The organism is Rossellomorea sp. ABR4_012 (assembly GCF_056159545.1).
On record NZ_JBSWVK010000004.1, the window covers coordinates 1 to 57,520 of the forward strand.

61 protein-coding genes and 2 pseudogenes are annotated in these 57,520 nt (G+C 40.5%); 13 read left to right on the top strand and 50 right to left on the bottom strand.

All coding sequences use genetic code 11. From position 1 onward, the window contains the following. Position 1: 1 nt before the first annotated feature. The 5 genes from tlp to acnA all read right to left on the bottom strand — a co-directional run bounded on the left by tlp (position 2) and on the right by acnA (position 4,494). Positions 2-235 carry a small acid-soluble spore protein Tlp gene (gene tlp / locus ACXAFV_RS15945; RefSeq protein WP_475127944.1) on the bottom strand — a complete coding sequence of 78 codons (234 nt, stop codon included), beginning with the start codon at positions 233-235 and terminating at the stop codon, positions 2-4. Positions 236-317: 82 nt separating this feature from the next. Next, positions 318-461, bottom strand: a complete 144-nt coding sequence (locus ACXAFV_RS15950; protein ID WP_175989349.1) for an acid-soluble spore protein N — start codon at positions 459-461, stop codon at positions 318-320. 281 nt (positions 462-742) lie between these two features. Then, the gene (locus ACXAFV_RS15955) at positions 743-889 is read right to left on the bottom strand and encodes an FbpB family small basic protein (RefSeq protein WP_175989348.1); all 147 of its coding nucleotides are present in this window, start codon (positions 887-889) and stop codon (positions 743-745) included. A 93-nt stretch (positions 890-982) separates the two neighbouring features. Next, on the bottom strand, positions 983-1,582 hold the full coding sequence (locus ACXAFV_RS15960; protein ID WP_475127945.1) for a peroxiredoxin family protein: 600 nt from the start codon (positions 1,580-1,582) through the stop codon (positions 983-985). Between the two features lie 203 nt (positions 1,583-1,785). Next, positions 1,786-4,494 (bottom strand): aconitate hydratase AcnA, encoded by a 2,709-nt coding sequence (acnA, locus tag ACXAFV_RS15965; RefSeq protein WP_475127946.1) that lies wholly within the window; start codon positions 4,492-4,494, stop codon positions 1,786-1,788. Positions 4,495-4,822: 328 nt separating this feature from the next. Between acnA and sspO the strand changes: the two genes are divergently transcribed. Next, a complete protein-coding gene (gene sspO / locus ACXAFV_RS15970; protein WP_341982247.1) occupies positions 4,823-4,972 on the top strand; it encodes a small acid-soluble spore protein O in 150 nt (49 codons plus the stop codon). Between the two features lie 136 nt (positions 4,973-5,108). Here sspO and ACXAFV_RS15975 read toward each other — a convergent pair whose 3' ends face one another. Next, a complete protein-coding gene (locus ACXAFV_RS15975) occupies positions 5,109-5,249 on the bottom strand; it encodes a small acid-soluble spore protein P (RefSeq protein ID WP_446246812.1) in 141 nt (46 codons plus the stop codon). 116 nt (positions 5,250-5,365) lie between these two features. Here ACXAFV_RS15975 and ACXAFV_RS15980 point away from each other — a divergent pair, with 116 nt between their 5' ends. Then, positions 5,366-5,626, top strand: a complete 261-nt coding sequence (locus tag ACXAFV_RS15980) for a hypothetical protein (RefSeq protein ID WP_475127947.1) — start codon at positions 5,366-5,368, stop codon at positions 5,624-5,626. Positions 5,627-5,679: 53 nt separating this feature from the next. Here the strand turns inward: ACXAFV_RS15980 and selA are convergent, their stop codons facing one another. Then, positions 5,680-7,113 (bottom strand): L-seryl-tRNA(Sec) selenium transferase, encoded by a 1,434-nt coding sequence (gene selA, locus ACXAFV_RS15985; RefSeq protein WP_475127948.1) that lies wholly within the window; start codon positions 7,111-7,113, stop codon positions 5,680-5,682. A gap of 99 nt (positions 7,114-7,212) precedes the next feature. Between selA and ACXAFV_RS15990 the strand changes: the two genes are divergently transcribed. Beyond that, positions 7,213-7,620, top strand: coding sequence for an Hsp20/alpha crystallin family protein (locus ACXAFV_RS15990; RefSeq protein ID WP_475127949.1), 408 nt, complete (start codon positions 7,213-7,215; stop codon positions 7,618-7,620). A 39-nt stretch (positions 7,621-7,659) separates the two neighbouring features. Here ACXAFV_RS15990 and ACXAFV_RS15995 read toward each other — a convergent pair. After that, positions 7,660-7,845: pseudogene (locus ACXAFV_RS15995) on the bottom strand (Rdx family protein); the annotation flags it as partial. A gap of 205 nt (positions 7,846-8,050) precedes the next feature. Here ACXAFV_RS15995 and selD point away from each other — a divergent pair. Further along, on the top strand, positions 8,051-9,103 hold the full coding sequence (selD, locus tag ACXAFV_RS16000) for a selenide, water dikinase SelD (RefSeq protein WP_475127951.1): 1,053 nt from the start codon (positions 8,051-8,053) through the stop codon (positions 9,101-9,103). A 47-nt stretch (positions 9,104-9,150) separates the two neighbouring features. Here selD and ACXAFV_RS16005 read toward each other — a convergent pair whose 3' ends face one another. The 6 genes and pseudogenes from ACXAFV_RS16005 to ACXAFV_RS16030 all read right to left on the bottom strand — a co-directional run bounded on the left by ACXAFV_RS16005 (position 9,151) and on the right by ACXAFV_RS16030 (position 16,304). After that, positions 9,151-11,400 carry a DEAD/DEAH box helicase gene (locus ACXAFV_RS16005; protein WP_475127952.1) on the bottom strand — a complete coding sequence of 750 codons (2,250 nt, stop codon included), beginning with the start codon at positions 11,398-11,400 and terminating at the stop codon, positions 9,151-9,153. Between the two features lie 204 nt (positions 11,401-11,604). After that, entirely contained in the window at positions 11,605-12,237 is a 633-nt protein-coding gene (locus ACXAFV_RS16010) for a lytic transglycosylase domain-containing protein (RefSeq protein ID WP_475127954.1), read from the bottom strand. Between the two features lie 184 nt (positions 12,238-12,421). Continuing rightward, positions 12,422-12,502, bottom strand: a pseudogene (locus tag ACXAFV_RS16015) (YjcZ family sporulation protein); the annotation flags it as partial. 279 nt (positions 12,503-12,781) lie between these two features. Further along, entirely contained in the window at positions 12,782-14,311 is a 1,530-nt protein-coding gene (locus tag ACXAFV_RS16020; protein ID WP_475127956.1) for a glycine betaine uptake BCCT transporter, read from the bottom strand. A 303-nt stretch (positions 14,312-14,614) separates the two neighbouring features. Beyond that, positions 14,615-15,208 (bottom strand): 3D domain-containing protein, encoded by a 594-nt coding sequence (locus ACXAFV_RS16025; RefSeq protein WP_475127957.1) that lies wholly within the window; start codon positions 15,206-15,208, stop codon positions 14,615-14,617. A gap of 286 nt (positions 15,209-15,494) precedes the next feature. Beyond that, positions 15,495-16,304, bottom strand: coding sequence for a 3D domain-containing protein (locus ACXAFV_RS16030; RefSeq protein WP_475127958.1), 810 nt, complete (start codon positions 16,302-16,304; stop codon positions 15,495-15,497). 324 nt (positions 16,305-16,628) lie between these two features. On the opposite strand from ACXAFV_RS16030, the gene ACXAFV_RS16035 reads away from it, so the two are divergent. Further along, entirely contained in the window at positions 16,629-16,784 is a 156-nt protein-coding gene (locus ACXAFV_RS16035) for a DUF8096 family protein (RefSeq protein ID WP_475127959.1), read from the top strand. A gap of 46 nt (positions 16,785-16,830) precedes the next feature. Here the strand turns inward: ACXAFV_RS16035 and map are convergent, their stop codons facing one another. The 8 genes from map to ACXAFV_RS16075 form a co-directional block, all read right to left on the bottom strand. Further along, complete coding sequence (gene map, locus ACXAFV_RS16040; RefSeq protein WP_475127961.1) at positions 16,831-17,574, bottom strand: type I methionyl aminopeptidase; 744 nt, start codon at positions 17,572-17,574, stop codon at positions 16,831-16,833. Positions 17,575-17,618: 44 nt separating this feature from the next. Beyond that, positions 17,619-18,905 (bottom strand): DUF2254 domain-containing protein, encoded by a 1,287-nt coding sequence (locus ACXAFV_RS16045; RefSeq protein WP_475127963.1) that lies wholly within the window; start codon positions 18,903-18,905, stop codon positions 17,619-17,621. An 82-nt stretch (positions 18,906-18,987) separates the two neighbouring features. After that, positions 18,988-19,674: an LrgB family protein gene (locus ACXAFV_RS16050; RefSeq protein ID WP_475127965.1), complete on the bottom strand. Its 687-nt coding sequence runs from the start codon at positions 19,672-19,674 to the stop codon at positions 18,988-18,990. Beyond that, complete coding sequence (locus ACXAFV_RS16055; RefSeq protein ID WP_475127966.1) at positions 19,658-20,032, bottom strand: CidA/LrgA family protein; 375 nt, start codon at positions 20,030-20,032, stop codon at positions 19,658-19,660. Before ACXAFV_RS16055 ends, ACXAFV_RS16050 begins: the two co-directional genes overlap by 17 nt. Positions 20,033-20,226: 194 nt before the next feature. After that, complete coding sequence (locus ACXAFV_RS16060) at positions 20,227-20,880, bottom strand: type 1 glutamine amidotransferase domain-containing protein (RefSeq protein WP_475127968.1); 654 nt, start codon at positions 20,878-20,880, stop codon at positions 20,227-20,229. 174 nt (positions 20,881-21,054) lie between these two features. Beyond that, positions 21,055-23,217 carry a DNA topoisomerase III gene (locus ACXAFV_RS16065; protein ID WP_475127969.1) on the bottom strand — a complete coding sequence of 721 codons (2,163 nt, stop codon included), beginning with the start codon at positions 23,215-23,217 and terminating at the stop codon, positions 21,055-21,057. Positions 23,218-23,388: 171 nt separating this feature from the next. Then, positions 23,389-23,829, bottom strand: coding sequence for a DUF6376 family protein (locus tag ACXAFV_RS16070; protein WP_475127970.1), 441 nt, complete (start codon positions 23,827-23,829; stop codon positions 23,389-23,391). 141 nt (positions 23,830-23,970) lie between these two features. After that, on the bottom strand, positions 23,971-25,068 hold the full coding sequence (locus tag ACXAFV_RS16075; RefSeq protein ID WP_475127971.1) for a M24 family metallopeptidase: 1,098 nt from the start codon (positions 25,066-25,068) through the stop codon (positions 23,971-23,973). A gap of 262 nt (positions 25,069-25,330) precedes the next feature. Here ACXAFV_RS16075 and ACXAFV_RS16080 point away from each other — a divergent pair, with 262 nt between their 5' ends. Together ACXAFV_RS16080 and ACXAFV_RS16085 are read left to right on the top strand one after the other, a co-directional pair. Then, positions 25,331-25,426, top strand: coding sequence for a putative holin-like toxin (locus ACXAFV_RS16080; RefSeq protein WP_224874344.1), 96 nt, complete (start codon positions 25,331-25,333; stop codon positions 25,424-25,426). Positions 25,427-25,676: 250 nt separating this feature from the next. Beyond that, positions 25,677-26,135, top strand: a complete 459-nt coding sequence (locus ACXAFV_RS16085; RefSeq protein WP_475127972.1) for a GNAT family N-acetyltransferase — start codon at positions 25,677-25,679, stop codon at positions 26,133-26,135. 36 nt (positions 26,136-26,171) lie between these two features. On the opposite strand, the gene ACXAFV_RS16090 is transcribed toward ACXAFV_RS16085, so the two are convergent. The 16 genes from ACXAFV_RS16090 to ACXAFV_RS16165 all read right to left on the bottom strand — a co-directional run bounded on the left by ACXAFV_RS16090 (position 26,172) and on the right by ACXAFV_RS16165 (position 40,298). Then, positions 26,172-26,600 carry a DUF4064 domain-containing protein gene (locus tag ACXAFV_RS16090; RefSeq protein WP_475127973.1) on the bottom strand — a complete coding sequence of 143 codons (429 nt, stop codon included), beginning with the start codon at positions 26,598-26,600 and terminating at the stop codon, positions 26,172-26,174. Between the two features lie 59 nt (positions 26,601-26,659). Then, a complete protein-coding gene (locus ACXAFV_RS16095; RefSeq protein ID WP_475127974.1) occupies positions 26,660-27,079 on the bottom strand; it encodes an NUDIX hydrolase in 420 nt (139 codons plus the stop codon). Between the two features lie 354 nt (positions 27,080-27,433). After that, on the bottom strand, positions 27,434-28,279 hold the full coding sequence (locus ACXAFV_RS16100) for an SDR family oxidoreductase (RefSeq protein ID WP_475127975.1): 846 nt from the start codon (positions 28,277-28,279) through the stop codon (positions 27,434-27,436). Positions 28,280-28,543: 264 nt separating this feature from the next. After that, positions 28,544-29,098: a hypothetical protein gene (locus tag ACXAFV_RS16105; protein ID WP_475127976.1), complete on the bottom strand. Its 555-nt coding sequence runs from the start codon at positions 29,096-29,098 to the stop codon at positions 28,544-28,546. Next, complete coding sequence (locus tag ACXAFV_RS16110; protein ID WP_475127977.1) at positions 29,098-29,562, bottom strand: GNAT family N-acetyltransferase; 465 nt, start codon at positions 29,560-29,562, stop codon at positions 29,098-29,100. Before ACXAFV_RS16110 ends, ACXAFV_RS16105 begins: the two co-directional genes overlap by 1 nt. 120 nt (positions 29,563-29,682) lie before the next feature. Beyond that, positions 29,683-31,344: a glycerol-3-phosphate dehydrogenase/oxidase gene (locus ACXAFV_RS16115; RefSeq protein ID WP_475127978.1), complete on the bottom strand. Its 1,662-nt coding sequence runs from the start codon at positions 31,342-31,344 to the stop codon at positions 29,683-29,685. Positions 31,345-31,540: 196 nt separating this feature from the next. Next, a complete protein-coding gene (gene glpK / locus ACXAFV_RS16120; RefSeq protein WP_475127979.1) occupies positions 31,541-33,031 on the bottom strand; it encodes a glycerol kinase GlpK in 1,491 nt (496 codons plus the stop codon). 19 nt (positions 33,032-33,050) lie between these two features. After that, positions 33,051-33,881 carry an MIP/aquaporin family protein gene (locus ACXAFV_RS16125; RefSeq protein WP_475127980.1) on the bottom strand — a complete coding sequence of 277 codons (831 nt, stop codon included), beginning with the start codon at positions 33,879-33,881 and terminating at the stop codon, positions 33,051-33,053. A 273-nt stretch (positions 33,882-34,154) separates the two neighbouring features. Continuing rightward, positions 34,155-34,715 (bottom strand): glycerol-3-phosphate responsive antiterminator, encoded by a 561-nt coding sequence (locus tag ACXAFV_RS16130; protein WP_475127981.1) that lies wholly within the window; start codon positions 34,713-34,715, stop codon positions 34,155-34,157. A 417-nt stretch (positions 34,716-35,132) separates the two neighbouring features. After that, positions 35,133-35,909 (bottom strand): DeoR/GlpR family DNA-binding transcription regulator, encoded by a 777-nt coding sequence (locus ACXAFV_RS16135; RefSeq protein WP_475127982.1) that lies wholly within the window; start codon positions 35,907-35,909, stop codon positions 35,133-35,135. Between the two features lie 159 nt (positions 35,910-36,068). Further along, complete coding sequence (locus tag ACXAFV_RS16140) at positions 36,069-36,518, bottom strand: NUDIX hydrolase (protein ID WP_475127984.1); 450 nt, start codon at positions 36,516-36,518, stop codon at positions 36,069-36,071. A 1-nt stretch (position 36,519) separates the two neighbouring features. Next, positions 36,520-37,050, bottom strand: a complete 531-nt coding sequence (locus ACXAFV_RS16145; RefSeq protein ID WP_475127985.1) for a GNAT family N-acetyltransferase — start codon at positions 37,048-37,050, stop codon at positions 36,520-36,522. A 66-nt stretch (positions 37,051-37,116) separates the two neighbouring features. Beyond that, on the bottom strand, positions 37,117-38,136 hold the full coding sequence (locus tag ACXAFV_RS16150; RefSeq protein WP_475127986.1) for a DUF2332 domain-containing protein: 1,020 nt from the start codon (positions 38,134-38,136) through the stop codon (positions 37,117-37,119). Next, positions 38,133-38,531: a VOC family protein gene (locus tag ACXAFV_RS16155; RefSeq protein ID WP_475127987.1), complete on the bottom strand. Its 399-nt coding sequence runs from the start codon at positions 38,529-38,531 to the stop codon at positions 38,133-38,135. Before ACXAFV_RS16155 ends, ACXAFV_RS16150 begins: the two co-directional genes overlap by 4 nt. Before the next feature lie 80 nt (positions 38,532-38,611). Next, positions 38,612-39,853, bottom strand: coding sequence for an aminopeptidase (locus ACXAFV_RS16160; RefSeq protein WP_475127988.1), 1,242 nt, complete (start codon positions 39,851-39,853; stop codon positions 38,612-38,614). A 1-nt stretch (position 39,854) separates the two neighbouring features. Next, complete coding sequence (locus ACXAFV_RS16165) at positions 39,855-40,298, bottom strand: HIT family protein (RefSeq protein ID WP_475127990.1); 444 nt, start codon at positions 40,296-40,298, stop codon at positions 39,855-39,857. Positions 40,299-40,414: 116 nt separating this feature from the next. Between ACXAFV_RS16165 and ACXAFV_RS16170 the strand changes: the two genes are divergently transcribed. After that, positions 40,415-40,918, top strand: coding sequence for an N-acetyltransferase family protein (locus ACXAFV_RS16170; RefSeq protein ID WP_475127992.1), 504 nt, complete (start codon positions 40,415-40,417; stop codon positions 40,916-40,918). Between the two features lie 55 nt (positions 40,919-40,973). On the opposite strand, the gene ACXAFV_RS16175 is transcribed toward ACXAFV_RS16170, so the two are convergent. Beyond that, positions 40,974-41,516: a GNAT family N-acetyltransferase gene (locus ACXAFV_RS16175; RefSeq protein ID WP_475127994.1), complete on the bottom strand. Its 543-nt coding sequence runs from the start codon at positions 41,514-41,516 to the stop codon at positions 40,974-40,976. Positions 41,517-41,551: 35 nt separating this feature from the next. Beyond that, positions 41,552-42,073: a P-loop NTPase family protein gene (locus tag ACXAFV_RS16180; protein ID WP_475127995.1), complete on the bottom strand. Its 522-nt coding sequence runs from the start codon at positions 42,071-42,073 to the stop codon at positions 41,552-41,554. A gap of 132 nt (positions 42,074-42,205) precedes the next feature. Between ACXAFV_RS16180 and ACXAFV_RS16185 the strand changes: the two genes are divergently transcribed. Next, positions 42,206-42,598 carry a hypothetical protein gene (locus tag ACXAFV_RS16185; RefSeq protein ID WP_475127996.1) on the top strand — a complete coding sequence of 131 codons (393 nt, stop codon included), beginning with the start codon at positions 42,206-42,208 and terminating at the stop codon, positions 42,596-42,598. 352 nt (positions 42,599-42,950) lie between these two features. On the opposite strand, the gene ACXAFV_RS16190 is transcribed toward ACXAFV_RS16185, so the two are convergent. From ACXAFV_RS16190 to ACXAFV_RS16200, 3 genes are all read right to left on the bottom strand, one after another. Beyond that, positions 42,951-43,964, bottom strand: coding sequence for a S66 family peptidase (locus ACXAFV_RS16190; protein ID WP_475127998.1), 1,014 nt, complete (start codon positions 43,962-43,964; stop codon positions 42,951-42,953). Positions 43,965-44,045: 81 nt separating this feature from the next. Then, entirely contained in the window at positions 44,046-45,080 is a 1,035-nt protein-coding gene (locus ACXAFV_RS16195) for a hypothetical protein (protein ID WP_475127999.1), read from the bottom strand. Continuing rightward, entirely contained in the window at positions 45,077-45,946 is an 870-nt protein-coding gene (locus ACXAFV_RS16200; protein WP_475128001.1) for an ABC transporter permease subunit, read from the bottom strand. Before ACXAFV_RS16200 ends, ACXAFV_RS16195 begins: the two co-directional genes overlap by 4 nt. A 170-nt stretch (positions 45,947-46,116) precedes the next feature. On the opposite strand from ACXAFV_RS16200, the gene ACXAFV_RS16205 reads away from it, so the two are divergent. Both ACXAFV_RS16205 and ACXAFV_RS16210 read left to right on the top strand, forming a co-directional pair. After that, on the top strand, positions 46,117-47,424 hold the full coding sequence (locus tag ACXAFV_RS16205; protein WP_475128003.1) for a D-alanyl-D-alanine carboxypeptidase family protein: 1,308 nt from the start codon (positions 46,117-46,119) through the stop codon (positions 47,422-47,424). Positions 47,425-47,570: 146 nt separating this feature from the next. Beyond that, the gene (locus tag ACXAFV_RS16210; protein ID WP_475128005.1) at positions 47,571-47,963 is read left to right on the top strand and encodes an SET domain-containing protein; all 393 of its coding nucleotides are present in this window, start codon (positions 47,571-47,573) and stop codon (positions 47,961-47,963) included. 60 nt (positions 47,964-48,023) lie between these two features. On the opposite strand, the gene ACXAFV_RS16215 is transcribed toward ACXAFV_RS16210, so the two are convergent. From ACXAFV_RS16215 to ACXAFV_RS16235, 5 genes are all read right to left on the bottom strand, one after another. Continuing rightward, a complete protein-coding gene (locus ACXAFV_RS16215; RefSeq protein WP_475128007.1) occupies positions 48,024-48,938 on the bottom strand; it encodes a hypothetical protein in 915 nt (304 codons plus the stop codon). A 10-nt stretch (positions 48,939-48,948) separates the two neighbouring features. Then, the gene (locus ACXAFV_RS16220; protein WP_475128009.1) at positions 48,949-49,764 is read right to left on the bottom strand and encodes an EcsC family protein; all 816 of its coding nucleotides are present in this window, start codon (positions 49,762-49,764) and stop codon (positions 48,949-48,951) included. 94 nt (positions 49,765-49,858) lie between these two features. Then, positions 49,859-51,133 carry a hemolysin family protein gene (locus tag ACXAFV_RS16225; RefSeq protein ID WP_475128010.1) on the bottom strand — a complete coding sequence of 425 codons (1,275 nt, stop codon included), beginning with the start codon at positions 51,131-51,133 and terminating at the stop codon, positions 49,859-49,861. 305 nt (positions 51,134-51,438) lie between these two features. Then, a complete protein-coding gene (locus ACXAFV_RS16230; RefSeq protein ID WP_475128012.1) occupies positions 51,439-51,816 on the bottom strand; it encodes a DUF4830 domain-containing protein in 378 nt (125 codons plus the stop codon). 278 nt (positions 51,817-52,094) lie between these two features. Continuing rightward, positions 52,095-52,253: a hypothetical protein gene (locus ACXAFV_RS16235; RefSeq protein ID WP_475128014.1), complete on the bottom strand. Its 159-nt coding sequence runs from the start codon at positions 52,251-52,253 to the stop codon at positions 52,095-52,097. Between the two features lie 219 nt (positions 52,254-52,472). Between ACXAFV_RS16235 and ACXAFV_RS16240 the strand changes: the two genes are divergently transcribed. After that, positions 52,473-53,768, top strand: coding sequence for an MFS transporter (locus tag ACXAFV_RS16240; RefSeq protein ID WP_475128016.1), 1,296 nt, complete (start codon positions 52,473-52,475; stop codon positions 53,766-53,768). A 50-nt stretch (positions 53,769-53,818) separates the two neighbouring features. Here ACXAFV_RS16240 and ACXAFV_RS16245 read toward each other — a convergent pair whose 3' ends face one another. Further along, a complete protein-coding gene (locus tag ACXAFV_RS16245; RefSeq protein ID WP_475128507.1) occupies positions 53,819-55,930 on the bottom strand; it encodes a peptidoglycan D,D-transpeptidase FtsI family protein in 2,112 nt (703 codons plus the stop codon). A gap of 407 nt (positions 55,931-56,337) precedes the next feature. Here ACXAFV_RS16245 and ACXAFV_RS16250 point away from each other — a divergent pair, with 407 nt between their 5' ends. Then, positions 56,338-56,724, top strand: a complete 387-nt coding sequence (locus tag ACXAFV_RS16250; RefSeq protein WP_475128017.1) for a sporulation protein — start codon at positions 56,338-56,340, stop codon at positions 56,722-56,724. 60 nt (positions 56,725-56,784) lie between these two features. Here the strand turns inward: ACXAFV_RS16250 and ACXAFV_RS16255 are convergent, their stop codons facing one another. Then, complete coding sequence (locus ACXAFV_RS16255) at positions 56,785-57,489, bottom strand: class I SAM-dependent methyltransferase (RefSeq protein WP_475128019.1); 705 nt, start codon at positions 57,487-57,489, stop codon at positions 56,785-56,787. Positions 57,490-57,520 lie beyond the last annotated feature (31 nt).

Sequence of the window (57,520 nt, forward strand, 5' to 3'; positions counted from 1 at the left end):
ATTAGCGGTTATTATTTTGACCGGCTTCATCTTTGATTTCACTTCGGAATGCATCGAGACTCTCGCGGCGGCGTTCATTTTTAGCCTTTATAGACTGAAGCTGTTCTTCACTATCTGTGAAAGCCATAGACTCTTCTGCTTTCTCCATGTTTTCAATCGTATGCTGTACCATACCTTGAAGCTTTTCGACGTTATCACTGCGATCATCCGGATTCGGTTTACTGTTCCATGCCATCCTGCATTCCTCCTAAAGATGTGTTGAAGACCAACGTTCAGATGGTCGGTCCCTCAATTATTTTTCATCAAACGAAAAGATGTTATTCACCTTTTGTCTGGATTACCTGTGCATGTTTCCCTGATGTATCCTGCATTTGCTTCCCTTTATTCCCGCCAGCTTCTCTGGACTGTGTACCAATATGATTTGGATTGAAATGTTTATTGTTTCTTTTCGGATTGCTCATTGTACTTCCCCCCTTAGTACTATCATTTCCATTTTGATGAGGAAGTTTAGGCGTAATAATTGGTATGTATTATAAAAAGACTAATAATCACCGCTGTTGATTTCCATGCAAGACTTCGCTTTCCGCGGGCGGTTGGTGAGCCTCCTCGGTCGTACCTCCCTGCGGGGTCTCCCCTAACACGCTTCTCCCGCAGGAGTCTTCATCTTGCACTCCAATCAACAGCTGAAACCACTTTGAAATTAACACCGTTTTCCAAATAAAAAATAAAGCCTCGTAAGTGATTACTCGGCTTTATTCAGGGGACGCTTGACTTCAAATCGTGCGTCGATTCTCTCTTCTATTGCATTCATTGCATCCTCATCGAGAAGTAACTGTTTTTTGTTCTCTTTCACCAAATCAGCGAATGATTTCTTTCTTGGTCTGCGCATGTAAAGGAAACCTCACTCTCTTTATTGTCTTGTATAAATAGTATATCCAAATTTCAGATATTTTAAACAAAGGTAATAAAGAGAGTCCGCTCCTCACTTCACTATAGCATTGAAGGCTTCTAGGCTCGTGATGGCACCGATTTGTTTGTGAGTGATGATGCCTTGTTCATTGATGACGTAGGTTGTCGGGACGGTAAGGATGTCATAAGCTTTGTTGATTTTGTCATCTTTGTCGAGAAGGATCGGAAAGGTCAGCCCCATTGATTCCTGATATTCTCTTACGTTATATTGAGGGTCAATATTGATCGCAAGGACTTCGATATTATCCCTATTCTTTTTGTAGAATTCCTCCATAACAGGCATTTCTTCCTTACATGGCGGACACCACGTCGCCCAGAAATTAATGATTACTTTTTTCCCTTTAAATTGGGACAGGGTCACGTCGTCACCTGACAGGTCAGATAGTTTGAAATCTATAGCTTTATCCCCCACATTTGGTCCGGGAAAATGTTCAGCAGGTTCCGAACTGCCTGCCACTTCCCCTTCTTCGATATCAATCAACTGGTCGTATGATTGATTAGCAGCAGCTTGTTCAAACTGATCCCTTGTAAAAGCATTCGGGCTGGACTTATTTTCCACGTAAAATGTATATACCAACAAAGCGACAAGCAATACTCCAAAAAAAGATTTCAACAGTCCGTCTCTCCTCTTCTGATTATTCGATAATAACATCTTATGTAAGCTTGTCTCAGATTAGTCTTTTAAAGTGCCTTTTATGGTTAACTGCATAAAATAATAATTTAACCAAACCGTTGACCTTTACTCCGAAGTCACATTCTTCTCATCAGACACAAAAAAGCCCTGAGAATAAATTCTCAGGGCTTTTCCATTATTCCTTATGCTTGGAACTTGCCGCGAAGTACCATTTGCAGGATACCGCCATGACGGTAGTAGTCTACTTCAACTTCTGAATCAAAGCGTGCAAGTACATCAAATTCTGTCTTTGTTCCATCTTCAGCCACTGCTGTGACAGTCAGGATATCACGAGGTTTAACATCATTTGTGATGTTAACAGAAATGGTTTCCCTTCCAGTTAAGCCAAGAGTCTCAGCGCTTTCGCCTTGCTTGAATTGAAGTGGAAGAACACCCATCATCACAAGATTTGAGCGGTGAATACGCTCGTAGCTTTCAGCGATAACTGTTTTGATGCCAAGAAGGTTTGTACCTTTAGCTGCCCAGTCACGGGAAGATCCCATACCGTAATCTTTTCCTGCAAGGACAACCAAGCCAGTGCCGTCTTCTTGATACTTCATGCATGCATCATAGATAGGCATAACTTCATCTTCAGGCCAGTACGTCGTGAATCCGCCTTCTGTACCTGGGGCGATCTGATTACGGATACGGATGTTCGCAAACGTTCCGCGCATCATGACCTCGTGATTACCACGGCGGGAACCATAAGAGTTGAAGTCACGTGGTTCTACACCATTCGCGCGCAAGTATTTACCAGCTGGTGTATCTTTACCGATCGCACCTGCAGGGGAAATGTGGTCAGTTGTCACTGAGTCACCGAATTTACCTACAACACGAAGTCCATTTAATCCTTGGATATCTTCCGGAGTTGGAGCAAGTCCCGTGAAGAATGAAGGATTTTGGATGTATGTTGATTTATCATCAAAGCTGTACAATGGTTCGTTGCTTGTTTTGATTTCATTCCAGCGTTCGTTTTCTGTGAACACATGCTCATATTCTCTGCGGAATAGTTCAGGGGTCACTGTTGCTTTCACAACATCCTTCACTTCATCCTGTGAAGGCCAGATATCCTGGAAGAACACATCTTTGCCGTCTTTGTCTTTACCGATCGGATCATTTTGAAGGTCGATATCGACTGTGCCTGCGAGTGCATATGCAACGACAAGCGGCGGTGAAGCAAGGTAGTTTGCTTTCACTAATGGGTGGATACGTCCCTCGAAGTTACGGTTACCTGAAAGTACAGATGTTAAAAGAAGATCTGCTTCAGATACAGCTTTTTCGATTTCAGGGCGTAAAGGACCTGAGTTACCGATACATGTTGTACAACCGTATCCAACAAGGTTAAATCCGATTTGTTCCATATAAGATAATAATCCTGAATCTCTCAGGTAGCCTGTAACAACTTTTGAACCAGGAGCCAATGATGTTTTTACAAAGTCAGGAACGTTCATTCCAAGTTCCACAGCTTTTTTAGCTACAAGTCCTGCTCCAAGCATTACATATGGGTTGGATGTATTCGTACAAGATGTGATCGCAGCGATTCCGATCGCACCGGTAGGCATCGTTACATCTTTACCCTCTTCAGTCGTATATCTAGCTGTCTTATTGATTTCAGATGCATCCAGACCAAAGCCCTGAACGCCTTCTTTTGCAGTGATCGACTTGTGGAAGGTTTCTTTCATGTCTGAAAGTGGAATTAAATCCTGTGGACGTTTTGGTCCGGACAGGTTTGCTTCCACAGCAGAAAGGTCGATTTCCACTACGTCAGTGTAAGTTGGTTCTTCTTTTTCAGGTGTGAAGAACATTTCGTTTTGCTTCAGATATTCTTCTACCATTTTGATATGAGTGTCATCACGGCCAGTTAGACGCAAGTAGTCAAGTGATTCTGCGTCAACCGGGAAGAATCCGCATGTTGCACCATACTCAGGAGCCATGTTGGCGATTGTCGCACGGTCTGCTAATGGCAGAGTGGCAACACCTGGACCGAAGTATTCAACGAATTTACCTACAACACCTTTTTGGCGAAGTACTTGAGTTACTTTTAGTGCCAAGTCAGTGGCTGTTGCTCCGTTTGGTAGCTCGCCAGTGAATTTAACACCGATCACTTCAGGGATCGGGAAGTATGAAGGCTGGCCAAGCATACCTGCTTCAGCTTCGATTCCGCCAACACCCCAGCCAAGAACACCGATACCATTGATCATCGTTGTATGAGAGTCAGTACCAACAAGTGTGTCCGGGAACGCTTCAAAGTCGCCCTCAGTTGTTTCAACAGCGTGGACAACGTTTGCCAGGTATTCTAGGTTAACCTGGTGAACAATACCGGTAGCCGGTGGTACGGCACGGTAGTTTTCAAATGCTTTTTGAGCCCAGCTTAAGAATTGGTAACGCTCGGCATTACGTTCAAATTCAAGGTCCATGTTTGCTTTTAATGCATCTGCTGTACCGTATTTATCAACTTGTACAGAGTGGTCGATTACAAGGTCAACCGGAATTTCAGGGTTGATTTTTTGAGGATCTCCGCCGATGTCAGCCATTGCTTTACGCAATGAAGCCAAGTCAACGACAGCAGGTACTCCGGTGAAGTCTTGAAGGATGACACGTGAAGGCTTGAATGGAACCTCCGCATCCTTGCTTGCTGCTCCCCAGTTTGCTAAATTTTCAACATGTTCTTTATTGATTACACGTCCGTCAAATTGGCGCAGTACGGATTCAAGTAATACCTTTACACTGTAAGGTAAACGGTTGATGTTTGAAACGCCTGCTTCTTCAAGTGCTTTTAAACGATAGTAATGATAACGTTTTCCTTCCAGTTCGAAAGAAGATCGTGCATTAAATACATCGTTCTTTGCCATTTCGATTCCCCCTCTAACTACATATACACATTAAGTCGAAAAGTCTTCGTTCTAACTAACGAACTTTTCTCACATTAACAATCTTAATACAAGCGATTACATAAGTAAATAACAATAAAGTTATTGTTTTTGATAAGTTTTACTTATCTGAATAACTAAACACCTTTCATTTTCTAGCAAAATATTGGCATAACGGCATTTTTGTCCATGTCAAATGATGTCGGGTCCAATTAAATATTATTTCGCAAAAATAATTACTTCTTGCTAGGCTTTTCCTCTAATAGCTCTGCATGCATGGTGGCAATCTAATCATATGGAGGTGTTTCTATTGGCTAAACGCAAAGCAAATCATGTCATAAACGGTATGAACGCAGCAAAAGCACAGGGCAAGGGTGCAGGTTATAATGAAGAGTACTCCAATGAGCCGCTGACGGAAGCTCAGAGGCAGAATAATAAAAAGCGAAAAACCAATCAATAATTGTTTTGTCAGAAGAAATGCCTATAGATCTTTGAGAATGTACCAGTCGTCTATGTCCGGACTCCCTTCTCACTTACCCTTTCTTGATAAAACTAAACAAAAAACTCTGCAAATTCACTTGCAGAGTTTTTTTCATTTACATATCGTGGCTGCCGTTATGCTTTTGACGCGTATGGTTTTGGTTTTTCACTTTGTGGGAGCCGCTTAACGGTTCAGGCTGGCCCGATTGTTTAGGTGCGTTTTTTCTCATGTCTTTGCTGTCATTTTTGTTCATCATCCATCCCTCCTCTTGTTTAGAATGGATACGATGGAGAGAGTTTATGCATACGTATAGAATTGTGGTGAAATGCCTATAATAGAAAGGCTATTTTACTTTTGAAGGAGAGAATTAAAATGCCATATCATAAAAATAAACAACAAGCATTTCAAGCTGCACAGCAAGGGTACACGGACGTGCAAAATAGTGTAAATGAATTGGTTCTCGATGGCGGCAGCTACGGTTCACAACTTTCACACCTTAGAAATGAAGTGAACGAAGCGTATCAGCAAATAGAGAATGCACTTGAAGTGGCTTCAGACACACAAAAAGAACAACTGCAGAAATTCAAGACAGACCTTGAGTCGATTGTAAATGACGTCAACGGGCAGCAATAAAGCAGAAGAGGCACATCTCAATCATCTGGATGTGCCTCTTTTATGGGCAATGATTACGATCGTTTAAGCACTTCGGCCTCTATTTCCTTCCTGATTTTATCGAGTGCTTCTAGTATTTCCCCCTGTTCCTCGATTGAAACGGTTCTCAAATCAATCAAAAGGCGATCCTGTTGAATCCTTGTAATAATGGCAGGTTCATGGAACCGTAATCGTTCGTGCAATACATTTGAGGAAATAGTTTTGTGCTTTATAGAAATAAGATACGTTTCAAGTTCGACTTCCGGCATGGTCCCGCCGCCCACTCTGCTCGTACCTTCCATCAACTCAAGAATAAATGAAACATTTCGCTGCTCCAGATGTTCTATCAGCTCCATTGATTGGTGCATGATGTCTTCTTTACGCTGCGTTATCCCGTAAATGGCAGGAATCTTGTGTTCCTCGTTTTTCAAATAATGAAGCAAGGTCATTTCAAGTGCAGCAAGTGTCATTTTATCCACCCGCAGCACACGGGCGAGCTGATGTTTTTTTAGTAAGTCCACAACCTCTTTCCTGCCTGCGATGATTCCGGCTTGAGGTCCTCCCAATAACTTGTCCCCACTGAACGATACAATGTCTGAGCCTCGCTCGATCACTTGTCTTACTAACGGCTCTTTCCCTATTCCATGTGTTGAAAAGTCAAAAAGAGCCCCGCTTCCCAAATCTTCATAATAAATGACATGGTCATACTTTCCGGACAAATTGACAAGGTCTTCAGTTCCAATTGAAGAAGTGAATCCTTTCATGACAAAATTGCTTTGGTGCACTTTCATGATCATCGCTGTTTCTTCTCTGATATGTCCTTCGTAATCGTGTAAATGGGTTTTATTTGTTGTGCCGACTTCCACTAGCTTTGCCCCGCTCTCTTCCATGATGGAAGAGACCCTGAAGGAACCTCCTATTTCCACAAGCTCCCCTCTCGATACAATAACTTCCTTGTTTTTAGCAAGTGCAGAAAGAATGAGAAATACAGCGGCAGCATTGTTATTGACGACCATCGCAGCCTCAGCGCCAGTCAATTCACATATGAATTTCTCTGCATGGATGTGTCGGGAACCTCTCTTTCCTTTTTCTACATCATATTCAAGATTGGTGTAAGAGCCTGCCACCTTGTTCATATGTTCAATTGTTTCAGCTCCCAGTCGTGCTCTCCCTAAATTTGTATGTAAAACCGTTCCGCTGGCATTGATGACTTTATGTAAAGATAGCGAGAATTTCTCACTTTTAATGAGTTCGGCCTGTATGTAGATTGCCTCAATGAAAAGGTCGGTATCAGGATGAGGACCATCCCACCTGTTTTCCTGGATGCACTTTCTTATGAACGCTACACTTTCTTTCACAAGCTCCGTCCCTTTATCGAATGAAAGGTTTTGATCGGCTATGAAGCGCTCGAAACCGACTGTATGTTGAAGTTCATGTATAGGGGGTATTTGTCTCAGCAATTCTTTCATGATTACCTCCTTTATTACTTTTATCCCATTATAACACCCTCACCATTTAAAGGAGAAAGAATAGAATGTGTAAAAGAGAAAGTTAGGGGTCAGATGTAAATGGGTAAGGACAAGGAGGATTTCTATTTAGAGAACTGGGAAGAGAGAATGAAGGATTGGTTATTGGATCCTGATACAGTTCGGCTAGATGAAAAAGAATTCCGAATCGACTTCCTTGATACAACAGAGGCATTTATCGTGGAAGTCGAAACTGAAAATATTTGTCCGGATGAATTGATTCTGACGAAGAATGATCACCGGCTGGTTATAACAATCAGATTAAAAAATGAATTGAAGACAAGGAGCAGGAATATTGACTTTCCTTTTTGCCTGCGTCAACGGAAATTATCCTACTCTTTAGAACACCATACAATTGAAATCAAGGTACCTAAACACGAATGCACGGAGAAAACTTCGTTAATCATTCGTGTTCAAGGAATTTGCGACGATGATCTCCATTCTCTCTGATAAGGTAAAAAGCCTGGGATCCCAGGCTTTTTCTTGTGTTTACATGCCTTCAATCTTGGTGATGATATCATTTGGATCTGGAAATACACCTGTTTCCAGTTTGGAATAGATCTTTGTATCCCCTACCGTGATTTCAAAGGCTCCTCCAGATGATGGAATGAGCAATACTTCTTCAATATCGTAGCGGAAGTGGGTAAATAACTGTTCCGCGAAACTCGCGGCTTTTGGTGAGTAGTTTCACCTTAAGCAGAATTCAATTTTAATGTTACGATTGGTCATCCGATAACCCCCTTTTTTTCAAAGTGCTTTATTTCATTGTAGAGGAGACCTATTTCAGTTGCAAATAAGTTGGAAATCCCTTCTCCTATTTTGCCCGTTCTCTTATCTTTCCTGTACAATATAAGTATCTATACATAAAGGGGTGAAAGCTATGAGTAAAGAAGAGATCATCCGTTTGACGGCTCTTTCTTCTAAAGCCGGCTGAGGATGTAAATTAAGTCCAAGTGACTTGGCGCAAGTTTTGCGTCAGCTGCCTCCTCAACCAGAGAATAAAGAATTGTTAGTTGGAAATGAATCCTCCGACGATGCAGGGATTTATCAGTTAACCGATGAGATCGCTCTTGTTCAAACAGTCGATTATTTTACTCCTGTCGTCGATGATCCCTATCTGTTCGGTCAAATTGCAGCAGCCAATGCTTTGAGTGATGTGTACGCCATGGGCGGAACTCCAAAGACAGTATTGAATATTGTCGGATTCCCAATTAAGAAACTCGGCAGTGAGATGCTGACTCAGATACTCGCAGGTGCCCAGGAGAAAGTATTGGAAGCTGGTGCAATCACTGTGGGAGGCCATTCGATTGATGATGCAGAGCCAAAGTTTGGATTGAGTGTAACGGGAGTGGTTCATCCAGAGAAATATTGGACCAATAAAGGCGCCAAAACAGGAGATGTTCTGGTGTTGACGAAACCGATCGGTACAGGAATCGTAACGACCGGCATCAAACGTCAGGCTGTGACGAAAGATCAAGAAGCTGAAGTGGTGGCATCGATGAGTATGTTGAATAAGATAGCGGCTGAAGTTTTACATCATTATCAAGTAAATGCTGTCACTGATATTACGGGTTTTGGACTTTTAGGCCATGCCTTTGAAATGGCGAAAGGAAGTCATGTAACAGTCACACTAAGCTACTCATCAATCCCGCAGTTACCCGGTACAAAAGAACTTGCGGAATCAGGCGTGATCCCGGGAGGATCGAAAGCGAATCACCTTTGGCTTGAAAATGAGGTCTTCTATGACTCAGCACTTACAACAGAAGATCAGCTGATCCTTTGTGATGCGATTACATCCGGCGGATTATTGGTGAGTCTCCCAAGAGATCAGGCCATTAAATATATCGATGAATTACATGGACATTCTGTTGGAGCGTGGCTGATCGGAGAAGTAACTGAAAGAACCGACAAACCGCTTTATGTTTCAAAATAGGTTTAAATTCAAAACGGCTCAAATAACAAAACGCCAGAAATGTGTGATTACATTTTTCTGGCGTTTTGTTGAATCAGCTTAAAGAATTGCTGATTCACCTTTTTTGAAAAAATTCTTACTTGATAAGGAAACCTTTTGTTCCCTTCACTTGAGAAACAATTAAACCATAGCACTTTTTTGTCCAAGCTGATAAAGGGGATGTTTGTTGTCGAGTCAGCTGTTTCAACAGGAAAGGTTTTGTGTTTTTTCTGTTTACATAATATTTTTACGGTTATATTATGTTCGACTTCCTTCAATACTTTTAAAAATCCAGGAGGTATAACGCTCATTGAGTTAACATTCACGATAATCTCCTCTTTGCATGCAAGAAGGTCTTTCATTATCCTTTTATTGTCCAGAATCGAATACCATTTCAATCTTTTGGTAGAGCTTATTTCTGATTCTGTAAAATCCGAACCAGTTTTAACATACCCATCTGTATATAGAAAATCGATCAATTGATGAATTGGCTGTAATGGACGAGTCTTACTTCTTATGAAGTGATCATCGGCTACCAGTATGAATTTCCCTCTTGCCCGTGTAACCGCCACATTGATCAGCCTCTCGCTTCCTTTACGCGTAAGTAAGGCACCTGCTTTTTCATGAGCGGTCCCATCGACGACATCGAAAATAATCATATCATTTTCGGATCCTTGAAAACCATGGACAGTAGCCGCGTATAGGCTCGGTTTCTCTCCCTGGTAGAGGGGCTCGATAAGTTCTTTAAGAAGCAGGTTGTACCATCTTGCCTGTGCCCGGTATGGTGTCACGATTCCGATGGAACGAGTTCCATCATCCAGTGCTTTAATAGCCATCATAACTGTGAGGAAGCTTGAAAGGATATTCCATCTTGAGCCGCGGTCGATTCCCCCCCATTCTGACCCTTCCTGCAGGGATAATAGAATGCTTCCTTGTTCGGGAAAGGGTTCCCTGAACAGAATTTCTTCCCTCATCTTTGTCGCATCGGGATGGTCACCCACTTTCGAATGATAGATAAAATGGTTTGTGAAAGCAGAAATGCTCGGATGCATACGCCTTTGTTCGGGGAGAAGCAGCAATTGCGGATGCTCCTTCCCTTTTTCTACGGAACCAGCCACGTTAGATAAATGGAAGATATCTTCCTTTAACCACTTCGAGACCGATGGATGAAAGCTTCCTGCGATAGGAGGGAGCTGCTTGAAATCTCCGCATATGATGATTTTTTTCCCTATCGATGCAGCAAAAGCGACTTGCGGCACATACGCCATACTCGCTTCATCTACAATGACAAGGTCAAATTCCTCATCATAAATAAGAGGGTCGATTGCAGCTTTACTTAATGTGGTCCCGATTACCTTAGCATCATTTACGAGTCCGCCTTCCCGTCTTTTAAGCTGTTCCTTCAGTTTTTGATAATGTACCTCTAACTGAGAAAGGCGTTCGGAATCGTAGTTGGAGAATGACTTTGAAAGTTTATTCTTCAGTTTCCTTCGGTATGTCTCCACTGTATTCTTTTCCTGAGCAAGCTTCGGATCCTGATGCTCCAATAGCTGTATCACGCTCAAATCAGTGATCCCCTCCCCATACGATTTTCGATTGATTCCATATCGGATGACCTCTCCAGATTTCCAACGGTCATGCTTGGAAAGAAAATGGTGCATTTCTTCTATTAATACATCAACCGCTGCGTTGCTATGAGAAAGGAGGAGTACTCGCTTTCCTTCTGAATAATGATAGGCTGCCACACGGGCTAATGTGTAGGTTTTACCAGTCCCCGGCGGTCCCCAGAGATAGGTGACTGGATTGTGTTTACTTCTTAGATATGCTTCGTGCAGTGTATCTTTTACAACGGCTGCGTTATGGGATATTTTTTGTGGAGGAACCATCAGATCTTTGATCCTGCTTGCTTTTCCATGTCTTTCTTTAGCTTCTTCCAGCCTTTCAATCAGTTTCTCCAGCAACTCCCATGCTTCGTAAAAAAGTTGTCCGACTGTAACTGGGTCTCCAATGTACCGATCGAACTCTATGATGCATTCCCGGTCTTCTGAGCTGATCACGACCCCGGACAGCAATTTTCCCCCTGTTTTAAATATTACAGTGCTTCCTTCGGGAAAGGAGGCGGAATATGCAAGAGTAAACCAGTATATGTAAGCAGTATCATCCTTCCTCAAGCATCTCCCCTCTTCTATATAAATTCCAGTAGTTTCTCGTTTTCTTAAATGTGCAATTTCAATCTCCAGAGCAGTCTGCCACTCTTCTATTAAACTAGTAACTTTCATTCTTCAACCACCTGTATACTCTAAAAATTAAACAAAGAATAATCATAACAATTTTTGATAGTGAAGGGAAATACTATGAATGTCACAAACATCGTAAGGTTCATAGATAAAAAAAGAGAACCTTATCATACCACGGTTCTCTTGTGAATCTTGAATACAGGTTTTTTTGAAAATTTTTATGAATGATGAGGAGCCTTTGAATTACTATTGTTTTTCTTCCTTTGGTTTCTCAATATATCTCTCAGCGAAATACAGAACATCCTCTACATACTCCGTACTATGATTATAAGCAAATACAGCTTGTTCGATCTCCCCGTTTGCTGCTCCATTACTTGCTAGATAATTTGCTGCACTGAATACGGCGTCTTCAATTTGAAACGGATCGGCAACCCCATCTCCGTTCCCATCCACTCCGTATCCCCCATATTTTTCAATGATGTCGGGATCGGTTTTCTGATCATCGGGAATATCCCCTTTGCCCAAATTACCGCATGTCGGATGAGACCAGCCAACAAACGTGCAGGGCATAAACTGCATATGTCCCTCAGCACCAACAGGGGAGATGAGTGATTTCATGGTGGAAAACTTTGTTTCCACGCGATGGTGAGCCGCCAATAGATTCCACGGGACACCATATTTTTTTTCGGCCGCTTTATATATCGGAATATATTGAGGCGGTACCTCTTCTTTACCAAACAAAGAGAGCTTATTGGTGGTGTGTATATCGTTAACTGCAAAATAAATCATCAGAATGAAAAAAGGGATCAATAGTATTTTAAATGGAGAGGCGTGTTTCTTTTTAAAGCTTGTCTTTTTCTTTTTCGATTTTTTTTGCATACAGTCACGCCTCCTTCCTCTGTGATGATTCCTTTTAGTATTTTAATATGAGAACTGGATTAATACAATCGGAGAATGGTATGTAAAGTAAATACTTTCAACTCCAATGTGTTTTGTTAACATAAAAAAATGACCCGATTGAGTCATATCTGGACTCTTCGGATCATTGGCATTTATTTTTTTATTAGTGAACAAACGCTGCTCCAACGATAATTAACAAAATGAATAGAACTACGATTAATGCGAAGCCTCCCGCGTATCCTCCTCCGCAGTATCCGTATCCAGGGTATCCGTATCCATACATAATCAGTCACCTCCAGTTATCTAACTACGATATTAATGTATGTATGGGACAAATTGTAGGTTAATCAAATCAGTAAAAGTCTTTTGTATAGTTTATAAAAAGTGCATAATAGAAGGGTTTATAATAGCCTTCAGAACTGATAAATGATGAAAATGTCTAGTTATTAATAAAGAGCGAGATGAACGCAGGCATTTTCCCCAAAAAAATACGCCCAGACATTGTCTGGGCGCAGAAACTCATTTAAATTTTTTCATGTGACTCAGTGGTTTTTCTTGGTTTGGGTTTAATGTAAAGACCAAGTTCTTTCTTCTCATGATTAAGTGCTTTGTATAATGAGACCATCATGAGTGCCATGATGACTGAGAATGGCAGTGCTGCGACAATAAGCGCATTTTGAAGGGCTTGTAATCCTCCGCTGTATAATAGGATCAATGCCACGGTGGATTGTGCGATCCCCCATGTTAATTTTACATAGTTTGGAGGAGTTAATGAACCGTATGTCGTTTGCATCCCAAGAACGAATGTTGCTGAATCGGCTGAAGTGATAAAGAATGTGCTAATCAGTGTAATGGCTACAACGGACAATATAGTGGACCATTCAAAGCTGTTGAATACAGCAAAGAGAACTTCTTCTGTAGCAAATTTAGTTAAATCTGTTCCAGCTTGTTGTACCTCGATTGCAGAAGTACCGAACGCAGCAAACCAAAGGAAGCTGACAAGTGCAGGAAGCAGCAATACTCCGATCAGGAATTCGCGAATCGTTCTGCCTCGCGAAACTCGGGCGATAAAGATACCGACGAATGGAGACCAGGAAATCCACCATGCCCAGTAGAAGATGGTCCATCCATTAATCCATGAACGATGCTCTTCGTTCAGTGGTGCGATTCTGAAGCTCATAGCTGCGATATTCTGGATATATGCACCGATTGTATCTGTGAACATATTCAGGATTAATAGCGTCGGTCCGATAAAGAAGACTAAAACGAATAATCCAATAGCCAATACCATATTTGTATTAGATAGATATTTAATCCCTTTACTCAAACCTGACCAAGCAGAAATCATGAACAGCACTGTAACGACAGCGATAATGATGAACTGTACAGTGAAGTTGTTAGGAATGCCAAATAGATAAGATAGCCCTCCGTTGATTTGAGCAGCCCCGAATCCAAGTGTCGTCGCGACTCCGACTACCGTTGCGAAGACAGCAAGTACATCGATGACAGTTCCTAAAGGACCGTTTACTTTGTCTCCGAAAATGGGTCTGAGCGTTGAAGAAATTAACCCTGGTTCATCTTTACGGAACTTAAAGTACGCAAGAGCTAAAGCAACGATTGCATAAATTCCCCAAGCATGTACTCCCCAATGGAAGAATGTATAGCGCATCGCTTCTTTATTTGCTTGATTGGTGCCTCCTTCTGCAAGTGGGGGTGTGATAAAGTGGGAAAGCGGCTCTGCAGCTCCCCAGAATACAAGTCCAATACCCATACCTGCGCTGAATAACATAGCGAACCAAGTCCCTTTTGTGTATTCAGGCTTTTCATCCGGTTTTCCTAATCTGATCGTTCCCATAGGGCTAAAGATAAGGAAGACACAAAAAATCACGATTACGGTTACTAATATTAGATAATACCAGCCGAATGTAGATGTAATGAACGTCTGCATATTCGAAGTTACTGTTTCAAAAGATTTTGGAGCAATCACTCCATATGCTACAGCTGCTGCTACGAGTGCAACAGTAATCCAGAAAACATTTGAAATGCGTTTCATAATGATCTCCTTTCATTTTTTTCTTTTTTTTCTAATTTGTAAAATAGAAAGAAAGCATGGAAATAGGCCTATTTCCATATTCCCTCTTTTACGCCCTTGAAACCAACATTCATAACCCTAGCAAAAGTAGTGATGTAAATGCAAGTGAAAACCATTAATTTTGACTAGTGTTTGCCAATAGAGCGTTTTCATTCCAATTAATTTCAATAAAAATGAAAGTAGTTTTTTATTACCTACATAGCCTTAGGGCAAGGCCGAGATACAAAAAAGACGTTCTCCAACTTGAGAGAACGTCTTTTATATCTATTCTTCAATAATTTTCACTTTTACATCTCGAACTCCGTATTGAAGGGCATCTTCTTCATGCTCCATGTAAATATCAATACGATTTCCTTTAATAGCTCCGCCTGTGTCTTCTGCACGAGCGTATCCGTAACCTTCAATATATACTTTTGATCCCAACGGAATAACATCCGGGTCAACAGCAATGACTCTTGCATCAGGATTGGCAATTAAGTCAACACCGGTTTTGGTGATACCAATGCACCCTTCACAGTAGGCTGTATAAGCTGTAGCAGTCATATCTATTTCTTGAACAACATTATCATTGTTTTTGTCAGCATCATTTTGTTCTGTAGCTGCAGTCTTCACAGCTGCATCTTGCGGTTCTTTCCCATTCACAGTTATACCTTTTTCGAGCAGTTCCTGACGGGTAACTGCCTCTTCAATGGAAATATGATAACGATTGGCAATCTCCCAGAGGATGTCGCCTTTTTCTATATTATGATAATCCTTAAGTGCTTTTTCTGTGTTATCGTCCGATTCTGCCGCTGCAGAGGATAGTCCGATTGAAAGAATGACTGCGAAGGAAAAAATGGAAAATAAAACTTTTTTCATATTGTCAAATTCCTCCTTTTGTGGTTTATAGTAAAAACCAACAAAAGAAATAGTAACATAGACATGCATCAACCATATATCAAACTGTTTATAAACAATTAACAATTAGATGACATCACTGTAACAGTAATGAATATTGAAACTCTTTAATAATCTTGAATTCCAGCAATTCCAACATTTGTATTCATATAGAGAATATGACAGTTTTAAAGGAATTTTTTAAGAGAAAATAGATATATAAAAAACCCCATTGAGAATAAATTCCCAATGGGGCGATCTATGTGAATTATTTTGTTTCAAGGACTTTTACGTTTACTGTTTTTCTTCCCCAATCAGTCGCTTGATCTTTTGAAGGAATGAAAACGTCGATGCGGTTTCCTTTGATTGCACCGCCAGTGTCTTCAGCAGTTGCATATCCATAACCTTCTACATATACCTTTGATCCAAGTGGAATGACATCAGGATCTACTGCAATTACTTTTGCGTCAGGGTTTTCTTTCAAATTTACTCCTGTAGCAGTGATTCCTGAGCAGCCTTCACACTCAGCTGTATATGCTGTAGCTTCAACAGTAAGCTCTTTAGCTACGGCATCTTGTTCTTCTTGAGGTGCTGCTTCTGCAGGCTCTGCTGCCGGTTCTTCAGCTTCTGGAGCTACTTCTGGTGTTGCTTCGGCCTGAGGCGCAGGTGCAGCCTCTTCTTGCTCAGAAGTATTTACAGGAGTTGAAGTTGCTTTATCATCCAGGTTAATTAGCAATTCTTGTCCAGGCACGATAAGGTCACTTTCCAGTGCGTTCCATCCTTGCAGACTGTCTACTGAAATGCCATAACTTGATGAAATACCCCAAAGAGTGTCACCTTTTTTTACTGTATAATATTCTTTAGATGATACTTTCAGCTCCTGGTCAGGAAAAATAAGATCTGAGCCTAAGTTGTTCCATGTTTTAAGTTGATCTACAGTTGTGCCATATTCCTTCGCCAATCCCCAAAGCGTATCTCCCTTTTTGACTTCGATTTCTTGTGCTGAAGCGCTAGCACCACCGGAAACTGCTAGAGTAGTGAATGCAGCAACAGAAATAATCGATTTTTTTAGTTTCATAGAAAAATTCCTCCTTATGTAGCTAGCACTATTTATTTTTGCTAACAGGGAAAATACTAACATAGTAAAATCTCAATACAATAACAAGAAAATTATAAACATGCGTCAGAATTATTTCATATCTGTAATATTAAGCGTTTTCCTGTATAAACTATCATGCAAAGGAATAAAAAACCAATAAATATAGATAATATTGGATTTAGTGGTTATATATAGTTAAATGTGAAGCTGGATTAACCAGGGTAGAAATTTTTTTCTCTTAACAAGTCATTGGTTACAATTTATACTTATATAGATACGTGAACTAGCGTGGGGGGTTAACAAGTGGAAAATCAAGAAGGCACTATCGTACTTTATAAAGACGAACCGGATGAACATGCCGGTAGATGTGAATGCGGAAATAATGTCTTTAAATCCCGTGTATTGGAAGGCAAATTCTATCGTAAGTGCCAGGAATGCGGTAAAACAAAAATCGTTTAACTAAAAAAGAGGGACGGACCTTATCAAAGGACCGTCCCTTACTGTTTTATTTGGTCAAAATAATTGGTTCGTTTTTAGTAATGATGATAGTGTGTTCGATTTGAGCTACGAGGCTCTTGTCAGGCGTGATGTATGTCCAGCCGTCGCCTTTTTCGATCACGTTTTGAGCTCTTCTTGAGATGAATGGTTCGAATGCGATGACCATTCCTTCTTTCAGAAGACCGTTATCCCATGGATCGAAGTAATTCAGGATATGGTCCGGTTTTTCGTGAAGTGATTTACCTACACCATGTCCGGTCAGATTTTTGATAACCGTGTAGCCATTCTTCTTCGCTTCATTATGAACGGCTTTTCCAATTCCGTTCAGCTTTGAGCCGGCTTTTGCTTTACGGAGTCCAGCTTCAAATGATTTCAGGGCTGCTTCACACAAATCAGTGAGTTTGGGGTCTCCTTCACCAACCACGAACGAAATACCGGTGTCTGCATAATAACCGTCTTTCGACCCTGACACATCAATATTCACAAGGTCTCCCTCTTTAATAATTCTTTCTCCCGGGATGCCGTGTGCAACTTCTTCGTTCACGCTGATACATGTAAAGCCCGGAAAGTCATATTCACCTTTAGGCCCTGAAATAGCACCGTTTTCTTCAAACATTCTTCCTGCTATCTCATCGAGCTCTTTCGTCGTAATACCAGGTTTTGTTTGAGATTTCAATTCATCCCGGATCAGTGCGACGATACGGCCGATTTCTTTCAAAGCTTGTAATTCTTCGTCTGTTTTTACTATCATACAATCTTCCTTCTCTTTATGAATTTCGTCTTCCCTTACTATAACTAAACCAAATCATTTTTTAAAGAAGCAGGTTTTAGCTGATCAATTTTTTCATTTAGATAATACATATCCCATTCCTGCATTTCTTCTTTTTCCATGCCATGAATGACGTACTTGTGGAAATCATAAACGATATGTTTCCTATCGATATCCACTTCCTTGTAAATCATAATCAAGGCGTCCATGATTGATAATATAACTGAGATATCTGCTTTACTATAATGTGAAATCTGATAGAACGTTTTATATAGAATTTTGTTAAAAGAAAATAGATGGATAAATACCCTTGTACAGTCATCTTTATCTTTCATAGATATAATTCCATCTTTAATCCCGTGAATTTCACTCAGGATCAGCCCGATATATTTTATTGCATCCCTTGCTGTATTGGGATCATTTATCCCCGGAGAGATTGCCCTTAGAGCGATTTCGACTATTTTCTGCAGGGAATAGGCTAAGTCGTATTCACCCATTCGTTCCCTTCCTATGTATATATATGATTTGGGATGAGTATGTACTTCTCTTATACCGTAGACTTTGCAAACTGTTTCACCTTTTTTTACAAAGTCACCAACTTCTTTTGTGAATTCAACAATTACATCTTCTTCCCTAGCCATATTTATCATTTCAGAGAAATCAATATATTGAATGAAACCTGATTTAGCTGCAGGGATTTCAGAAGCCACATAGTACTCATCCGGTATATCCTTATATGGATGGACATTATGTTCTTTTTGAATTTTTTTGTAAAACGCGATGACTTTCAAAGCTTCCTCTTCCAGCCGTTGAATCAGTCTGCTTATCTGGATGGAAGTGGCGATATGATGAATAAAATAAGCAAAAAATGACAGACAGACAATGGCGTAAAGAACTCCGACGAAAGCAGAAGAAACGAGATGTTCTTCAAGACTTTGCCTCATGAATAATAAAGAAATAATAGAGTAAATAAAGCCGCCCAGGAATATGCCCAATCCTCTCATCGTTGTTTTATCCTTCACAAAATTTTGAAGTGTTCTGGGTGAAAACTGTGAAGAATAAGTAGTAAGGACAATCATTACAGTCGAAAATGTAAAGGTCGTCATCGTCAGCAGGGATGATGCGATGGCACTCAGGACAGTCTGAGCAAGGTCAATACTTGTAAGCATAACAGTCGGTAAAAAAGGTTCGATTCTGTGAATCCAGTATGTATCAAGTGAAATTGTGAGAATAGCAAGACCAAGAGAAACTATACTATATACCGCGGGAACGACCCATATTCCTTTTTTTATCTTCATTAGTACTCTTTTCAACATTTGCGCTCCTTTTACTGAGGAAGGTAGCAGTCAGAATTTCCCTGTCTGCATCAACTATTTTCTCCCTTAAAGCCATTAATCAAACAAACAGGAACACAATGGGAATGATAAATGACATGATTACTGCTGTTAACGCCATTGCCGCTCCGCTTATGGCTCCTTCCTGTTCTCCCTCTTTAAGAGCCTGAGCTGTTCCAATTCCATGCGAGATGACGCCGAAAGGAAGTCCCTTTGCAATCGGGTTAGAGATATTAAGCGCTTTGATAAGAAACGGCAGAAACATAGCCCCCATTATCCCTGTAATAATGACCACAGCAGGGATGACTTCTATCTTTCCATCTATCAGTTTTCCTATATCAACTGCTACCGGGGTAGTAACTGATTTTACAAGGAAGGATCTATTGAAGTCTGCAGGTATATCCATGAGGACGGCGAGAAAATAAGAAATCACCATGGATACTCCGCTTCCTGCTAATATCCCTGATAAGATAGGCTGCCAATGCTTCGTGAGAAGTTTCCTGAATTGATATAAGGGATACGCAAGCGCCACGGTGGCCGGTCCGAGTAAATATGTAATTACTGCAGTGCCATTGGCATACTTTTCGTATGGTATATCAAGAACAAATAATGTAAGGATAAGAGCTGACGAGCTTAAGAAAATGGGAATTGTCAATGGACTGGACCAAAGACGATGAATCTTAATTGAAAGAATAAAGTAAAGGATTGTTATTCCAATTGCTGCAATCACATTAATGGGATTCATCATAAGACTTCTTCTCCTTCATTTGAATAAATCCCTGAACCCAAAGGGAAGTGGCAGCAAATCCGGCAAAAACGCTGATGACAAGAATTAATGCGAGTCTCCACCCGTATTGATTCAGATAAGGTCCAAGAGCAATCGCACTTACGGATAATGGCAAGAAATAAAATGAAAAATATTTCAAAAAGAAGTTTGCCCCTTCTATCAATAACTTTTCTTTTATAGTTCCTGTGACTAATAGGGTAAACAACAGAAGCATTCCGAGGATACTTCCTGGTATTGGTAAATGAAAGAAATCAGCAATCCATTTGCCGGCTTCATATAATGAGCAGAGGATGAGTATCTGAATGATTACTTGAAGCATGGGCTTGCTCCCTTCAAAGATCTTTTGAGATGATTTTAACATATGGGTGCTGTCTACCATAAATATGAATATCAGTAGAATGTAAAGAAGATGACCCCTGCTCAACACAGAGATCATCTCATTTTATCATTCTGTTCTATTTTTATCCGTTTCTTCTCCTCTCGGGTTTTTAAATCCCTTGGTTATAGCACGTATTAAAGTACTTTCACGAAGGCTTCCGCTGTCGACTGACTGGATTGCGGATTTTGACCTGTCACGAATTTCCCGTCTGTTATGACATGGTCACTCCACGCTTCTGCCTTTTCGAATTGCGCACCTTGTTCACGAAGTTTTGTTTCTAACAGAAACGGCATCAAAGAATCAAGGCCTGTCTGCTGTTCTTCTTCGTTTGTGAATCCTGTCATGCTTATTCCATCCACCAGCCATTTTCCGTTTGATAATTTTGTACCCACAAAGCCTGAGGGTCCATGACAAACTGCTCCAATGGCTTTATTATTTTCAGCGAAATGTACAAGTGCTTGTTGCAGGTCAGGGCTCTCAGGCAGGTCAAACATCGTTCCATGTCCGCCAGGAAGGAAGATTCCGCTGTACTCATTCACATTCAGCTGGGAAAGGACCAACGTCTGGTCGAGTTCTTTCGTTACTCCTTTCCACGTTTCCACATTTTCATCATCCAAACTGTTGGGGTCAAGAGGTATCCTTCCCCCTTGGAGGCTTGCTACATCGACTTCAAAACCTTGATTTTTAAACTCGGAGTATGGTTCTGCAAACTCTGATAACCATAATCCTGTTTCATGTTCATCATCAATTTTACTTTCATTTGTTAATACCATTAATACTTTTTTCAATGTATTCCCTCCAGTATCTTCAAATATCTTTTGTGTACATAGTTGTTTTATCCTTTCTGAGAAGAAATAAACGTGTAAGTAAATGTTTAGTTCGATTGAAGACAATTTAATTGTATACATCAAATCAGCGATGCCCCTACTGGGCATCGCTGGTTTCAAGTGGTGAACAGGCTGTTATTTTACGTCAAATAGAAACTGAATTTTCTTTTGTTGAGGATCCCATCCAAGGTAAGCAGAAAATTGCTTGTCCCCTTTTTTAAATCCATCGATGCGATCTGATTTTCCTTCCTTCAAAACTTTTTTTACAACGGTTCCAGTTATTTTTTTTGAAAGGATTGTTTTCGATATGGTAAAGCTGCATTTCGTCTTTTGGAAATTGGCGCAGCCGTAAAACTTTCCCTTATCTATCACTTTACCACCACATTTCAAGCATGTGCCAAGGCTGACTTTACTGCCCCTCTTTCCCTTTTTCCCTGATGTTCTCTGAATGGATGCTGTATCAAGGTCCCCAAAATTCCACGATTCCGCTTCACTCAATGCGTTCTGTACGAGTGAACGGCTCAGTTTCTTTACTTGTTCCATAAATTCTGGTGCAGATGCTTTTCCATTTCCAATCTGTTGAAGACGCTGCTCCCATTTTGCTGTCATTTCAGCTGATGCCAATACATTGTTACCAATGGCACGTATGAGCACCTTTGCTTTATCAGTTGGATAGACGATATTTTTCTGAATGTCTATGTACTGACGGTCTTTCAGCATCGTAATGATTCCTGCCCGAGTTGCTTCCGTACCCAATCCTTCCGTCTGCTTAAGGACCTTCTCGAGTTCATCATTATCAATAAATTTTCCAGCGGTTTTCATCAAGGTAATCAACTGTCCTTCAGTGTACCTTTTAGGTGGCTGGGTCTTTCCTTCCTTGATGTTCACTTTGGTCACCTTTCCTTGATCTTTCTCATTTACGGGAGGAAGCAGAGGTTCATTTTCTTTTTCATTTTCAACAATGATCTTTCTCCAGCCCTCCTGAAGAATCTGTTTTCCTTTGGATACAAATTCAGCACGGTCATCCACAAGGGTTGTAATGGTTGTATAATTTATGACGGCTTTATCATAGTGAGCAGCAATGAAACGCTTAATGATGACATCGTATATTTTTTTCTCGTCCGCAGAAAGGGAAGACGGATCAGTAACCTGTTCGGTAGGAATAATTGCATAGTGATCTGATACTTTTGCGTCGTTTACATATCTCTTGTTATTCATCAAGCTGGCTTGAGGAGTTGGTATCCATTGATTGTATGGACCATATTCCTTCAATTTGTTTAAAGTCTCGGGAAATGTTTCAGCTTCCCCTCTGGTTACGTATTGGGAATCCGAACGTGGATAAGACACAATTCCTTTTTGATAAAGCTTTTGGAGTACATCCAGTGTTTTCTTTGGTGAAAATTTAAACATCTTATTGACTGTTGCCTGCAAGGATGAAAGGTTAAATAACATTGGAGGAGAGAACTCTTTTCTTTCCGTTTTCACTTCTTTAATATCTGCAGGCTTATTTTCAGAGAAGGAAGCTATTTTCCTGGCAAGTTCTTCACTCTGAATACGGCTCTCCCCGTCTTTTTGCCAGATCCCTTCATACGTATGATCTCCAAATTGGAAATCCGCCTTCACTTCCCAGAAAGGTTCACTCTTGAACCTCTCAATTTCATCATCCCGCTTGACAATCAGTGCAAGCGTCGGGGTTTGTACCCTTCCTGCCGAAAAAACATCCGACATACCCTGCTGTTTCAGTAAAATACTATAAGCTCTTGAAGCATTCATTCCAACCAGCCAATCGGCGCATGCACGTGAATATGCTTCGTAGTAAAGGTTTCGCAGCTCTGCTTCTTCCTTCAATGTTCTAAAGCCATTGACGATCGATTTTTCAGTGAGGGATGATATCCACAGTCTTTTCATCGGTTTTTGGACACGTGCCATAGAAACGATGTTACGGATAATCAATTCACCTTCCCGACCAGCATCTCCTGCATGGATGATTTCAGTTACTTCCTTGTTATGCAACAGTTGTTTTATAACTGTAAATTGCTTCGATTTAGCTCTTGACAGCTCATACTGAAATCGTGCCGGGATGATCGGCAGTTCTTCAATCGTCCACTTCTTCCATTTGCTATCATACTTTTCAGGCGATTGCAGACCGAATAGATGACCTACTGCCCATGTAATATAAGCTCCTTTTGGAAATAGTTCGTTTGGTTGTACTTCTATGTATCCTTGTTTTTTCCGATGAGGAAACGGTTTGGCTAAAGTTGCTCCTTGATCAGGTTTTTCGGCTATCACAACTTTCATCGAATGTCTCCTGTCCATTTTATTATTTCTTCATTATAACACGTTTTCACGAACCCTTGTTCTAGAAAAAGAATGATTACCTCGTTCGTCATCCTTTACCATTTCCTGAATAAAAAAAGAAGTGTCGCAGTTTAGTATGTCATTTTCTTACCTGCAACACTTCACTACTTATTATTGACCTAAGTTATCCAGATTCCCTTTGATTTCCTGCAGTTGATTAAAGGTTTCCACAATCTCCAGGTTTTGAAGCTCACTCAATTGAACTTCCCCTTTATCGATTTGGGTCTGCGCCTGTTCTATTCCCTGGAGTGCTTTATTGTTATATTCCTCTACTTTTGTATGAAGATCCTCCGCAAGAGATGGAGGGGTCAGGTTATTTATTTCCTCTATTTCTGCTTTCATCTCATCCAGGCGGTCTTGAAGTCTTGGAATGGCTGACTGATCGGCCGACGCCTCTTCTACTAATGTCGGAAAATCATTTGCAAACTGTTCCGCTTCGTTTAAGTAATCCGTCATTTCTTCTACATAGGTTAAGCTATTATTTGCTTCTTCTAATAATCCGCAACCGGAAAGAAGGAATAATGATAACAGTAACAGGATGATCTTTTTCATGTTCTCTCTCCTTTTCATTACTTGATACTAATGTATACGTAGAAAAAACGTAAAGGTTTCACTTCAATTCTTTTAAGAAGAATGTTCAAATTAACGCCATTAAATAAAAGAAGAGCTGATTCTTCATCAGCTCTCTGCGACTTATTCGATAATCTGAAGTTCTTTTGGGAATTTTGTTAAAGTTTCATACCCATCCTCTGTAATGAGTACATCATCTTCTATTCTGACTCCTCCGATTTCAGGAACATAAATGCCCGGCTCGATCGTATAAGTCATCCCCTTTTTAAGAATACCGTCATTTAAATGGCTCATTGATGGGAATTCATGAACATTGATTCCGAGTCCATGCCCGATCCTGTGAGGGAAGTGATCTCCGTATCCTGCCTCAGTGATGATATCACGGGCTATTTGGTCCAGGTCTCCTATACGGTTACCGGCTTTGCTAGCTTCAAGAGAAGCAAGCTCTGCTTTAAGAACAGTTTCGTAAATTTCCCTTTGTTCATCAGAAACTGATTTATAAGCAAATGTCCGTGTGATATCCGATGTGTATCCTTCAAGAACCACTCCGAGATCAAATAGGACAAAGTCTCCCGCTTTCAGCTTTCTATCACCGGGGTTGCCGTGAGGATCCCCTGCCTTCTCTCCGAACAATACCATTGTCGAGAAGGACATTTCCCGGATTCCTTGTTTCTTCAGCTCGTACTCAATCTTCGCAAGAACTTCCATTTCCGTGATGCCTTCTTGAAGTGCATCAACCCCTACTTCGACTCCGAAATCTGCCATTTTAGCAGCACGGCGCATGATTTCAATTTCCTTCTCATCTTTGATTACGCGCATGTCGTTTAATTTGTCTTCTACATTTACTACCTCGGGATTTTTGAAGATGGATAAAAACGCTTCACTGCGTCCGTATGTTAAGACCTCTTTTTCAAACGCAACTTTATTTCCATTCACTCCACGCTCTTTAATTGCCTGTTGTATAAAATCCCATGGATTCTCGTGGTCGGAATAACCGATCACTTCGTTTTGCCATCCAGCTTCCTTAACTTGCCGTGCTTCCATTCCTGGAACAACCGCAAATGGATCTGAATCGGGGAATACGAATAGACCCATCAAACGTTCATGAGGGTCTGTGTGAAAATTCGTCAAATAAAATACGTTTTCAGTTGAGTTGATAAATGCTGCTTCAATGTTCTCATCTTTCAACCATTGTTTGAAGTTCTCTAATCGCTGTTTCATTCTTGGTTCCTCCTTGATTCACTTGTTTATATGTAATCGTTTGAAATGAGCATACTTATGCTAACATATTTTTGTCCATACGTGAAATATGGCGTACGAAATTGAAATGGTAACAAAAAACACCCTGCTGTTTATTTGACAGGGTGATGCTTTTCCTACCTCTAGCCTATAAAGACTTGAACCTTAATATGATATAATTTGGATACACAGCAGATGTAGGGTGGGAGTGGCCACTTCCTGGCTAAAGGAGGTGGTGCCTATAGTGACAACGTATGAGGCTTTGACGCTAATGATAACCTTTAGCTCTTTGATCGTCTCCATCATTGCCATTGTTATTTCGAATGACAATAAGAAATAACCCCACCCTCGTTAAGCGCCTAAACTTTTGAAGGGCAGAGTTATTTCCTTTCTCTATTGGGCCACTGCTTTCCTTGCAGTTGCTGTGTGGCAAGAGACATCGGCTGCAACCGGTGTCTCTTTGTTAATAGTTATGCTCTACTTTTAAGATAGTATAGAAGCCAATTAAAATCAAGGTATTAATATAAGAGGGATTTTTCTCCAATGACAAGAATATGTTAGTGATAATGTATTTAGATCGGAGGATAAATATGATAAAAAAGATCATTATGGAGGCGTCGATTGAAGACGCACCTGAAATTCTTGAAATACAGAAGTTGGCTTATGTGATTGAAGCAGAAATTGATGGGAATTATGAGATCGAGCCCCTTCTCCAAACCATTGAAGACGTGGAAAAGGCTTTCTTGGATAATTATATTCTAAAATTGGTTTTGAATGAAAGGATCATAGGTTCTGTACGTGCGAAACAATCAAGTGGTACATGTCACATCATGAAATTAATGGTGCATCCTGATTTTCAAGGAAATGGCTACGGGAAAGAATTGATGAATGCGATTGAAAGAAAATATAAAGGGTTTCGTTTTGAGTTATTTACAGGGAGTAAAAGCCAGAGGAATATAACGTTTTATAAAAACCTTGGCTATAAAGCATATAAAACAGAGAAACTCCCGAGAGAAGAAACAGTCTTTCTATTTATGGAAAAAGCTTAGAGATATAATCTCTAAGCTTTTTGTCTTTTTCACTGATTAATATCCAGTTTCACTCGGCTTAGGCTTTCGGACAAATGCCATGATCCCGGCAATCAAGAATAATAGACCAGGAATGAATCCGAATCCGATAGTACCAACCCCAATCACCAGGGCAGCAAGAATGAACATGATTCCTGAAACGATTGGCTTTCTGTTCTTCACAATTGTGAGAACGGCAATCAATCCAAGAATGGAAGCAATGATGCCGATAGCGATTAAATACCATCCCATTGTTTCTGCTATACCAAGAATAAATGTCGTATCCTCAGGTGTCATAGCGGGATCACCTTCCATCATATTCTCCATTTCATCCATGATAGCAGGATCGCCCATACTCATATTCGTTGCGATACCGATGATGGAGAACAATGCGGATAATACGATTCCGATGATTCCCATCACGACTTCTCCCGTTCTTTTTATCATTCTTTTCCTCTCCTTCACTAAGTCATACTTTACATTTATATTGAAAGTTTTAGAACATATCACTCCGCTGTATGTATCGTGAGTCTGTTTTTCATATAAGATTCCAGTATGCTGATATCTTCCGGAAATGCCAGCGGAAGGTTCCGTAATTCTTCAAGGGATACCCAATCAATTCTGTGTATCAATTCATGGGGATCTTGAATTGTCGCTTCCCCGCTAATGACAGACGTCTCAAAATAAAAGATTTCAGTAGAAATTTCTCCTTCAGATCCCCATTTTGTATAAACATGCTTTCCGACTTCAACTTTATATCCCGTTTCTTCCCATACTTCCCTTTTGCAGCATTCTTCGATGGTTTCATTCGGTTCTAATCCTCCCGAAGGAACAGACCAGCGTTTCTCTTCATTCTTTTTCCCTTGGTAAACCATGAGTAAACGCTCATTTTGAATGCAGAGAGCGGACGCTCCTTTCCAATTCATTTGACCTCCTCCTTTCAATCCTTTTACTGAGTGTATAGATTGCTATTATGTAATTCTGCTTTTTTACAAATTTCTCCTTCTTTCGCGATGAAGTCCTATTATTCAGATAATTAAAAATAAGTGCACGGTAGAATAATTCTCCACTGTACTTACCTTTGCTGCGTTTACCCATGTGTTTTTTGTCCCATCCTAACTAAAAATATTTGAATTGGGACTTTTTCTTTTCAATACAATCATACTCGATAGTGGAGACCCGCCATGAAAAACTCTAGAATTATTTTTACACGGGTCCTAAGTCTGATGATGTCTGGTTTACTGCAAAAAAACGAAGTATAGACTGCGTTTCAGGCATGATTAATGGTTAAGTTTTTTCAGTATCAATTTTTCTAATGTTCTCCAGGGCAGAATACCCTTTAACAGGATTGTAAGTCTAGTACCCCTGCCGGCAGGGATCCTGAACGAGGTTATTTTTCCAGCAGCAATATCACCAACAAGAACCGCTATATCAGCCGGGTTCCCTAACCGTTCCTGGCCCTTTTCCATTTCTGATTCTATCTTTTGCATGTAAGTATAATATGGTGACTCTTTTTCAAGAGATCTGGAGGCAACCTTCTTTCCTGAAGTCCAGATGTTTGTTTGATAGGAACCGGGTTCAATTAAAAAGACCTCAATGCCAAACGGTTTAAGTTCCAGCCGCAGACTCTCACTGTATCCTTCAAGTGCATGTTTGGAAGAAACATATGGACTTAACCCCGGAAAGCCGAAACGGCCGCTGATGCTGCTCATATTGATGATTTTCCCTTTTCCCTGTTTTCTCATAAAAGGCAGCACCATTTGAGTAACAGCCATTACCCCGAATACATTTGTTTCAAATTGTTCCCTGTACTCTGAGATGCTCACCTCTTCTGCAAAGCCTCCAAATGCATAACCAGCGTTGTTCAATAGAAGATCGACTGAAGTATACTGATCGGTGAGAGTTCCTTTAAATGATTCAATCGATTCTTCTGAAGTCACATCCAGAGACAATATTGTTATGTAAGAATCCACTCCACGTATTCTTGCCAAATTATTTAATTCTTCAGCCTTCTTTACATCACGCATCGTTGCAAGAACATGAAATTCCCGACTTGCAAGTTCAATTGAAGATAGTAATCCAAAACCGCTATTAGCACCCGTCACGATGGCAATTTTCCTATCCACTATTCATCCCCCTTGGCCAAGTTATCTAATAATAGTATAGCAATATGGAAAATATACATAGAAAAAAGACGGCTTCATCCCATTGAAGCCGTCAAAGTCGAGGATATGGTGTCAATTTCACTTGTAAGTGTACTTATTTATATCCTATCTTTCAACTCCATTATCAAGCACTTATTGCTTCTCTGCTTAGATGTACTAAAGTGTGTGGTGGTTTACGCACGAATTCATATATTTATATAATTTTAAGCATAACGTAAAAATTCCCTATTTTGCAGGTGCTGTGGCTAGCTCCTCGCCTTTATTGTTATAAAATATGACCAATGGTACGCTGAGCTGTCCATTGTAGGTTTCCACTTGAATAAAATAGGGATCATTCCCCAGTTTAACTTTCTCGAAGTCTATAGAATTACGGTATTGAAAGTAATCTGCCCCGCTGTCCCTCACATTACCGTACACGATGAATTGTTCGTTATTCAGAAAGCTTGAACCCAGTAAACCATGATTTGCTTCTTCATCCCTAATCAGTTCATAAAGGGGAAAAAAATCTGTTTTTGTATAGAAAGCTATTCCTATCTTATCGTTCTGATTATCAGAAGTATACAAGAGAACATACTGATCCCCGAGCTTTCTTTTTAGAACAACGGTGACTTTATAATGACCATCTCCCTTGAAATCTTCAAAATGGGATTCGATCTTCTCTTTTTGAGTAAGGAGTTCTCGTTTTTCAATGAAATTAATAAGGAGAGTACTGATGACGGTACTTATGATTACAATCAACAGGGCCTTGGTGATGTTTGACTTCTTCACTTCATTCACCATCAATCAACCTCTTTATATACATATTCCCTGAAGACCTTAAATCCCTGCTTTTCATAAAAACTCCTGGCCATATTATTGTTATGCCAATAATCCAGTTCCACTATAGATAAATGATGATCCGCTGCGAAACGAAAGATTTCCTTCATGAAAAATGTGCCATAGCCCTTTCCCCGAAGATGTGCTTCGATACTTAATTGATGAACGAGTAATGACTTGTACGATTTCTTAAACGGATTCTCGGGGTAATGCTTTATCTCTATCCACGCATATCCGATGGTATTCCCTTCATCTTCAAGTATGAAGAAGGTATGATGAGGCTTCGAAATGATCCCTTCAAAGAATTCTTTTATCTCTTCAAATCGATATTCTTTAAAATATTCGGGATAAGCTTCGACATGCACTTTTTGAACTGCCTCATTTAATTCAGCGATTTTTCTAAAATCCTTTGTCTGATAGATGTTCATGAACTTCCCCCATTATTTCCTTGTTTTCCAATTATATCAAATTAACTGGATTGTGCAGAGAGTTCTTTGGAAAAACGGTAAAAAAATCAGCAGGGTCAGTCCCCTGCTGGTTCATCATTTCTACTGCTGATCTACCGGAACAACAGCATTTTTCAGTTCTTTTTTCAACTCTAACGTATACTCTATTTTTTGTTCCGGATTCCAGTTCAATAGCTTCGCCATGATGTCTATTGCTGCTTCATGCCACTTCTCAACCCATTCGCGGTCAAAGAACATTGCACCTGTTCTGCGGATAAAGAAGTCGACCGGCGTTGCGGCCATTTCTTCCTGGACAGCATAGATAAGCTGGGCGTATAGGGTGACAGGCACCGGACGCTCTTCAGATGAGCCGCTGTATGCATGAGCGAGCTTGAACAATTGGTCGACGTTTGAGCCATACATACGTGAAAGCTTCTGTCCTTCTTCTTCTGTCAGTCCGTATTGAACAGCTTCTTTGGATTTTTGCTGGATAAAAGCCTGAAAGTTTTTCGATCCTCCTACATGACCGCCGGAAATAGGCATGTTCTTGGTTGTGGAAGAAGGGAATTTCTGCTTCGTACCTTCTTTTAATCGCGTGGATACAAGATCGACAACTGTCTCTGCCATTTTACGATAGCCAGTCAATTTTCCTCCTGCAATGGTGATAAGTCCGCTCTCACCTTCCCAGATTTCGTCTCTACGGGAAATCTCAGATGGATCCTTCCCTTTTTCAAAAATGAGGGGGCGGATACCAGCCCAGCTTGATTCAACATCTTCTTTCGTTACAGTTACTTCAGGAAACATAAAGTGTATCGCCTCAAGAATGTAATCTCTATCCTCTGTTGTCATTTGCGGTGTCGCTTTGTCTTTATCATAAAAAGTATCTGTCGTTCCGACGTAAGCTTTTCCGTCCCTTGGAATCGCAAAGACCATACGGCCATCAGGTGTGTCGAAATACACAGCTTGTCGGAGAGGGAATTTACTTTGATCGATAACAATATGCACTCCCTTTGTCAGGCGGAGCTGCTTATTGTTCGTGCTGTAATCCTTCCCGCGCACTTCATCAACCCATGGACCGGCGGCATTGACGATTTTCGAACCTCGTATTTGAATGGTGTCTCCGTCAATCAGATCCTCGGCTTCTATCCCGACGGCTTTTTTATTCTCATAGAGGAAGCGTTGGGATTTGGTGTAATTGATGGCGGTCACTCCATGAGCAATCGCTTCTTTCATCACTTCGATCGTAAGTCGGGCATCGTCTGTACGATACTCTACATAGTAACCTCCGCCTCTTAACCCATCTTTTTTCACAAGCGGCTCCTTTGAAAGGGTCTCTGCTGCAGAAAGCATGGATCTCCTTTCGCTTTTCTTGACCCCGGCCAGGTAATCATATACTTTCAAGCCGATCGATGTACTGAATTTTCCGAATGTACCTTCCTTATGAAGGGGAAGCAGCATCCATTCAGGAGTGGTCACATGCGGTCCGTTTTCATAAACGATTTCACGCTCTTTCCCTACTTCAGCCACCATCTTCACTTCAAATTGCTTTAAATATCGCAAACCTCCATGAACAAGTTTCGTTGACCGGCTCGATGTACCGGCAGCAAAGTCCTGCATCTCAACCAGTGCCACTTTCATACCCCGCTTGGAAGCGTCAAGCGCGATTCCTGCACCCGTAATACCGCCTCCAATGACAATAAGGTCATAGTTCTGGGAGGTTAATTGATTTTTAATCTCTTGTCTAGCCGTACTTGAAAAGGTCATAAAGTCCTTCCTCCTAAGTATTCATTTGTAGAAGTGAATGTCATTTTCACTCTATAAATTATGTTCTAGTAAGTGTATATCCATAAAAAAAGAGACCAAAACTATCATTATGGATTAGCAGGTCCATAATGCTGTTTGGTCTCTCTGGATCTCTTACCGGTTTATTAACTTGTTATCAGTATAACATAAATGAATTTTATTTAAAAGCCATTGCAGCATTAACGGCTTTTTTCCAGCCGCCATACAATTCTTCCCGGCTTTCTTCAGGCATTTCGGGTTCGAATTCCCTGTCTTTATTCCATTGTTTAGAAATCTCTTCACGGTCTTTCCAATACCCTACTGCAAGTCCTGCGAGATAAGCAGCGCCCAATGCAGTGGTCTCATTAATAACAGACCTTTCAACCGAAACATCTAAAATATCACTCTGGAATTGCATCAGGAAGTCATTTTTCACCGCTCCGCCATCTACACGGAGTTTTTTCAGTGCTATGCCTGAATCTGCTTCCATGGCTTTTAACACATCTTTCGTTTGGTATGCCAGGGATTCCAATGTGGCACGAACAAAATGCTCTTTCGATGTCCCCCGGGTCAGGCCAAATATCGCCCCCCGGACATCGCTGTCCCAATATGGTGTGCCAAGGCCGACAAACGCTGGCACTACATAAACCCCATCAGTGGATTCGACCTTTTCAGCGTATCCCTGACTGTCTTTGGCATCCTTCAGCATCCGAAGTCCATCACGCAGCCATTGAATAGCGGAACCGGCAACAAAAATGCTTCCTTCCAATGCATATTCCACTTTGCCATCGATTCCCCATGCAAGGGTCGTTAATAATCCATTCTCGGATTTCACTGCTTTTTCTCCAGTATTCATAAGCATGAAACAGCCTGTACCGTACGTGTTTTTGCCCATGCCTGTTTCAAAGCAGGCTTGTCCGAATAATGCGGCCTGCTGATCGCCTGCTGCACCCGCTATCGGAATCTCTTGTCCGAAGAAATGATGAGGAATAGTTTTTGCGTATACTTCTGAAGAAGGGCGCACTTCTGGAAGCATTGATTCTGGAACGCCCAGTATATCAAGGAGTTCCCTGTCCCATTCTAATTCATGAATGTTGTACATCAATGTTCTTGAGGCATTAGAATAATCGGTTACATGTGCCTTTCCACCGGACATTTTCCAAATAAGCCATGTATCGATCGTACCGAACAGCAGCTGTCCTTTTTCTGCTTTCTCCTTTGCTCCTTCAACGTGATCAAGAATCCACTTCACTTTTGTTCCTGAGAAATAAGCATCGATCAATAAACCCGTTTTGTCACGGAAGGTGTTGTTGTGTCCCTGTGACTTCAACTCTTCGCAAATGGCTGCTGTCTGTCTTGACTGCCATACGATTGCATTATAGATAGGAGTACCTGTTTCTTTATCCCAGACAACCGTCGTTTCACGTTGATTCGTTATACCAATCCCTTCGACTTGCTCCGGCTTCACGCTGGACTCCGATAATACGGTTGCAATAACAGACAAGATAGAACCCCAAATTTCATTTGCATTGTGCTCCACCCAGCCCGGTTTAGGAAAATGCTGTGTGAATTCTTTTTGGCTGGTATGAACAATTTCTCCTTTTTTGTTAAATAAAATGGCTCTTGAACTTGTCGTACCCTGGTCTAACGATAAAATAAATTTTTCCATGATGATTCCTCCCGTGAACTTAGTTTTCAGCTGATAATTTTTCTACCTTTTGTGAAAGGGTCAATTTTCTGTCGCTTAAGTAAGCTGCTCCCAGAATGGATAATGTTATGATTAGGACAACCCAGAAGCTTGCCGTGACTTGACCGGTGAATACGGCTTTGTAAAATACGCCTCCGAATGATCCGCCTAGTACCGGCCCTAACACCGGTATCCACGAATACCCCCAATTAGAAGGTCCTTTTCCAGGAATCGGCAGCAAGAAGTGTGCGATGCGCGGTCCGAGGTCACGTGCTGGGTTGATCGCATAACCGGTCGTCCCGCCGAGAGAAATCCCGATTGCGATAATTAAAAATCCCACAATAAATGGATTTAATCCATCTGTAAAAGTATTCGCCCCGATTGATAATAATCCTACCACTAATACAAAAGTTCCGATGATTTCACTTAACAAGTTCGAAAATACATGCGGAATGGCCGGACCAGTGGCGAATACACCTAATTTCACGCCTGGATCCTTTGTCGCGTGCCAGTGAGGTAAAAAATGCAAGTACGTAATAATGGCACCAATGATCGCTCCAAGCATCTGTGCGAGAATATACTGCGGTACCTGGCTCCATGGAAAGTCACCGTTAAATGCCAGTCCGAGAGTCACCGCGGGATTGATATGGGCACCGCTGAATTGGCCGACAGCATACACACTCATCGCCACCCCCAATCCCCAGCCGAAAGTTATGACGATCCAGCCGGAGTTATAAGCGAACGATTCCTTTAAATTAACATTCGCACATACTCCTGCACCAAAGATAATGAGCAAGGCTGTTCCAATCACTTCTCCTAAAAATGCTGTCATGTCTAAACCTCATTTCAAATTGGATTTCTGTGAAGAGACCGTTTTCAAAAATAGTTATTTCATATTTTGCTATATCTGTATATATCCTGTTTATTTCAATAGAAAACAGATATTGCAAAAAAATTCTTAAAAATAAAAAGAGACATACGAAACCAGGCCCCCTTAAGGCATGAAATTCGTATGTCTCTTTGTCTCTCTACACAGTGTATTAACTTGGTTACTATACTAATACGCAATGAAAACGTTGTCAACAGGCAATTTGCCGTTGGTGAATCAATAACGATCAAAGTGCTTCCATAACGCACGATCGGATGTCGTAATGGCAGTGGCACCGGCCTCGATTGCCGCTTCCACTTCCTCAATGGTATCAATGAGTCCCCCTGCAAATATCGGCTTCCCTGTCTTTTCGCGAATTTCAGTAATGATCTTCGGTACAACCCCAGGCAGCACTTCGATGTAATCAGGTTCGGTTTTATGTATCAATTCGATACTCCGTTTCATCGCACTGGAGTCAATCACGAACATTCTCTGTGTAGCATAAACACCTTTTTGCCGCGCCTTTTTAATCACATTTCCTTTCGTGGATATGATACCGTATGGTTTGATTTCCTGGCATACATACTCCGCTCCATATTCATCATTAGAAAGTCCGTGAATTAAATCGATATGCAGAAACATTTTCCTTTTTTGCTGCTTTGCATATTGAAACACACTTTTCAGCATTCCAACATGGAGGTCCAGGAACACGCCATATTCAAACGATGTTTCAAGCATTTTATCAAAATCTTTCATCGACCTGATCGCAGGAAGGATTTTTTGTCCTTCGAAGCTCATAATTTCACCTTCTCTTTATAATTGGTATGAGTTTTATCATTATAAGATGTAATTTAGCATAAGAGTCTGATGTGCTCGAAGGCTTATTTTGACAATCGAAGGCAGCAAAACTTCGATAAGTTTCAATTGCACAGAAGTTTAGAAAAAAGAGCATATTAATTAGAATCATTCTTATAAGATCATAAATTTGGAAATAGGATCATAAATCCGTAGATAGGATCATAAATGTCCAAATAAGATCATAAATCCTGAAATAGGATCATATCTTCACTCCGTCATGAAAAACTCTCCGTTTTATTCTTGTTACTTAAGGGCAAAACAGTCTATCTCATAAAAACAAGCAATAATTATCTTATTTACCCCATATAAACAGTGTGTCTGCTTTCATTTCTCTACAGATGTCTAAAAATTTCACGCCTATTTATCTTCTCCCAGTGCAATTATAGTATGAACACCATGGGATTGAATCATTTCAATTATTTCTTCACTTGCTTCATCATCTGTGATGACATAGTTCAGTTTCGACAATGGAATATTCATTCCCGCAAACATGTCCATGCCTAATTTATGATTCTCCATCAACACGATGTTTTTTTTTGAATTAGATAGAACCGTATTGTGGAAGATTGCTACTTCAGGTGTTGCCGTGCTGAGCCCGCGTGCCGTTAATCCACCTGCAGTCGCAAAATTTTTGTCCACAGTGAATTGTTTTGCAAATTCATTCGCCAAGCCATCAGTGATATTCCCAGAAGCTTTCATCATTCCACCAATCAGATACGTTTCTACATTTGCATATCCCTTAAGGTGATAAGCAATTTCCACTGAGTTGGTAACAACAGTGAATGCTATATTTCTGGGGATGTATTTTAGCATAAGATAATGGATGGAGGATCCGCCGATAAATACGGTTTCGTCTTCTTTGATATACTCTGCAGCTGCTTTTGCAATTGCTCTCTGAGCGAGGGTCCCCTCTCCGTACCGAATTGAAGGGGCATCTGGTTTATTGCGGGCTTTCGGATTGGGTATCGCACCGCCATGAGTCCGCTTCAGCAAACCGTCTTCTTCCATGATTGATAAATCCCTGCGAATGGAGTCAATCGATACGTTGTATTCTTCTGCAAGATCTTTAGCCAGCACCCTGCCGATTTTTTCAACTTTTTCTAAAATCTTTTCTCTTCTTTCTTCAGAAAACATTAGATCCCTCCTTTGTTCACGTTTATTCATGTATGCTAGTCGTTTATTCTCATATTATTTCCTGAATAGTACTGTGTCAATGAATACTGCATGTTTTTTCCTGTCTTTTCAGTTTTAAGTAAAAAAACTGCCAAATTGATATCAGGCAGTTTTTTCTCTTTATGAAAATGAATATGTTTTCAACAAATAAAGATCTAAGTCGTCATATTCCTTTAATTTGATTCCTTCATTCCATAACATAATATCATTGATTTCATCATTTTTTATGAAAGGCTGTATTTCTTCCACTTTCCGGTAATAAACGGGGTTGTATTTGACCATTCCTTCAGCGGTTTTCACTTTCATCAATCCCTTGAACTCCATGAAGTCCAAGTTCTGCCCTGTTTCTTCATGCAACTCTCTCATTGCACACTGTTCATATGTTTCACCGTGTTCTCTTTTTCCAGCAGGAAGCTCCCATTGGTTCCTATAAATGTTATAGCATAATAGATAGTCGCCGTCCTTCTGCACAATAGCATATGAACCTGCAATAGGCTGATACCGTTTTATTTCCTCTTCCTTCAACGGAATGAATTCTACAAATTGTCTGCCAACATTATTTTTGATCATCTTATCCCTCCGACTTGATCCAAAAACGAAGAATCACGTTTCCGTCTTCTTCTATAAAATCACGGTCGGGTATCCCTCGATTGTTAAGGATGGTCCTTTTAGAAGCTTCATTCCAATTATCACAGACGACCAATGTTTCATTGATTCCAAGTTCCTTTGTCTTTTCCAAAGAAAGTGAAAGCAGCTTCGTTGCATATCCTTTTCTTCTTTCTGAAGGTCTTATTCCATATCCAACATGTCCTCCCGCATTCAAGAGGTTTTCTGTTAGGCTGTGACGAATGTTGACCACACCCAATACTCGATTATTTTCACCCACTAACCAATAGGTGGAATCAGGAACCCAGCCTTCTGGCAGATTTTCACCTTTTTCTGCATCAAGCAATGATTGAATCATCTCATTGAAATCAGTGGGATCTTTTTTGATGACCCATGGAACCATTTGTTCACCAGATGCTTTCCACTCATGGTAAAATTCCAGGTACTCTTCTTTTAATTCACCTGTAGGCTTTTCCAGCCTCACATTCTCACCCATCCCATACTCCCCTTTTTGAAATTTGAAATAGTTTACCATATCAAGAGATTATGTGGAAGAATTTTCTTATGACAAATTCCATTCAAACCATTTCCCGTGTCCATCTGTATCCCCGATGACATGACACTTTTCTTTTCCGTTGAGATAACAGTCGAGATGGAGCTGTCTGTCCCACATATTATTGTATAGATGAAATACATTCCGGGTACTGCCTATATCTTTGATCTTATCTTGAAGTGCTTTTTTAGAGGACTCGGGTATTTGATTCGCTACATGGGTATGGAAAATGCATACTGTATGGTCATCAGGTATTTCTTTGAGTTTATCAGGGAAACGTTGGACTCCGTCTCCTTCAATAAAATCAATATCGACTTCTTTTGTCATTTTAACTGCAGAGGTAAATAAGTCTCTTCTTTCAGTGTGTTCGGGCCAAATCAAGGCTAATAGCCATGGATGGTCTTGTTCAGTGTTAATATGTAAGTCATATCCTGTTCTGGAGGAGACAGGTGGCGGAGAAATTTGAAGCTTAGGGAAGTTGTCTCCTGCTATTTCAGAAGAAATCAATACATCCGAGGATGATAACCCGTAACGTTTCTCATCCAGATCATATTGGTACTGGTATAGGTCCCAAGCCAGCTGCAAGCCTGTACTCGTTCCTATTTCAATCAGTGCAAGAGGTTTCTTTGTTTGTTCATACATATAACAAAATGCAGGGTACAGATACGCGCTTCTTCTTACTTCATTGGTTTGGACGAGTTTGGTTTGTAATATATGAATAAGTTGGTGTTTATTCTGCAGGCAGAAGTCTTTGAAGTGTGAAAAGGATTCTGTTATGGGCAGGGGGTCCTGCACCAAGCTGGGATAGTAGTTTCTTAAGGTATGGGTTGATTTGTTCATTAAGAGGAAATGCACTCCACCAAATAATAGGTTTGGAACAGGCTGTCCATCCCGGCAGAAAGTGCATATTTCAAGAAGCTCATCATCACTTGCTATCTTGTAAGAAAGATACTCATAGAGCGGACTCGATTGATGACATTCCATTTCTGCGAAGGCTTTAAATCGTTGTGATAGTGTATATTTACTCATTTGATATGCCTCCCTAAAATCGTCACGATTCTGTTCTGGATTTCTTGTTGGTCCATGTATTGGAATAGCCCGATGCCGTTCCCCCACGGATCCTTAAACGTTGCCCATTTGACGGGAACCTCTTTCCTTGAGTGAATACGGAAGTCTTCAACATCCAATAATTCCATCAAACGTTCTTTTTCTGCTTCCAAATCAGCTACACCTAAACGGATGGGTCCGCTTCCCGGGGCGGGATTTCCTTCTGCTACCTGAAGCCAGCATCCCGGGAGGAGTTCCCACTCGGCAAATCCATCATGCGCCACAAAGTCTGGTTCTCTGCTTAATAGCTTTTCATACCATGATTGCCCGACTTCCATATTTGGTACACGTACCTGAATAGTCATTTCATAAATCATTCTTAATCTCCTTCCTTCACGTGAAATATGAGAGAGCAGTGTGAGACTGCACGCTGCTCTCTTTCTTTTGTTACAGTTGCTTAAAACGCCCAATTGCCATTTCTGAAGATTGGAACCTTGCTCCCGTCACGAAGAATTCCTTCAATATTCATATGAGAAGAGCCAATCATGAAGTCTTCATGGACAATACTTTCATTCAAACCCTTTTCTTCTTTTTCTTCATCAGAAAGAATATTCCCATCCTTAATACATGTAGGATAGGCAGAGCCGATTGCTAAATGATTGGACGCATTTTCATCAAATAATGTATTGAAGAAAAGGATGCCTGTATCAGAAATTGGGGATTTATGCGGAACTAGCGCAACCTCGCCTAAATAAGAGGCTCCCTCATCAGTTTCAATCATTTTTTCTAAAACATCCGAACCCTTTCTGGCATACATTTCAACAATTTTGCCTTCTTTAAAGGTCAGGGAGAAATCCTCTATCACATTCCCGTTGTATGCGAGCGGCTTCGTGCTCCTTACTGTCCCGTTCACTCCTTTCCTTACAGGAACAGTATAAACCTCTTCTGTAGGCATATTGGCAATAAAATCGCTTCCATTCGGTGTTTTACTGGCCCCTGTCAGCCAAAGGTGATCTTCATGCAGCTCAATGGTAAGGTCTGTCCCGTCAGCTGTGTAGTGGAGTTCTTTTATGTTCATCTTATTAAGTTCGTTGGCTCTCCTTTTCAACGTTTCTATATGGTTTCGCCATTCTGTCACAGGGTCTTGAGAGTCGATTCTGACAGCTGTGAAAATACGGTCCCACAAGGCTTCCATCTGTACTTCCTTTTTAAGTTGTGGAAATACTTTAGCTGCCCACTTTTGTGACGGCATCGCGATAATTGACCAGCTGATTGAATCAGTGTCAATCGCCTCAAAGAATCGATCCAGGGCAAGCCCTTTCGCTTTTTCAAAATCCTGGATCCTTTCGGGATCGATTCCTTTCAATAAGTCGGGATCATGTGACTCAACCTGAAGAAAGGCCCCCTTCCGATCGACAACCCATTCATGAGCATCCGACAGCCAGATGGGGAACTCCTGAAATGTTTCATCAGGGGCAAGTTCATAATGCGTGCGGATGATTTCTTCATCCTCCCATTGTACATGAACGCTTTTCGCCCCAGCCAGATAAGCATGTCTGACAATCTTTCTTACCAGCTCTTCCGTTCCAAGCGGTGCAGCCACCCATAGATCCTGCCCCTCTTGAACATTTACACCGACCTTGACGGCAAGCTCGGCATATTGATCCAATTTATGTTGAAATCCTTTATGTATTGTCATTCTATAACTCCTTTTCTACTATTCTTTCGATATATGACTTCATCTTCTCAGTTGTGATTTCGAAAGGTTCATCCGGTTCAGCGATTGATTCGTCTTCTTGATAAAAGCAAGCAAAATCCTGTCCCTTGTATCTCGGCACAACATGCATATGATAATGAGTCAGATCGCTAAAGATCCCGCCGTTCTGGCAAATGGTGATACCATCAGGTTTATAGAGTGCATGTATAGTCTTAGATATAAGCTGGATGGCTTTCATGACAGTCATGTTCATCTCTTCGTTGAAATCTACACCTTCTTCCAAGTGCTCTTTGGGCAGGATCATGACATGTCCCGTATTGTAAGGATCATGATCCAAGATGCAGCTCAGAAGAGAATTTTCATAAATGAGATAGACCTTTTCCTCTTTATTGGCAAGTCTGCAGCCAAGACAACGATGATTGCTCAATTTACCTCCTCCTCAGTGTTTAAAGGATTTTACAAATATTAATCGAATATATATTAATTCAGAAGCGTATTTGTTTCTACTATCATAACACTTTATGGAAAGAAGGGTAGTAAATAATGGAAGTATTGCGTTTGGACAGGTCGCATGCCGAGGCCTATCTTCATCTAAGGCTGGAAGCACTTCAAACAAACCCGGAGGCATTTGGAGCAAGTTATGAAGAGACTATTTCCAGAAGTAATCCGGTTGAGCATACAGCAGCGAGACTCGATCAGCGAGAAAATTATACATATGGTGCTTTTGTAAATGGAAAGCTCGTTGGGATGTTGGTGTTAGTACCTGAAACAGCTGAAAAAATGAAACATAAAGCGTCCATATTCAGTATGTACGTAACGCCACAACTAAGAGGGAATGGGGTTGCCAGGGGACTGATGGAAAATGCGATATGTAAAGCCAGAGAACTTGAAGATCTTGAACAAATTAACCTTACCGTCGTAACGTCAAACGATTCAGCGAAAGGATTATATACTTCGATGGGTTTTATTTCTTTCGGGTTGGAAAAAAGAGCACTTAAGTATAAGGGAGAATATTTAGACGAAGAATATATGGTCCTGTTTTTATAGATATAAAAAAGAACGAAGAATGAAGAGAATTCTTCGTTCTTTTAACAGGAGCAGATTAATCTTCCGGATTGACTATGGCAAAATGCTGATGATCTTCCCATTTTCCATTGATTTTTACATTTTTTATGAAGATGCCTTCTTTATGAAAACCAGCTTTCTCTAAGACCCTCATAGAAGCAATATTATGAAGCATGACTCCCGCTTCCACTCTATGAAGCTTCAATTGTTGAAAAGCATAGTCTACTGCCAGTTGAACAGCCTCGGTTGTATAGCCCTTCCCATTTTGCTTTTTTGAAGCAGAGTAGCCGATATAGCAGCATTGAAGCGGTCCTCTTATCACGTCGGAGAGAGAAATGTTCCCGACTAATTCATCTGTTTCATTATGGAATATCCCAAATGCATAATATTCATCGTTCTCCATTCTCTTTTTTGTCCGTTCAACCCGCTCTTTCTGAGATTGTAGTGTGTAAAAATCCTCTTCCATCAACGGTGAGAAATCTTTGAAAAATTCTCTGTTTTCCAGCTCGAATGAGAGCATTACTTCTGCGTCATCAAGTGTGTAGGGTCTAATATATATGTTCCTTCCGATTCTTTTCATTTGATTCTTCTCCTTTCGATCCGCTTTTCTACATTTTAGCTCCTTATTACCTTCACTTTATTGTGATACGGTTTTAGAAGAAAGCTTATGTATTGTTTATCTTCTGTTTCAAACCGATGATTCCATTGAAACATCTTCTTCAGCATCGGAAATGTTTGTTTGTAGTTCCCTTTTTTAAGACCCGATTTTTCTTCTATGAACCGCTTCAATATGCGGACTGTGCGTCTCACTTTAGGGGTATCGAGAAACAGGATCAAATCTGAATGATTAAGGCTTTCCATCATCCACCCTTGATAATGTACGCCTTCTACAATCCACAAATCTGTCCTGACTATAGCCTGTAGCAAGGCAATTCTCTCTTCTTCCGACCTCCGCCGGTCTCCATTCTCTCCCCGCTCCCACATGATATTATCCAATTCATAATAAGGAATATTCATATCTTGGGAAAGCTTTCTTGCAAGGGTGGATTTACCGCTTGCAACTGAGCCTATGATGTGTATTTTTCTAGCTTGAAGCTTCATATCTTTCCCGCGTATCATCTTCAAGTCAGTTTTCATCCAAACACCCCTAGTCCTAGTATCCCTCTCCTACCATTCTAGAAAATACGTTAGGATTCCTTCATGAAATTGGAATTCGCTGGCAGGATATTAGGAGTTTTTGATATAATACGAGAGTCTAGGGGGGAAATAATGAAAAAAATCAAACAAAACAGGTTCATCTTTTACTTGTTTTCCTTTACAGCTGTGATCAATTTCTTTGTGTTTACTCTGGATCCAGAGTCGATCAGGTATTTGTTTATCAGTATCATTTTCTTTATGAATGCATGCCTTTATTTTATTCACAGCAGAACGTCTGAAAGCAACTATTGGAAACGTTGGAGGAAAATCAGGGAAAGAGGGAAATGGTATTATTCAGCGGGGTATGGAATGCTGATTGTTGGAGTATTATTCAGTATCGTACTTTCAATGGTGATCAGAAATAATTATATGTGGATCATTCTCTTGTGTTTAGTTGGAGGTCTGATCTGGGGCTTCTTGATGTGGATAATCAATGAAAAAGGATATAAATCTTTGTCTTGTTGACCTGGATTACCAAAAGAGGCTGGGACAAAACTATAAAAAAACGAACAATCTAGAGTAGTCTCTAACACCGCTACTGATTTCCGTGCAAGATTTCGCTTTCATTCCAATCAACCGCTGGAAAGAGCTAACACCTAATTATACATTTAAACGAAAAACCCTAACTAATTTACCAGCTGGAAGGCGAATTAGTTAGGGTTTTACTTAGGCTAAAACACTTTTGTCCCAGCCCCTTTTGGCTAGATTAAGACGAGCGTAGTGCTGTGAAAGCCACTTACCTTCCACATTTCAGCGGTCGCTAGGCTTTGTACTTAAGGTGCTCCCCTTCCATTCTGAAACCAATGGAGTATCCAAATTATTTAAAGTGTTGTTTTAAAACTCCCTTGCCTTCTGCAACTTCTACCTCAGCATACGCACCGTTGATGAGTGTGAGCTGAGGCGGCTGATGCCCGCAGTCAATATCAAAGATAACCGGCACTCCTAGCTCTTCAGATAATTCCTTATAGACTTCTTTGGGCCCGTAGCCATTCACATGGGTATTTGCAGCACTTCTGCCGAACATGATCCCCGAACAGTGATTAAACCAGCCTGAAAGTTTCATTTGAAGCAGAGACCGGCGAAGTTCGGTTGTGGTTAATTCGCAGTTTTCAAAATACCAAAGAATCTGTTCGCTGTCCAAATACTTCTTTTGGTAAGCAGCTACATCTCCATATGGTGTGCCTGCAAGATGATGGATGATATCGATGCAGCCTCCGAGCAATCGGCCATGAAGCTTTTCACTCTTATTCGATATCGTTTTCCATTCCGTGTCCTCAGTTAAGTGAAATACACAGGGGGATGGGTGCTCATGACTCCATTTTTCCTGGTATTTCTTTGATGATGTTTGAGTAATCGCCTCACCACGCTTTACTGACAATACTTTTTCCCACATCGCTGTCGTATCATCCCAATATTCCCCCCTGAGATCAATGAAGTTCGTACCGTGGGCAGTGGCTATGCCTGTGTTCAAAGTAATTGAGAATAATAGGGCACTGGTATCTGAATAGCCTAATACCCATTTTCCCTTCATTTTTTTAAAATCAATGTGCTCTAAAATTTCCAGTAATAACTCGCCTCCCCACGGAGGTATGATGATTTCTATGGAATCATCAGTCATCATCTTCATTAACTCTGCCGCTCTGATTTCCGCACTTGCAGCCCGTACCTTCTCTTGTGTCCATGCAGTATCACTGAATGAAACAGCATAACCTTTGTCTGTAAGCCGGTTCTCAGATTCTTTCAGTAAGTGATGAAGATTGGAAGGCACCCCTGAAGATGGAGCAGTTACGCCTATTTTTGCATGTTTGTTTAAATTAGGGTAGGTGATCACTTGTTTTTAACCTCCATGTTGTTTTAAAGATTTTAACAGATTGATAAATTTGGAACAAGAAGTATTTTCCAGTCAAAAGTATTACATTTTTTCACTGTGATCCGCTTTTCTATAGATAAAATTGAACTGATCAGGCTTTAATGAAGCCCCCTTGCTCTCAATTCCTTGTTCACTTTGTGGATTTTTTCTTATGCCATGAGCTTCAGTATCCATTAATCCCTCGATACATTTAGTGATTCCATTAAGTAACAGAATCGTAACGGCGAAGCAAAGCATAGGTCCCATGAATATCCACCATGAAAGGCCCAGCTCCTTATAGCTCGTTCCCATCAACCCGGACCATTCCTGTATGATTGGTTTAGGAGGATCACAGAATGGCTCATAACAAACATCGGTGCCCCCGAAATAAAGGGTGAAGAATCCTAAATGAGCGATGACGAGCAATATTTGAATGACAATCTTCGGATAAATGATAAACAGCCGCATTTTTAAATGAGGCATCAGATGCTTATAAAAAAGAAAAAATGAACTCCCGCCAAGAACTCTTGCTGAAGTGATGAACTCTTCATTAAGAATTTGTTCCGTTTCATTTGATATGAGAATGGCTGTAGTGGGGGTTACAATAATAGCGAGCACCAGTAACTCGATGATCATTCTTTCAGGAAGCGTTGTAGCGAACCCTTCCACTGGTTCCCATAAAACTGGATACAGGATGTTATAGGCGATGATGGACTGTGGGATAAAATAAAAAGATGTAAAGAATTTATGGGAAACAGTTTTTATTTTCAGTTTCGTAAATCCACCAAACACCCCTACCCCAAATGCAAGAGCAAAGCTTAAAAGAGATATCAGGATGGCTGCCCCCAGTGTGACCCCGGCTCCTTCAAGAAGTTTGTACGCAATATGAAATCCTTCCCGGTCGGTTCCAAAAGGGATTTGCATTGAAGGCGGGAAAGGTGCACTTCCGCTGATTTTTCCGTTCTCATCATACACAAGCACGGTTTGGGGAATTTCTTTTTCAGCACCAAGATGATAGATCAGGCTCGCCATTATCAAGAACAGAATCAAGCTTGAAAATAGTATGGTCCCTGCCCAATATAATGTACGTGTTCTCATAGCCCCATCTCCTTCCCTGTCTTCCTGTATATGACGAGCTGTAAAATTTTCAGCAGTATGTATAATGGGAGAAACAAAAGAATGGAGGCCATTGCAAATATTGAAGGAGTATTATAGGTAAATAAGAAAGAAGTAATACCAAATACATTAAAAAGGTATTCCAATATCAATAGATTTGAGATCATCATCCACCCAATCTGCTTTCCATGATAGGTCAGGCTGATGAAGACGTTCCTCATCATATGGATAAACAAAATCTTGAAGCGGGGAAGCCCCTTGCTCCTCGCCAGCTCCACATAAGGTTTCCCTTCCTCTTCACTAAGAAATTGAACCATATTACTGAAAAAGAAAAAGGCAGGCAGAACACTCAAGGTAATGGCAGGTAATAGTATGACCTGGTTCTCCCCGACTGAAGCAAGGTCGATCAGGAGGATTCCGGTTTTCTTAAAGAACCAGACGATTGTCAATTGAGTAATTACGATAATAAATATATCGGGTAAAGAGCCAAATAAAAACGATATGATCTTTATAGCATTTTTAAAAACTTTATTAATAGAAAAATACAAGATTAACAAGATGATAGAGACAGCCAATGCAAGAATCAATGAGAGAAAAAAGATGCGCGCGCTGCTCCAGAAAGCCAGCAGCAAAATCGGAAATAAATTTCTCTCTATATCAGATATGGGATTGATATAAATAAGGTCTGAAGGTGAAAGCAGATCTGAGAACACTTCCCCTATTTGTATGATATAAGAGACTATTGAAAGAGATTGATGCTCAAATAGTGCTGAAGTGGCACTTACGAAGATGATACCCATAATGATCAGTAAGATTTCTCCTGCCATGTGGATTAATTTTTTTGGCATGTCGCCCCCCCTTTCGTCAGCTTCGTCTATCTCTACTAAATAATGGTAACATTTTACTTTTAATTAGCAATAGTTTTTTACAATTGTGTGACTTGAAGAATCATACCTGTTATTTCAATTTTCTATGTTAAAATAATTTAGTTGTGAAAAATTCACTTGGAGGTACTGGTTTGAAGAAAGTCAGATTTAAACAATGTCTATCTGTAGCAATTATTTCGGTGATGGCGTTCTCCTCTTTTGGAGCTTCCGTCCATGGAGAGTCAAAGACAAAGATAAATGCTGATGCTGCAATCTTAGTGAATGCAGATACAGGAAAGATTGTAGACAAATATAATGAGGATCAAATTTTAGGAATTGCTTCCATGACAAAAATGATGACGGAATACCTTGTACTAGAAGCAATTGATAAAGGGAAAATTAAATGGAGTGATACATACAGCGTCAGTGATAAAGTATATCAACTGGCAAATGCGCCGGGACTAAGCAACGTGCCGCTCCGTGCTGACGAAGCGTATACCGTAAAAGAATTATACGAAGCGATGGTCATCAAGTCAGGGAACGGTGCGGCTATTGCCCTAACGGAAGTGGTTGCCGGGAGTGAAGGAGAATTTGTAAAGCGGATGAATGCCAAGGCAAAAACTCTGGGAATGGAACATTACCAGTTCGTCAATTCCAGTGGTTTGAGTAACTACGATATGTTCGGCATGCATCCTGAAGGAACAGACGTGAATGATGAAAACATGGTTTCCGCAGAAGATATGGCCACTCTGGCCTATCATTTAATAAAGGATTATCCTGAAGTCCTGGAAACCTCAGGAGCAGGATATAAGTACTTTAGAAAAGGCACGGATGAAGAATATTTGATGAAGAACACAAACGCAATGCTGAAAGACCGTGCTCATTTTTATGAAGGGGCAGATGGGCTCAAAACAGGGACGACCCCTTTTGCAGGCTCCACATTCACTGGTACTGCTGAACGTGATGGTGTAAGATACATCAGTGTCATTCTTGATGCTAAAGATCAGTATGGACAGCCGAGCAGTGCAGAGCGTTTTATCCAAACTAAAAAGCTTTTGGATTATGGATTCAATCAAGTACAAACTGTTCAGTTCAACTTGGATGATGCCGTAAAGGAAAAGACACTCCCCGTAAAAGACGGGAAGGAGTTTGAAGTAGAGCTGGCTGTCGATAAACCTCTGAAGGTTCGTATGGCTAAAGAAGAGATCAGTAACGCAAAAGTAAGTTTTAATGTTGATATGGGAAAACTGAATGAAAACGGGGAACTCCAGGCTCCAATTGAAAAGGGCGAAAAGATCGGCGAACTCGTTCTTGTAAATAAAAAAAAGGATGAGTACATTTTAGACGAACTAGAAAAAGAAACGAAGGTTGATGTATACGCTGTATCCACTGTAGAAAAAGCAAACTGGTTTGTCAGAAGCGCCCGGAATATAGGGGAGTTTTTCAAAACGTTATTTTAATGGCCGGGATGGTCAATTTGTTTTCCAGCTAGTTGGTGAAGCTGCAGTATCTCTACCTGATTTCACCTTTTAAATAAAAACAGTTGCTTTCTTTACCGATTAGTGACAAGCTTACTAGGTCAGTATTTTATGAAGAAGGTGAAAAAATGATTGAAGTTAAGCTATCCTCACTGAGTGACGGTGATTTAAATAGAGGTGTATTTGCCAAGAGGGATATCGCCAAGGGTGAGCTGGTACATGAAGCACCGGTAATCCCTTACCCGAATGAAGAACACGAACATATCGAAAAGACATTTTTGGCGGATTATGTTTTCGAGTATGGAATAAATCACACCGCCCTGTTATTGGGTTATGGTATGCTGTTCAACCATTCGTATACCCCAAATACGATTTATGAGATAAATTTTGATAATCATACGTTTGATTTTTACGCTTATAAGGATATAAAAGCGGGAGAAGAACTTCTCATCAATTATAATGGCGAAGTCGACAATGATGATCCACTTTGGTTTAACAAAGACGACCAAGCAGAAGAATAAACAAAATGTAGAGGGACGGGCTTTTAGCATACTAAAGGCCCGTCCCTCTCTTTTGGTGACTCACTTAGGTTTCCTATATAGGATGAATCTTGTGGCAGGATGATTCCAACTATCGATTATGTCAGTAATTTTGAGAATCTGCCAAGGGTTAAACATGGTTTGTCCTTGTTTATTGAATGCGTATTGACTGTTCAAGACAATACATGAATGAATAACTCGATTAGCCTCGTTGAACCATATTAGGACATCGTTCTCTCGGAGGATGACAGTCTCTATTGGTTCATAGCCTGACTTAGAAATGATCTTTAAAAACTCTGCCTCTTTCATCCAACTATCAAAAAATGTCTCATCCCCTGTAAAGGCGGCAGCAACTGCTGCCAGGCAGTTAGGACCATTCGCAACTGGAAAACGATCGATTTTATTCTGTAAGTGAGGATATTTCTCTATAATCTCTTTTTGACAATTCCCCTCTAAATTCTCCCAAACGGCCTCTTGATCCACCCAGAGAGATCCATAGTTTACTAGAAAGTTCAGCCGTTCTGAGTGGTCAAAACTCTCCCATAAAGGCTGGTGAAGTAAAACAATTTCTTTATAGTCATCTGTTGAAACGGCTGGTAGTGAACGCCTCTCTTTTCCTGAAAGCTCAATTAGTTCTTCCAATTTGAACACAAGCCCTCTACGCGCTTTCCATTGTTGTATGATAATCTCAGATTGAATGGATTCATGCAAGTCTGTAAAGTCCTTTGGATTCATTTTTATGTAATACTCCGTTTCACTGCATAATGACCAAGTGCCATAAGAGGTACGAATATCTAACGGCACTTTTGAAAGATCCGATGATGTTAAGGGAGACATTTCAATCCCTGGAATCCTCTTATGAAAATAAAACCATTCTGTTCGTGGAATAAGCCTCTTTTCCCATTCTTTTAATGTTTCTGTTGGTACAGGATAACCTTTAATGTTAATGATGAACATCTCCCCTTGGCTATTCCGCCTGCTGCTCCAGTTTTTCAAGAATTCGCCGTTTTCTATAAAGCATGCGTCCGGCCTCACCTATGTCATGCATCATTGATCTATTAATAAATGATCCGAATAGGATCCCTGCTATCGGGATCATTTGAAATAATTTTTTCCAGCCCAAGTTATCACGGAAACTGACCATGACCTCCCTCCATCCCTGGAGCTGAGAAATCGATTGGTCCCTTTTGTCAGGAGAGGCTTTATTAAAGTCCGACAGTTCCTGAAGGATGGCCTGTTTCCCGACGATATCAGAAGAAACAAATTGAAGACATTTAATGATAAAGACCCTCTCACTCTGCACATTCGGATCATAGCCATAACTTAAGGCGATTTCCTGCAGGGTTTTAAGAGATATACCTAAAATAAATGGAATATCGATACTTAATGTGAGAAATCCCCCGATGCCGGTAGTGGCACCTTGAGTCATGGCCATTTTCTTCCTGGAGTTAACAATGGCTTCACTGATATCATCCATCATCGGTAATGGTAACTCTTTGATTGATTCGATTCTGATTTCTTCATTGCCTGTATGTTTTTTTACTCTTTTCAATACTTCTTTTTCGCTTGTAAGATAGCTTCCGCCTTTTTGTATGAAGCTTCCAATTTCATCGAGAGCCTGTCCCAATTTTTGGTGTACCATTTTGGGGGTTATGCGATCCAGTATCATAAATGGGACTTTGCCAATCTTCTCCCAGAACCACAGCCCTTTCTGATCTTTTTCCCACTTTGCAACGACTTCGAGTTCTTGAAGCAAATATTGTTTCGTTTCGTGTTGGTTCATATATGTATAGTCCCCTTACTTCATCTATTCAAAAAAATAACAGGCAGTCGACTGCCTGTTATTTTATCTATTTCTAGTACGCTTTTAAGCAATATTATGATTGCAATACGTCTTCTGAAGCCTGATCCAAAATGTCAACTTTGATCGTTCTTACTCTCCGGTTGTCGACTTCGTCCACGGTGATTTTTAAATGTTCGTATTCGAAGCTTTCACCTTCAGTAGGAATATCCTCAAAGCTTTCCACTACCCATCCACCAAGGGTATGATAGGAGCTTTCGGGCTCAGGGACATTCAATAGTTCTGTAAAGTCATCGAGCTGGAATTGTGAATCGAATTTATACAGCTTTTCATTGACTTTTGTCATTGAGTGAATCTTCTCATCCTGTTCATCCCAAATTTCCCCTACTATTTCTTCCAGGATATCCTCTAATGTAATAAGTCCTGTAGTCCCGCCAAATTCATCGACCACAATCGCCATATGAACTTTGTCTTTTTGCAATTTTGTAAGCAATGAAGAAATCTTTGAGGATTCAAAAACAAACATCGGCTCCCGAATCAATCCCCTGATATTAACTTCACCGAACTTTAATAAATGTGTGAAGAACTCTTTCTCTGAAAGGATCCCGATAATATTATCGATATGATCCTCGTAAACGGGGATACGGGAGAATCTTTCTTCAAAAAACATTTCTTTGATTTCATCTATTGATTGATTCACTTCTACCGCTTTCACATCTATTCGAGGGGTTAATACCTCTGATGCGATAATTTCATCGAAATCCATTGAGCGATAAATTAATTCCCTTTCCTCTTTATCGATTACACCCTCTTCTTCGCTAATATCGAGCATTGCCTTTAATTCTTCCTCTGTTACAGAAGGCATCGCTTCATTCTTGGAGAACAGCTTAGAAACCAGTTCCTTTAGCTTAAGGAATAGATAGTTAATCGGTGTAAGGAGCTTGATCAAAAGAAAAAGAACTCCGGATATCGTTAATGCCCATCCTTCTGCATTTTCTTTAGCCAATGATTTTGGCAGGATCTCTCCGAATATGAGGATGACGATGGTCATTACAAATGTACTGATGACCAATCCTGCATTACCTCCAACAAGCTTTGCTGCTAGGCTGGCTGAGATACTGGCTGCCGCAATGTTTACGATGTTATTGCCGATGAGTATGGTAGACAAAGCATTATCAAAGTTATCTGCAATGTAGACAGCTTTTTTACTTCCTTTTACCCCATCACCTTCAAAGTTTTTCAACCTGATCTTATTCACACTTGAATAAGCAGTCTCTGCTGATGAGAAAAAGGCAGAAAGCAGAATTAATACTCCCAATGAAACCAATGAATACAGTGGTATATCGTCCAAAAAAACGTCACTCTCCTAAAGATGTTTATCTATATAGACTGTTTGAAGATTCAAACAGAAAAAACCGCAATAATTGAAAAATGCCAAAACCATTAAGGCATTTGGCTGAGAAAAAATCCTCTCAGTAAGTATACACTTTTTTTAGAAAAGCGTATAGTATCCTATAGTGTACAATTAAATACAAATTGATAGACAGGAAAAATCTGGGCTTTATGCTGCAATCAGCCAAATTTTAATCTTCAATTGACAAGCCGGTCCCATTTGAATAGGAGCAGTAAAGTGAAGAGTGCGACTCCTCCTTCACTTTACTGCTCCTTCATTTGATCAAGTGAAACGACACCCGGAGTCTCATCGTCCACCACACCAACACCACCAATTATTTCACCATTTAGTTCATAAATTACTGCCTGTAATTCATCATCCCTATTGAATTTCTCATTTAAATCATAGTGAGTGACCGTAATTTCCTTCCCTTCATAAAGACTGATATCAAAGCCGGCCTTTCTCATATTCATGGCGTTCATTGGTTCTATATCCTCAACCAATAAAGTATCCTTTGCATCTTGTGCCTTTATACTCCATCCGTTCTCTTCTAAAAACTCCTCATGTTTATCAGGAATTTCATCCCCGCATGCTGTCAGAAGTACACTCGTACAGATTATCAAGAATATATGCGTCTTCATGTAACCACTCCTTTTTTCATGTGAATAGTAAACAAATAACATATGAATCCATTCGTTAAAGTCACAGGAGCATCATCATTATAACTGCTAATTCATTGAAAACGATTACATCCTTTTGTATAACTGTACCCATATTTTTAAAAACATAACATTATTTCCTGTACGGACGCAGTGCTATACGAATAAGAAAGATTCGGGGGAAGTACTGAATATTTTCAGGTTTACAGAACAATCCGTCATTAAAAAAGATGCATGAAAATTACTCATGCATCCTGATATTATTGACCACCGCCAAACCAGCTGCTCGCTTTGATTCTTTCTTCTTCTTGTGTTTGACGCTCATTTGCAGTCGGGTCTTGGAAGGTTGAGCTTCTTCGTTTCAACATCGAGCTTATTACCCCGAAAAATAAAGCTATTGCAATGATGAACCATAGCATGTCATCCCCTCCTTCATTCAATTTATATTTCTAGATTGTATTCTCTCTTTAGAATATACGATTAGCGATTATAAAAGTTTCAATATTCGATTAATTTCAGATGTTTAAGCATTCCCGATTGGTTAGAAGCATCCTTTAATTCGAAAATATTTTGTTTCAGTACCTTCTAAATCTGATATAGTAATAAAAATACATATTTTAGATAAAGCAGGTGTTCGTATGAGACGGCCTATTCATTATGCATGGATTGTATTGTCCCTGGCATTTATTGCCCTACTTTCAGCTCAGGGTGTCCGGCTTTCATTCGGGGCGTTCATGAATCCGTGGGAAAATGAGTTTGAAACAAACCGCGGGATGATCTCATTCATCGCTTTTATCAGTTATGCAGTGTTTGGTCTATCCCAGCCTTATGTCGGAAAAATGATTGATCAATTCGGAGTCCGGAAAGTTCTGTCTTTCAGCATCTTGTTAATTGGTGTAACGACAATCTTGAGTTTTTTTGCAAGCAGCCTTTGGCAGCTGGTTCTCATTTACGGCATCATAGCCTCAGTCGGATTCGGCGGGGCATCAAATGTTGCCGGTTCTATTGCTGTTGCCAATTGGTTCAGCCATAAGAGAGGATTTGCGCTTGGACTGATGTCGGCAGGGACTGCGGCAGGACAATTGCTGCTTGTTCCCTTATCACTATTTTTAATCGAAGGATTTGGCTGGAAGCAGACCGTCCTATATATAGGAGGCTTTCTAACGATTGTCATCTTCCCTCTTGTGTATCTGTTCATTCGTTCTTCACCACGAGAAAAAGGAATGGCAGCACTGGGAAGCAATAAGAAAGAACTTGATGCAGCTGCGTCTGTTTCTAATCCTGCATCGGCATCCTCCCTTTCGATTAATCAATTGCTGCGCAGTAAGGCGTTTTTGTTTCTTCTTCTGCCATTTTTCGTATGCGGGGTTACAACCAGTGGATTAATCGACACTCATTTAATCCCTTTTGCTCAATATTGCGGCTTCACCCCGACCGTTACAGGTGCTGCTGTCAGCTTATTAGCTGGATTTAACATCATGGGAACCATCTGTTCAGGATTTTTGGCGGATCGTTGGAGTTGTGAAAAGATGCTTGCATTTCTTTATGGAGTGAGAGCTATCACGATTGTCTTATTGATTCTAATAATGCAAGACATCACATTATTAGGATTTTTCACAGAACGGTCTCATCTACTCATTTTGTTTGCAATTTCCTTTGGGATTGTTGATTTTGCAACTGTTGCACCTACAGTTAAATTGGCAACAGAATACTTTCAGAATTTGTCGGTCGGAGTGGTAATCGGCTGGCTCTTCTTGAGTCATCAAATGGGGGCTGCACTGGGATCTTTCCTCCCGGGCCTTCTGTTTGACTTTACAGGCGGTTATATGATCTCGTTTGTTATCTCCTTCATTGTCCTGATTGCAGCAGCGGTAATGAGTGTAAGCCTGCCACAAACACATGTTGTGAAAATGAAGAGCGATATTGCTTTGTAAAAATAACAGCTAATCAAAAAAGCGCTGCCTGATGGCTGCGCTTTTTGAGATTATTCTGTTTCTTCTGCCTCTTGATCATCAGCTTCATCCATCGTACGAACTTCACCTTCAATGGACGTATCTAACAACCCTTGTTTTTCTGCTTCTTTTTTTAATTCGAAATATTTGTCCATGATCCGTTTCGCGATTGTTTTATTGACACCGGGATCTTTGTCTAAATGTGACCATGGAACAACGACTGAATAGGCTATTTCAGGATTATCATAAGGAGCGTAACCTATTAAAGTAGTGTTATATGTCTTTGTTTTATTGATATATGTTTCAGCAGTTCCTGATTTAGCTGCTGCATTATATGGAGCATTGGTGAACTGTACCCTTGCAGTACCCCTTGATCCGTGTGCAACTTGGTAGAACCCGCTTTGTACTTGTTGCAGTTCTCTCTCTGACGCATTTATTCTATTTATGACCTTTGGTTTATTCTCCCACACAATTGGTCCAATTTTGTTTTTTTCATGATTCGGCTCGCGTATTTCCTTCATGATGTGAGGTTCTATCCGATAGCCGCCATTGGCGATAGCTGATACATATTGAGCTAACTGCATTGGAGTATATAAATCATATTGGCCAATAGCAAAATCCAAGAGCAAACCAGGTTTTTTTTCAGAACCCTTAAGACCATATGTTTCACCAGGTAAATCAATACCAGTATTCACCCCTAGACCAAATTGACTAAAATGGTTTCGCATGATATCAAACGCTTTTACATCAATGTCAACAAATGGTTGGTTGTGTGTGGTTGGTGCATTTCCAATTCTCAATGCCGTTTTAAACATATACACATTCGATGAAATTTCCAAAGCCTGAATGTCATTTAAATACTTACTGCCTTGGGTGGCATTGAACCAGGAGCTCTTCTTTGTCCCACCGAGGTTCATGGGTGCATCATATAGAGTTTCTCCTATGCTTAATTTGTCCGTCATATAACCAGTCAATACCGTTGCACCTTTCACCGCCGAACCTGCTTCATAAGCTGATGTGAAAGTCCCCAACGCATAATCCTGCATCTCTGTTTGACCGTCTGCATTCTCGCCATACTTCTTTCCGACCATCGACATGAGTTCACCTGTAAGGGGATCCATCATCACGACAAATGCGCGTTCCAGAAAAGGCGATTCCCAATATTTCGCTGCCTGCTTCCCTAACTCTTCCTCAACGATCTTCTCGACTTCCTTCTGCAATTTCATATCAATTGTGAGCACGACATCTTTTCCGCTGTGCCCCTCTTTTAGGAGCTGCTCTTCAAGGACACTTCCCTTTTTCGTGATGTATTCAATTTCTTCCTTCTGTCCTTTTAATACATCTTCATATTGCGCTTCTACATAGCTCGTTCCCACCCTGTCGTTCAGGGCATATCCTTTGGCTGTATAAGAGTTTACTAATTCACTTGGAAGACCTTCTTTGGAAGAAGAAACTTTCCCAAGGATCGAACGAAGTGTATCATCCCCGACATATCTTCGCTTCCAGTCGGTCGTGACATTCACTCCGGGCATTTTGGCCAAATTTTCATTTACCCTTGCCATCTCTTCAGTGGAAACCCCCTCATTTTTGACAATTTGGGGGGATAATGCATAGCCTGTATTAAACTCCCTGAAAACCGCAAGTACTTCGAGTTCATCGTTGTTAAAAGAATGGATGTTTTCTTCAGTAATTCGGTCCAGCTGCATTTGATAGACCTTTTTATTAATATCATCCTTGGATAAGTCTTCATTATCTTCCAGTCTCTTAATCTCTTCCCTTGAAACCAGTTTTTCTGCTTCATCCGGATGAGTGAGCAGCCAGAAATCCTGCCTGTCACGGTCCGTGATTTTTTTTGTATCCATCTCAATCAGCAGAGCCAGTTTTCTGGCAACCTTAAGCATCTCATCCGGCTTTGTCGATTGTGTCCTCGTATAGGTAATTGCATTCATCGGGACATTGTCAACTATGACATTCCGGTAACGATCATAAATCTTCCCCCTCGGAGGACTGCCGTTATTTGCTTTGACATTTTCAGTGCGCTGAACTTCTTTCAGATAATCATTCCCGTGTACAATTTGTACGATTCCGAGTCTCAATATCAGCAGAGTGAATAAAACGAATACAGCAAAAAACAAGATGTTCATTCTGAATGGCAGTGTATTTTTCTTTTTTTTATTCTGTTTTTTACCCTTCAATGATAAAACTCCCCTAGTCTGTAATGGTATAAATCCCTGCCATCATTGTACCGAAAATCTCTGTTCATTTCTACCTTGTTTTACCATTATTGGTTGTAATTAAAATAGATGTAAGGATAAGTAAATAGTATGAGGATTGTATGAATTTGAGATTAAGCAGTGTACACTGACTAAGAAAAATAGAAGTTTAATACGATTAATCGAGGTCCGCAAAATTTGTCGACAATGGGGGCTGGACAGTACGGGTTCTTTCTCTTACAATAAGGTTTGAATTTGAATCGAATCTTATAAAAATTGAAGCCAAAACTCTCCATGCAGAATTGGTAACTAGATGATTGAGAGGTTGAATTGCTTTTATGTTTAATAAACTGATGTGCAGATTCGGTATAGGATCTACTAAAATTGATTTGGTTTTAAACAAAAAAGATTATCGCCCTGGCGAAGTCATCCAAGGTGAATACGAAATCATTGGAGGAAGGATCGAGCAGAAGTTGAAACGTATTGAAACGGAGCTGCTGCAGTATGACCATAACAGTGACCGATCCTCTGTCCTTCATCACAATACCATTTTAAGTTCCTCGACCATGAAGGCAAATGAACTTAAAAAAATCAGTTTTTCATGCAGATTAGCGGATTCTTATCCGCCAAGCAGTGAATCAATCTCTTATAAGCTCGTCACCCGTCTCGTATTTGATGATGGCATTAACAGGGTTGACCATGATGATTTTCGTATAATAGCTTAGCAGTTTAAGATACAAGATTTATAGAAAAAACGTTCAGTCATCCTGAACGTTTTTTTGTATCTATTTTTTCCTGAATAATGCTGCAATCAATTCGGATATTCCAAACATCCTGTCTGATTCGTGCTGGTCTCTCATCTTCCTGATCTCAACAGGTTCAAAATCAGAGAAAATACGTTCTAATTGAAATTTGTTATACCCGAGTCCACCTTGAAGTGAACCTGTTCTGTACACTTCCCAGTCAGAAATGACAGCACCGCCCAGTTTACCGCCCCTTATAAAAGCAGTTAGTGCAAAGTGACCTCCCGGCTTCAGAGCCTTGTTAATTAATTGAATATAGCTCAATCTACGGTGGGGAGCGATATGATGGAAACAACCTGAATCGTAGACAAAGTCATACCCGCCTTCTTCGATGTCCAAGTCAAATATATTTTTATGTAAAAAATGAATCGAAGCACTGCTTTCTACTGCACGTTCTTCAGCCCATTGAAGGGATGTTTCCGAAATATCCACCGCATCAACTTCCCATCCATTATTGGCGAGGTAAATGGCATTTCTTCCAGGGCCGCAGCCTAATTCCAAGACTTTCCCCGCCGTTAACGTTCCTTTGCTTAGATAAGAAACTAAATTTTCATCAGGTACATTTTTGAAAAACGGAATTTTCTTGTCTCGATCACGATAAAAATCTGTCCAGAAATCGTCAGGTTCCCTTAAAAAAGAGTCGAGCATTTCAAATAATTCCTCTTCATTATAAATCGTTTCTTTCATACAGTTCCCCCTTCCTGGTATAACTTAATTT

Coding starts and splice junctions, on each gene's coding strand:
- ACXAFV_RS16185 (WP_475127996.1), top strand. CDS start 42,206: ATGAAAAAAATCAAACAAAACAGGTTCATCTTTTACTTGTTTTCCTTT.
- ACXAFV_RS16200 (WP_475128001.1), bottom strand. CDS start 45,946: ATGCCAAAAAAATTAATCCACATGGCAGGAGAAATCTTACTGATCATT.
- map (WP_475127961.1), bottom strand. CDS start 17,574: ATGATAGTAAAAACAGACGAAGAATTACAAGCTTTGAAAGAAATCGGC.
- ACXAFV_RS16175 (WP_475127994.1), bottom strand. CDS start 41,516: ATGAAAAGAATCGGAAGGAACATATATATTAGACCCTACACACTTGAT.
- ACXAFV_RS16030 (WP_475127958.1), bottom strand. CDS start 16,304: ATGAAACTAAAAAAATCGATTATTTCTGTTGCTGCATTCACTACTCTA.
- ACXAFV_RS15975 (WP_446246812.1), bottom strand. CDS start 5,249: ATGATGAACAAAAATGACAGCAAAGACATGAGAAAAAACGCACCTAAA.
- ACXAFV_RS16095 (WP_475127974.1), bottom strand. CDS start 27,079: ATGAATTGGAAAGGAGCGTCCGCTCTCTGCATTCAAAATGAGCGTTTA.
- ACXAFV_RS16055 (WP_475127966.1), bottom strand. CDS start 20,032: ATGCTTCAAGTAATCATTCAGATACTCATCCTCTGCTCATTATATGAA.
- ACXAFV_RS16220 (WP_475128009.1), bottom strand. CDS start 49,764: ATGAACCAACACGAAACGAAACAATATTTGCTTCAAGAACTCGAAGTC.
- ACXAFV_RS16245 (WP_475128507.1), bottom strand. CDS start 55,930: ATGAACATCTTGTTTTTTGCTGTATTCGTTTTATTCACTCTGCTGATA.
- ACXAFV_RS16250 (WP_475128017.1), top strand. CDS start 56,338: ATGTTTAATAAACTGATGTGCAGATTCGGTATAGGATCTACTAAAATT.
- ACXAFV_RS16210 (WP_475128005.1), top strand. CDS start 47,571: ATGATTGAAGTTAAGCTATCCTCACTGAGTGACGGTGATTTAAATAGA.
- ACXAFV_RS16010 (WP_475127954.1), bottom strand. CDS start 12,237: ATGCAAAAAAAATCGAAAAAGAAAAAGACAAGCTTTAAAAAGAAACAC.
- ACXAFV_RS16005 (WP_475127952.1), bottom strand. CDS start 11,400: ATGAAAGTTACTAGTTTAATAGAAGAGTGGCAGACTGCTCTGGAGATT.
- ACXAFV_RS16105 (WP_475127976.1), bottom strand. CDS start 29,098: ATGGTGAATGAAGTGAAGAAGTCAAACATCACCAAGGCCCTGTTGATT.
- ACXAFV_RS16085 (WP_475127972.1), top strand. CDS start 25,677: ATGATAAAAAAGATCATTATGGAGGCGTCGATTGAAGACGCACCTGAA.
- ACXAFV_RS16235 (WP_475128014.1), bottom strand. CDS start 52,253: ATGCTATGGTTCATCATTGCAATAGCTTTATTTTTCGGGGTAATAAGC.
- ACXAFV_RS16240 (WP_475128016.1), top strand. CDS start 52,473: ATGAGACGGCCTATTCATTATGCATGGATTGTATTGTCCCTGGCATTT.
- tlp (WP_475127944.1), bottom strand. CDS start 235: ATGGCATGGAACAGTAAACCGAATCCGGATGATCGCAGTGATAACGTC.
- ACXAFV_RS16155 (WP_475127987.1), bottom strand. CDS start 38,531: ATGATTTATGAAATGACTATTCAGGTACGTGTACCAAATATGGAAGTC.
- ACXAFV_RS16230 (WP_475128012.1), bottom strand. CDS start 51,816: ATGAAGACGCATATATTCTTGATAATCTGTACGAGTGTACTTCTGACA.
- ACXAFV_RS16145 (WP_475127985.1), bottom strand. CDS start 37,050: ATGGGTGAGAATGTGAGGCTGGAAAAGCCTACAGGTGAATTAAAAGAA.
- ACXAFV_RS16130 (WP_475127981.1), bottom strand. CDS start 34,715: ATGAGCTTCGAAGGACAAAAAATCCTTCCTGCGATCAGGTCGATGAAA.
- ACXAFV_RS16110 (WP_475127977.1), bottom strand. CDS start 29,562: ATGAACATCTATCAGACAAAGGATTTTAGAAAAATCGCTGAATTAAAT.
- ACXAFV_RS15980 (WP_475127947.1), top strand. CDS start 5,366: ATGCCATATCATAAAAATAAACAACAAGCATTTCAAGCTGCACAGCAA.
- ACXAFV_RS16150 (WP_475127986.1), bottom strand. CDS start 38,136: ATGAGTAAATATACACTATCACAACGATTTAAAGCCTTCGCAGAAATG.
- ACXAFV_RS16115 (WP_475127978.1), bottom strand. CDS start 31,344: ATGACCTTTTCAAGTACGGCTAGACAAGAGATTAAAAATCAATTAACC.
- glpK (WP_475127979.1), bottom strand. CDS start 33,031: ATGGAAAAATTTATTTTATCGTTAGACCAGGGTACGACAAGTTCAAGA.
- ACXAFV_RS16140 (WP_475127984.1), bottom strand. CDS start 36,518: ATGATCAAAAATAATGTTGGCAGACAATTTGTAGAATTCATTCCGTTG.
- ACXAFV_RS16125 (WP_475127980.1), bottom strand. CDS start 33,881: ATGACAGCATTTTTAGGAGAAGTGATTGGAACAGCCTTGCTCATTATC.
- ACXAFV_RS16135 (WP_475127982.1), bottom strand. CDS start 35,909: ATGTTTTCTGAAGAAAGAAGAGAAAAGATTTTAGAAAAAGTTGAAAAA.
- ACXAFV_RS16090 (WP_475127973.1), bottom strand. CDS start 26,600: ATGATAAAAAGAACGGGAGAAGTCGTGATGGGAATCATCGGAATCGTA.
- ACXAFV_RS16215 (WP_475128007.1), bottom strand. CDS start 48,938: ATGTTCATCATTAACATTAAAGGTTATCCTGTACCAACAGAAACATTA.
- ACXAFV_RS16160 (WP_475127988.1), bottom strand. CDS start 39,853: ATGACAATACATAAAGGATTTCAACATAAATTGGATCAATATGCCGAG.
- ACXAFV_RS16180 (WP_475127995.1), bottom strand. CDS start 42,073: ATGAAAACTGACTTGAAGATGATACGCGGGAAAGATATGAAGCTTCAA.
- ACXAFV_RS16170 (WP_475127992.1), top strand. CDS start 40,415: ATGGAAGTATTGCGTTTGGACAGGTCGCATGCCGAGGCCTATCTTCAT.
- ACXAFV_RS16025 (WP_475127957.1), bottom strand. CDS start 15,208: ATGAAAAAAGTTTTATTTTCCATTTTTTCCTTCGCAGTCATTCTTTCA.
- selA (WP_475127948.1), bottom strand. CDS start 7,113: ATGAAAGAATTGCTGAGACAAATACCCCCTATACATGAACTTCAACAT.
- ACXAFV_RS16020 (WP_475127956.1), bottom strand. CDS start 14,311: ATGAAACGCATTTCAAATGTTTTCTGGATTACTGTTGCACTCGTAGCA.
- ACXAFV_RS16075 (WP_475127971.1), bottom strand. CDS start 25,068: ATGAAACAGCGATTAGAGAACTTCAAACAATGGTTGAAAGATGAGAAC.
- ACXAFV_RS16050 (WP_475127965.1), bottom strand. CDS start 19,674: ATGATGAATCCCATTAATGTGATTGCAGCAATTGGAATAACAATCCTT.
- acnA (WP_475127946.1), bottom strand. CDS start 4,494: ATGGCAAAGAACGATGTATTTAATGCACGATCTTCTTTCGAACTGGAA.
- ACXAFV_RS15955 (WP_175989348.1), bottom strand. CDS start 889: ATGCGCAGACCAAGAAAGAAATCATTCGCTGATTTGGTGAAAGAGAAC.
- ACXAFV_RS16065 (WP_475127969.1), bottom strand. CDS start 23,217: ATGAAAGTTGTGATAGCCGAAAAACCTGATCAAGGAGCAACTTTAGCC.
- ACXAFV_RS16255 (WP_475128019.1), bottom strand. CDS start 57,489: ATGAAAGAAACGATTTATAATGAAGAGGAATTATTTGAAATGCTCGAC.
- ACXAFV_RS15950 (WP_175989349.1), bottom strand. CDS start 461: ATGAGCAATCCGAAAAGAAACAATAAACATTTCAATCCAAATCATATT.
- ACXAFV_RS15990 (WP_475127949.1), top strand. CDS start 7,213: ATGGGTAAGGACAAGGAGGATTTCTATTTAGAGAACTGGGAAGAGAGA.
- ACXAFV_RS16195 (WP_475127999.1), bottom strand. CDS start 45,080: ATGAGAACACGTACATTATATTGGGCAGGGACCATACTATTTTCAAGC.
- ACXAFV_RS16070 (WP_475127970.1), bottom strand. CDS start 23,829: ATGAAAAAGATCATCCTGTTACTGTTATCATTATTCCTTCTTTCCGGT.